54 protein-coding genes and 1 tRNA gene (2 of these 55 running past the window's edge) are annotated in these 55,057 nt (G+C 69.9%); 24 read left to right on the forward strand and 31 right to left on the reverse strand.

The window, feature by feature from the left end:
• A protein-coding gene (locus BLW75_RS12070) for a DUF349 domain-containing protein (RefSeq protein WP_034311949.1) crosses the window boundary here: on the forward strand, window positions 1–707 show its 3' portion. The gene continues 607 nt to the left of window position 1, outside the view; the window shows 707 of its 1,314 coding nt (coding positions 608–1,314); its start codon lies beyond the left edge, outside the window; the stop codon is at window positions 705–707.
• Between the two features lie 278 nt (window positions 708–985).
• Window positions 986–1,438 carry a hypothetical protein gene (locus tag BLW75_RS12075; RefSeq protein WP_034311951.1) on the forward strand — a complete coding sequence of 151 codons (453 nt, stop codon included), beginning with the start codon at window positions 986–988 and terminating at the stop codon, window positions 1,436–1,438.
• Here BLW75_RS12075 and BLW75_RS12080 read toward each other — a convergent pair.
• Both BLW75_RS12080 and miaB read right to left on the reverse strand, forming a co-directional pair.
• Window positions 1,435–1,896 carry an Rv2732c family membrane protein gene (locus tag BLW75_RS12080; protein WP_034311954.1) on the reverse strand — a complete coding sequence of 154 codons (462 nt, stop codon included), beginning with the start codon at window positions 1,894–1,896 and terminating at the stop codon, window positions 1,435–1,437. The two genes, BLW75_RS12075 and BLW75_RS12080, sit on opposite strands and share 4 nt — an antisense overlap.
• Window positions 1,893–3,407: a tRNA (N6-isopentenyl adenosine(37)-C2)-methylthiotransferase MiaB gene (gene miaB, locus BLW75_RS12085; protein WP_198935737.1), complete on the reverse strand. Its 1,515-nt coding sequence runs from the start codon at window positions 3,405–3,407 to the stop codon at window positions 1,893–1,895. The genes BLW75_RS12080 and miaB overlap by 4 nt, the downstream gene beginning before the upstream one ends.
• 16 nt (window positions 3,408–3,423) lie before the next feature.
• On the opposite strand from miaB, the gene BLW75_RS12090 reads away from it, so the two are divergent.
• Window positions 3,424–4,335, forward strand: coding sequence for a TAXI family TRAP transporter solute-binding subunit (locus BLW75_RS12090; RefSeq protein WP_091597366.1), 912 nt, complete (start codon window positions 3,424–3,426; stop codon window positions 4,333–4,335).
• Here the strand turns inward: BLW75_RS12090 and BLW75_RS12095 are convergent.
• Together BLW75_RS12095 and BLW75_RS12100 are read right to left on the reverse strand one after the other, a co-directional pair.
• Complete coding sequence (locus tag BLW75_RS12095; RefSeq protein ID WP_034311959.1) at window positions 4,321–5,721, reverse strand: sensor histidine kinase; 1,401 nt, start codon at window positions 5,719–5,721, stop codon at window positions 4,321–4,323. The two genes, BLW75_RS12090 and BLW75_RS12095, sit on opposite strands and share 15 nt — an antisense overlap.
• Window positions 5,722–5,725: 4 nt before the next feature.
• On the reverse strand, window positions 5,726–6,415 hold the full coding sequence (locus BLW75_RS12100) for a response regulator transcription factor (protein WP_034311961.1): 690 nt from the start codon (window positions 6,413–6,415) through the stop codon (window positions 5,726–5,728).
• Between the two features lie 397 nt (window positions 6,416–6,812).
• Here BLW75_RS12100 and BLW75_RS12105 point away from each other — a divergent pair, with 397 nt between their 5' ends.
• The 5 genes from BLW75_RS12105 to BLW75_RS12125 all read left to right on the forward strand — a co-directional run bounded on the left by BLW75_RS12105 (window position 6,813) and on the right by BLW75_RS12125 (window position 10,701).
• Window positions 6,813–7,541 carry an amino acid ABC transporter ATP-binding protein gene (locus tag BLW75_RS12105; protein ID WP_198935738.1) on the forward strand — a complete coding sequence of 243 codons (729 nt, stop codon included), beginning with the start codon at window positions 6,813–6,815 and terminating at the stop codon, window positions 7,539–7,541.
• Window positions 7,542–7,596: 55 nt separating this feature from the next.
• Window positions 7,597–8,454, forward strand: a complete 858-nt coding sequence (locus BLW75_RS12110; protein WP_034311964.1) for a glutamate ABC transporter substrate-binding protein — start codon at window positions 7,597–7,599, stop codon at window positions 8,452–8,454.
• Window positions 8,455–8,538: 84 nt separating this feature from the next.
• On the forward strand, window positions 8,539–9,234 hold the full coding sequence (locus tag BLW75_RS12115; protein ID WP_206743472.1) for an amino acid ABC transporter permease: 696 nt from the start codon (window positions 8,539–8,541) through the stop codon (window positions 9,232–9,234).
• Window positions 9,231–10,136, forward strand: a complete 906-nt coding sequence (locus tag BLW75_RS12120) for an amino acid ABC transporter permease (RefSeq protein WP_034311966.1) — start codon at window positions 9,231–9,233, stop codon at window positions 10,134–10,136. Before BLW75_RS12115 ends, BLW75_RS12120 begins: the two co-directional genes overlap by 4 nt.
• Before the next feature lie 121 nt (window positions 10,137–10,257).
• Complete coding sequence (locus tag BLW75_RS12125) at window positions 10,258–10,701, forward strand: class I SAM-dependent methyltransferase (RefSeq protein WP_034311970.1); 444 nt, start codon at window positions 10,258–10,260, stop codon at window positions 10,699–10,701.
• A 147-nt stretch (window positions 10,702–10,848) separates the two neighbouring features.
• Here BLW75_RS12125 and BLW75_RS12130 read toward each other — a convergent pair.
• The 5 genes from BLW75_RS12130 to BLW75_RS12150 form a co-directional block, all read right to left on the reverse strand.
• Window positions 10,849–10,920: transfer RNA gene (locus tag BLW75_RS12130), tRNA-Glu, on the reverse strand.
• A gap of 314 nt (window positions 10,921–11,234) precedes the next feature.
• Window positions 11,235–11,987 carry a succinate dehydrogenase/fumarate reductase iron-sulfur subunit gene (locus BLW75_RS12135; protein WP_005164720.1) on the reverse strand — a complete coding sequence of 251 codons (753 nt, stop codon included), beginning with the start codon at window positions 11,985–11,987 and terminating at the stop codon, window positions 11,235–11,237.
• Window positions 11,984–13,900, reverse strand: a complete 1,917-nt coding sequence (locus BLW75_RS12140; protein WP_034311973.1) for a fumarate reductase/succinate dehydrogenase flavoprotein subunit — start codon at window positions 13,898–13,900, stop codon at window positions 11,984–11,986. The genes BLW75_RS12135 and BLW75_RS12140 overlap by 4 nt, the downstream gene beginning before the upstream one ends.
• A 51-nt stretch (window positions 13,901–13,951) precedes the next feature.
• Window positions 13,952–14,782 (reverse strand): hypothetical protein, encoded by an 831-nt coding sequence (locus tag BLW75_RS12145; protein ID WP_034311975.1) that lies wholly within the window; start codon window positions 14,780–14,782, stop codon window positions 13,952–13,954.
• On the reverse strand, window positions 14,779–15,066 hold the full coding sequence (locus BLW75_RS12150; RefSeq protein WP_034311977.1) for a hypothetical protein: 288 nt from the start codon (window positions 15,064–15,066) through the stop codon (window positions 14,779–14,781). Before BLW75_RS12150 ends, BLW75_RS12145 begins: the two co-directional genes overlap by 4 nt.
• Window positions 15,067–15,330: 264 nt before the next feature.
• Between BLW75_RS12150 and edd the strand changes: the two genes are divergently transcribed.
• Both edd and eda read left to right on the forward strand, forming a co-directional pair.
• Window positions 15,331–17,220, forward strand: coding sequence for a phosphogluconate dehydratase (edd, locus tag BLW75_RS12155; RefSeq protein WP_034311979.1), 1,890 nt, complete (start codon window positions 15,331–15,333; stop codon window positions 17,218–17,220).
• Window positions 17,217–17,837 (forward strand): bifunctional 4-hydroxy-2-oxoglutarate aldolase/2-dehydro-3-deoxy-phosphogluconate aldolase, encoded by a 621-nt coding sequence (gene eda, locus BLW75_RS12160; protein WP_034311981.1) that lies wholly within the window; start codon window positions 17,217–17,219, stop codon window positions 17,835–17,837. The genes edd and eda overlap by 4 nt, the downstream gene beginning before the upstream one ends.
• Window positions 17,838–17,883: 46 nt before the next feature.
• Here the strand turns inward: eda and BLW75_RS12165 are convergent, their stop codons facing one another.
• From BLW75_RS12165 to BLW75_RS12195, 7 genes are all read right to left on the reverse strand, one after another.
• Window positions 17,884–18,321 carry a GNAT family N-acetyltransferase gene (locus tag BLW75_RS12165; RefSeq protein WP_034311984.1) on the reverse strand — a complete coding sequence of 146 codons (438 nt, stop codon included), beginning with the start codon at window positions 18,319–18,321 and terminating at the stop codon, window positions 17,884–17,886.
• Between the two features lie 88 nt (window positions 18,322–18,409).
• Window positions 18,410–18,850 (reverse strand): iron chaperone, encoded by a 441-nt coding sequence (locus BLW75_RS12170; protein ID WP_034311987.1) that lies wholly within the window; start codon window positions 18,848–18,850, stop codon window positions 18,410–18,412.
• 50 nt (window positions 18,851–18,900) lie between these two features.
• The gene (locus tag BLW75_RS12175; RefSeq protein WP_034311989.1) at window positions 18,901–19,524 is read right to left on the reverse strand and encodes a VOC family protein; all 624 of its coding nucleotides are present in this window, start codon (window positions 19,522–19,524) and stop codon (window positions 18,901–18,903) included.
• Between the two features lie 322 nt (window positions 19,525–19,846).
• The gene (locus BLW75_RS12180; RefSeq protein ID WP_198935739.1) at window positions 19,847–20,374 is read right to left on the reverse strand and encodes a regulatory protein RecX; all 528 of its coding nucleotides are present in this window, start codon (window positions 20,372–20,374) and stop codon (window positions 19,847–19,849) included.
• A gap of 209 nt (window positions 20,375–20,583) precedes the next feature.
• Complete coding sequence (gene recA / locus BLW75_RS12185; RefSeq protein ID WP_005164741.1) at window positions 20,584–21,624, reverse strand: recombinase RecA; 1,041 nt, start codon at window positions 21,622–21,624, stop codon at window positions 20,584–20,586.
• A gap of 206 nt (window positions 21,625–21,830) precedes the next feature.
• Window positions 21,831–22,025: a DUF3046 domain-containing protein gene (locus tag BLW75_RS12190; RefSeq protein WP_034311995.1), complete on the reverse strand. Its 195-nt coding sequence runs from the start codon at window positions 22,023–22,025 to the stop codon at window positions 21,831–21,833.
• Window positions 22,026–22,121: 96 nt separating this feature from the next.
• Window positions 22,122–24,026: an Hsp70 family protein gene (locus BLW75_RS12195; protein WP_034311998.1), complete on the reverse strand. Its 1,905-nt coding sequence runs from the start codon at window positions 24,024–24,026 to the stop codon at window positions 22,122–22,124.
• Between the two features lie 171 nt (window positions 24,027–24,197).
• Here BLW75_RS12195 and BLW75_RS12200 point away from each other — a divergent pair, with 171 nt between their 5' ends.
• Window positions 24,198–28,820: an ATP-dependent helicase gene (locus BLW75_RS12200; protein ID WP_034312285.1), complete on the forward strand. Its 4,623-nt coding sequence runs from the start codon at window positions 24,198–24,200 to the stop codon at window positions 28,818–28,820.
• A gap of 37 nt (window positions 28,821–28,857) precedes the next feature.
• Entirely contained in the window at window positions 28,858–29,361 is a 504-nt protein-coding gene (gene def / locus BLW75_RS12205; RefSeq protein WP_034312000.1) for a peptide deformylase, read from the forward strand.
• A 38-nt stretch (window positions 29,362–29,399) separates the two neighbouring features.
• On the opposite strand, the gene BLW75_RS12210 is transcribed toward def, so the two are convergent.
• The 4 genes from BLW75_RS12210 to BLW75_RS12225 form a co-directional block, all read right to left on the reverse strand.
• Window positions 29,400–30,485, reverse strand: a complete 1,086-nt coding sequence (locus tag BLW75_RS12210) for a GNAT family N-acetyltransferase (RefSeq protein WP_034312002.1) — start codon at window positions 30,483–30,485, stop codon at window positions 29,400–29,402.
• Between the two features lie 94 nt (window positions 30,486–30,579).
• Window positions 30,580–31,248 carry a VOC family protein gene (locus tag BLW75_RS12215; RefSeq protein ID WP_034312004.1) on the reverse strand — a complete coding sequence of 223 codons (669 nt, stop codon included), beginning with the start codon at window positions 31,246–31,248 and terminating at the stop codon, window positions 30,580–30,582.
• Window positions 31,249–31,365: 117 nt separating this feature from the next.
• Window positions 31,366–32,130, reverse strand: a complete 765-nt coding sequence (locus BLW75_RS12220; RefSeq protein WP_034312006.1) for a maleylpyruvate isomerase family mycothiol-dependent enzyme — start codon at window positions 32,128–32,130, stop codon at window positions 31,366–31,368.
• Between the two features lie 128 nt (window positions 32,131–32,258).
• On the reverse strand, window positions 32,259–32,741 hold the full coding sequence (locus BLW75_RS12225) for an SAV_6107 family HEPN domain-containing protein (RefSeq protein WP_034312009.1): 483 nt from the start codon (window positions 32,739–32,741) through the stop codon (window positions 32,259–32,261).
• Window positions 32,742–32,962: 221 nt separating this feature from the next.
• Between BLW75_RS12225 and BLW75_RS12230 the strand changes: the two genes are divergently transcribed.
• Both BLW75_RS12230 and BLW75_RS12235 read left to right on the forward strand, forming a co-directional pair.
• A complete protein-coding gene (locus tag BLW75_RS12230) occupies window positions 32,963–33,493 on the forward strand; it encodes a YbaK/EbsC family protein (RefSeq protein ID WP_034312011.1) in 531 nt (176 codons plus the stop codon).
• The gene (locus BLW75_RS12235) at window positions 33,490–34,053 is read left to right on the forward strand and encodes a GNAT family N-acetyltransferase (protein ID WP_016332697.1); all 564 of its coding nucleotides are present in this window, start codon (window positions 33,490–33,492) and stop codon (window positions 34,051–34,053) included. The genes BLW75_RS12230 and BLW75_RS12235 overlap by 4 nt, the downstream gene beginning before the upstream one ends.
• Here the strand turns inward: BLW75_RS12235 and BLW75_RS12240 are convergent.
• From BLW75_RS12240 to BLW75_RS12250, 3 genes are all read right to left on the reverse strand, one after another.
• Complete coding sequence (locus tag BLW75_RS12240) at window positions 34,050–34,931, reverse strand: DMT family transporter (RefSeq protein WP_034312016.1); 882 nt, start codon at window positions 34,929–34,931, stop codon at window positions 34,050–34,052. The two genes, BLW75_RS12235 and BLW75_RS12240, sit on opposite strands and share 4 nt — an antisense overlap.
• A 240-nt stretch (window positions 34,932–35,171) precedes the next feature.
• Complete coding sequence (locus tag BLW75_RS12245; protein ID WP_034312018.1) at window positions 35,172–36,857, reverse strand: DUF885 domain-containing protein; 1,686 nt, start codon at window positions 36,855–36,857, stop codon at window positions 35,172–35,174.
• A gap of 42 nt (window positions 36,858–36,899) precedes the next feature.
• Window positions 36,900–37,784: a methylenetetrahydrofolate reductase gene (locus BLW75_RS12250; protein ID WP_034312020.1), complete on the reverse strand. Its 885-nt coding sequence runs from the start codon at window positions 37,782–37,784 to the stop codon at window positions 36,900–36,902.
• Window positions 37,785–37,920: 136 nt separating this feature from the next.
• Between BLW75_RS12250 and merB the strand changes: the two genes are divergently transcribed.
• Window positions 37,921–38,598, forward strand: coding sequence for an organomercurial lyase (gene merB / locus BLW75_RS12255; RefSeq protein ID WP_034312023.1), 678 nt, complete (start codon window positions 37,921–37,923; stop codon window positions 38,596–38,598).
• Here merB and BLW75_RS12260 read toward each other — a convergent pair.
• The gene (locus tag BLW75_RS12260; protein WP_034312025.1) at window positions 38,595–38,900 is read right to left on the reverse strand and encodes an AzlD domain-containing protein; all 306 of its coding nucleotides are present in this window, start codon (window positions 38,898–38,900) and stop codon (window positions 38,595–38,597) included. The two genes, merB and BLW75_RS12260, sit on opposite strands and share 4 nt — an antisense overlap.
• On the reverse strand, window positions 38,897–39,565 hold the full coding sequence (locus tag BLW75_RS12265; protein ID WP_034312027.1) for an AzlC family ABC transporter permease: 669 nt from the start codon (window positions 39,563–39,565) through the stop codon (window positions 38,897–38,899). Before BLW75_RS12265 ends, BLW75_RS12260 begins: the two co-directional genes overlap by 4 nt.
• Before the next feature lie 47 nt (window positions 39,566–39,612).
• Here BLW75_RS12265 and BLW75_RS12270 point away from each other — a divergent pair, with 47 nt between their 5' ends.
• The 5 genes from BLW75_RS12270 (at window position 39,613) to BLW75_RS12290 (ending at window position 44,507) form a co-directional block, all read left to right on the forward strand.
• Complete coding sequence (locus tag BLW75_RS12270) at window positions 39,613–40,161, forward strand: CGNR zinc finger domain-containing protein (protein WP_034312029.1); 549 nt, start codon at window positions 39,613–39,615, stop codon at window positions 40,159–40,161.
• 68 nt (window positions 40,162–40,229) lie between these two features.
• The gene (locus BLW75_RS12275) at window positions 40,230–41,321 is read left to right on the forward strand and encodes a polyprenyl synthetase family protein (RefSeq protein WP_034312032.1); all 1,092 of its coding nucleotides are present in this window, start codon (window positions 40,230–40,232) and stop codon (window positions 41,319–41,321) included.
• A complete protein-coding gene (gene crtI / locus BLW75_RS12280; RefSeq protein WP_034312035.1) occupies window positions 41,321–42,796 on the forward strand; it encodes a phytoene desaturase family protein in 1,476 nt (491 codons plus the stop codon). The genes BLW75_RS12275 and crtI overlap by 1 nt, the downstream gene beginning before the upstream one ends.
• The gene (locus BLW75_RS12285; protein ID WP_034312038.1) at window positions 42,793–43,722 is read left to right on the forward strand and encodes a phytoene/squalene synthase family protein; all 930 of its coding nucleotides are present in this window, start codon (window positions 42,793–42,795) and stop codon (window positions 43,720–43,722) included. The genes crtI and BLW75_RS12285 overlap by 4 nt, the downstream gene beginning before the upstream one ends.
• Window positions 43,719–44,507 (forward strand): LLM class F420-dependent oxidoreductase, encoded by a 789-nt coding sequence (locus BLW75_RS12290; protein WP_034312040.1) that lies wholly within the window; start codon window positions 43,719–43,721, stop codon window positions 44,505–44,507. The genes BLW75_RS12285 and BLW75_RS12290 overlap by 4 nt, the downstream gene beginning before the upstream one ends.
• A gap of 51 nt (window positions 44,508–44,558) precedes the next feature.
• Here BLW75_RS12290 and BLW75_RS12295 read toward each other — a convergent pair whose 3' ends face one another.
• The gene (locus BLW75_RS12295) at window positions 44,559–45,110 is read right to left on the reverse strand and encodes a CGNR zinc finger domain-containing protein (protein WP_091597383.1); all 552 of its coding nucleotides are present in this window, start codon (window positions 45,108–45,110) and stop codon (window positions 44,559–44,561) included.
• A gap of 22 nt (window positions 45,111–45,132) precedes the next feature.
• On the opposite strand from BLW75_RS12295, the gene BLW75_RS12300 reads away from it, so the two are divergent.
• Window positions 45,133–46,299 carry an MFS transporter gene (locus tag BLW75_RS12300; RefSeq protein WP_034312042.1) on the forward strand — a complete coding sequence of 389 codons (1,167 nt, stop codon included), beginning with the start codon at window positions 45,133–45,135 and terminating at the stop codon, window positions 46,297–46,299.
• Here BLW75_RS12300 and BLW75_RS12305 read toward each other — a convergent pair.
• Complete coding sequence (locus BLW75_RS12305; RefSeq protein ID WP_034312045.1) at window positions 46,268–46,636, reverse strand: Rv2175c family DNA-binding protein; 369 nt, start codon at window positions 46,634–46,636, stop codon at window positions 46,268–46,270. The two genes, BLW75_RS12300 and BLW75_RS12305, sit on opposite strands and share 32 nt — an antisense overlap.
• Before the next feature lie 185 nt (window positions 46,637–46,821).
• Here BLW75_RS12305 and pknB point away from each other — a divergent pair, with 185 nt between their 5' ends.
• Window positions 46,822–48,876 carry a Stk1 family PASTA domain-containing Ser/Thr kinase gene (gene pknB / locus BLW75_RS12310; RefSeq protein ID WP_034312047.1) on the forward strand — a complete coding sequence of 685 codons (2,055 nt, stop codon included), beginning with the start codon at window positions 46,822–46,824 and terminating at the stop codon, window positions 48,874–48,876.
• 130 nt (window positions 48,877–49,006) lie between these two features.
• A complete protein-coding gene (locus BLW75_RS12315) occupies window positions 49,007–49,777 on the forward strand; it encodes a hypothetical protein (protein ID WP_034312049.1) in 771 nt (256 codons plus the stop codon).
• Between the two features lie 287 nt (window positions 49,778–50,064).
• Here BLW75_RS12315 and BLW75_RS12320 read toward each other — a convergent pair whose 3' ends face one another.
• A complete protein-coding gene (locus tag BLW75_RS12320; protein ID WP_034312052.1) occupies window positions 50,065–50,898 on the reverse strand; it encodes an NAD(P)H-binding protein in 834 nt (277 codons plus the stop codon).
• Window positions 50,899–50,993: 95 nt separating this feature from the next.
• On the opposite strand from BLW75_RS12320, the gene BLW75_RS12325 reads away from it, so the two are divergent.
• Entirely contained in the window at window positions 50,994–51,743 is a 750-nt protein-coding gene (locus BLW75_RS12325; protein ID WP_034312289.1) for a TetR/AcrR family transcriptional regulator, read from the forward strand.
• A 72-nt stretch (window positions 51,744–51,815) separates the two neighbouring features.
• Here the strand turns inward: BLW75_RS12325 and BLW75_RS12330 are convergent, their stop codons facing one another.
• From BLW75_RS12330 to murG, 3 genes are all read right to left on the reverse strand, one after another.
• Window positions 51,816–52,634, reverse strand: coding sequence for a cell division protein FtsQ/DivIB (locus BLW75_RS12330; protein WP_034312054.1), 819 nt, complete (start codon window positions 52,632–52,634; stop codon window positions 51,816–51,818).
• A gap of 178 nt (window positions 52,635–52,812) precedes the next feature.
• Entirely contained in the window at window positions 52,813–54,222 is a 1,410-nt protein-coding gene (gene murC / locus BLW75_RS12335; protein ID WP_034312056.1) for a UDP-N-acetylmuramate--L-alanine ligase, read from the reverse strand.
• Window positions 54,215–55,057, reverse strand: partial view of an undecaprenyldiphospho-muramoylpentapeptide beta-N-acetylglucosaminyltransferase gene (gene murG / locus BLW75_RS12340; protein WP_034312058.1) — the 3' portion only. Its footprint extends 285 nt past the window's final position; only the last 843 of its 1,128 coding nucleotides appear in the window; the start codon falls outside the window, past its right edge; its stop codon occupies window positions 54,215–54,217. Before murG ends, murC begins: the two co-directional genes overlap by 8 nt.

Raw genomic sequence — 55,057 nt, forward strand, 5'->3', positions numbered from 1 at the left:
TGTGGAAACGGTTCTCCAAGGCCCGTGAGGCGTTCAACCGGCGCCGTGGCTCGCATTTCGCCGAGCTCGACAAGCAGCGCGCGGGCGCCAAGCAACGCAAGGAAGAGCTGATCGCCGAGGCCGAAGCGCTCTCGGAGTCCGAGGACTGGGGCGAGACGGCGGGTCGCTACAAGGACCTGATGACCGAGTGGAAGGCCGCCGGCCGCGCCCCCAAGGACAGCGACGAGGCGCTCTGGCAGCGGTTCCGCGCCGCGCAGGACAAGTTCTTCGCGCGGCGGTCCGCGGTGTTCTCCGAGCGGGACGCCGAGTTCGCGACCAACGCGCAGCAGAAGGAAGAGCTGCTCGTCGAGGCCGAGAAGATCGACCCCGCCGCGAACCTCGAAGCGGCGAAGCAGCACATGCGGCGCATCCAGGACCAGTGGGACGAGATCGGCAAGGTCCCGCGCGAGCGCATCCGCGAACTGGACGGGCGCCTGAAGGCCGTGCAGGACGCGATCAAGGCGGCCGAGGACAGCAAGTGGCGCCGGACCGACCCGGAGGCGCAGGCCAGGGCGGCGCAGTTCCGCGAGCGGGTCGAGCAGTTCGAGTCGCAGGCGGCGAAGGCCCGTGCGGCGGGCGACGAGCGGCGCGCCAAGAAGGCGGACGAGCAGGCCGCGCAGTGGCGTGAGTGGCTCGAGGCGGCGGAAGCGGCCATCGCGGACCGCTGATCCGGGTCCACTTTCCAGACAGTACGTGAAGGCCCCCTTCATTGCGCCTAGCGCAATGAAGGGGGCCTTCACGTACTTGTGCGGTCGAGGTTCCGCCGTCGCGTTGTGGCTGATGGGGCCGGTGGGATTCGGCGGGGTGAGGGGAACTTCGAGGGACTCTGGGTCCCTCAAGGAGTCCTTCACGGCCCGCGGGACGCGTCACTCCACTGTGGAGGGATGGCTAGCACCTTCGTGCGTATTCGAGCGCTCTCCGCGCTCAACCGTGGTCGACTTCGATCATGAACCAGACACTGATTCCCCCAGTACGCCGGGCGTTCGCCGCCCTGGCGATCAGTTGTGCTCTGGTGGCCGGGCTCGCCCCGGCCGCGGCGGCGACCGGCTCCCCGGCACCGCTCCCGGCCTCCTCCGAAGCCGGAAAGAAGAAGGTCAAGCTCGACGCCTCGCTCAGCAAGAAGCAGGTCAAGGTCGACGAGAAGGTCACCCTCAAGGGGACTCTGCAGACCCAAGAAGGCACCGACGGCACGAACAGCCTCGAAGCGATCATCGTGCAACAGCTTCAAGGGAGTGTCTGGGTGAACATCGCCGACACGACCTGCCGGCCCAACTCGACGTTCTCGCTGAAGCTCAGCTTCTCCTTCAGCGCGGTGATCACGCTACGGGCCTACCACCCGGAAACGACGCTCTACGCGAGCGCGTACACGTCCAGCAACCTCACCTTGCGCGTCGGCTAGCCGCGCGAGAAAGCGGCACGCATCCAGTAGATGGCCAGCGCGACGGTGGCGATCCAGGCGACGATCAGCCCGAAGCCCGGACCGCCACCGGCCGCGCCGGTCGCGTTCGAGGACTGCTGGGACCAGATCGCGAGCATTCCGTCGACGGAAGCGAACCAGCCGCCCGCGGCGCAGACCCAGGCCAGCCACCAGCGCCGGGTCACCAGCGTGACGGCGCCGACGAACACCCCGACCCCGGTGGAGGTCGCGGCGAACAGCTGAGGGATGCCGCCGCCCTTGCCGAGCAGCACCTCCCAGCCGGCGTACTCGCCGACCCAGGGCAGCAGCTGGGCGACCAGCAGCACGAACACCAGCACGGCGATGGAGAACCCGCGCCTGCCCAGTTCGATCGTCTTGGCCGCGCGTTCGCCGACTTCGTCGATCTCGGCGGCGAGTTCGTCGATCTTCGGTTCGGTCACAATGCACACCCGCTCACCGGTTCCGGCGTGACGGCCGGGGCACCGAAGCCCGGCAGGCCCAGCGTCACGCCGTTGGTCTTCGGCCGCAGCCCGGCCTCGGAGTTGTCGCCCGCCTTGGTGCGGCGGTGCGACAGCAGGTCGCCGTCGGCGACGAGATGGTGCGGAGCGCCGTAGGTCACCACGGTCTCGACGACGTCGCCGGGACGCACCGAGCGATCCACGAGCGGCCCCGTCGGCGTGAAGTGGACGAGCCTGCCGTCCCGCGCGCGGCCGCTCATCCGCTGCGTCTCGGAGTCCTTGCGTCCCTCACCCGAGGCGACCAGCAGCTCGACGCGGCGTCCGACGATCTTCTTGTTCTCGTCCCAGGAGATGTCGTTCTGGAGCTTCACGAGCCGTTCGTAGCGCTCCTGCACGACCTCCTTCGGCAGCTGCCCGTCCATCTCGGCGGCGGGCGTGCCCGGCCGGATCGAGTACTGGAAGGTGAACGCGCTGGAGAACCGCGCCTGCGCGACGACGTCGAGTGTCGCCTGGAAGTCTTCCTCGGTCTCGCCGGGGAAGCCGACGATGATGTCGGTGGTGATCGCGGCGTCGGGCATCGACTCGCGCACGCGGTCGAGGATCTTGAGGTAGCGCGCGGAACGGTAGGACCGCTTCATCTCGCGCAGCACCTTGTCCGAGCCGGACTGCAGCGGCATGTGCAGCTGGTGGCACACGTTCGGCGTCTCGGCCATCGCGTCGATGACGTCCTCGGTGAACGCCGCCGGATGCGGCGAGGTGAACCGGACGCGCTCCAGTCCGTCCACCGACCCGCAGGCGCGCAGCAGCTTCCCGAAGGCGAGCCGGTCGCCGAATTCGACGCCGTAGGAGTTCACGTTCTGGCCCAGCAGCGTCACTTCCAGCACGCCTTCGGCGACGAGCGCCTCGACCTCGGCGAGGATCTCGCCGGGGCGGCGGTCGCGTTCCTTGCCGCGCAGCGCCGGGACGATGCAGAAGGTGCAGGTGTTGTTGCAGCCGACCGAAATCGACACCCAGCCCGCGTACGCCGAGTCGCGCTTCGCCGGAAGCGTCGAAGGGAAGGTCTCGAGCGCTTCGAGGATCTCGACCTCGGCCTCGGCGTTGTGCCGCGCGCGCTCCAGCAGCGTCGGCAGCGAACCGATGTTGTGCGTGCCGAAGACCACGTCGACCCAGGGCGCGCGCTTGACGATCTCGCCGCGGTCCTTCTGGGCGAGGCAGCCGCCGACGGCGATCTGCATGTCCGGCTTCGCCGTCTTCTGCGGGCGCAGATGGCCGAGGGTGCCGTACAGCTTGTTGTCCGCGTTCTCCCGCACCGCGCAGGTGTTGAACACGATCAGGTCGGGTGTGGCCTCGCCGTCACCCGGAACGTAGCCGGCGTCCTCGAGCTGCCCGGCAAGACGTTCGGAGTCATGCACGTTCATCTGGCAGCCGAAGGTGCGGATCTGGTAAGTGCGCGCGCTCATCTCGCCTTCGAGGGTACGCGGGCGGGGTTCCATGGCACGATCGACCCTCATGAGGAGACCAGGGGTGCTCGCGGTGGTGATCGCCGTGGTCTGTGCCCTGGTCGCCGGGTGCGGGCCCGATCTCTCCGGGACGAAGGTGCGGATCGCGGCGGGGCTCGACGGCGGCGTCTACGACAAGCTGGCCGAGGCGCTGGCCGACGCGTGGGCCGCGCAGCTGGACACCGAGCGGCCCGTGATCCAGGAGACCCAGGGCTCGCCGGACAACGTCGGCCGGGTGCGTGCGGGGAAGGCCGACGTCGCGTTCGTGGCCGCCGACGTCGCCGCCGACGACACCGCCGGGCTGGCCGCGCTGGCCCGCGTGCACGACGACTACCTGCACGTCATCGTCCGCGCCGACTCGTCGATCAGGTCGTTCGCGCAGTTGCGCGGGCACAAGGTCGCGATCGGTTCGCCCGATTCGGGTGTCGAGTTCCTCTCGAAGCAGCTGCTGAAGGCGGCGGGGCTGACCGGCGCGATCGACCGGCGCAATCTCGGCCTCCCCGAGGCGCTGCCCGCCCTGGAGAACCGGCAGATCGACGCCGTCATCTGGTCGGGTGGCCTCCCGACGCCGTCGATCACCGAGAAGGTGCACACGGTCGGCCTGCGGCTGCTCGACATCACCGACCTCGCGGACGCCCTGCGGGCCACCAGCCCGGTGTACCGGACGGCGACCATCCCGGTGACGGCCTACAACCTGCCGTCGCCGGTGACCACGCTCGTGCTGCCGAATTTCCTGGTGGTGCCCGCGTCGATGCGCGACGACGTCGCCGAGGCGCTCGTACGCGGCCTGTTCGACGCACGGGACCAGCTGGTCAAGGCGGCCGGCGCGGCGTTGTCGATCGACGTCCATCCCGCCATCGAGACCTCGCCTCTGCCGCTGCATCCAGGCGCGTTGCGCTATTTCCGGTCACTCAAGGATTAGGGGCAGGGTCACGGTCACCTGAAGGCCCCCGCCTTCGGGTGAACCGAGCCGCAGCGAACCGTCCGAGCGGGCCAGGATCTCGGTGACGATCGCCAGGCCGAGACCGGATCCGGGCACGTTCTGATGCGCGGTGCTGCGCCAGAACCGGTCCGCGGCGCGTTCCAGCTCGTCTTCGCGCAGGCCGGGCCCGTGGTCGCGGACGGCGATGTCGACCTTCCCGTCCGCGGCGGTGACGTCCACCCGCACCTCGGTCCCCGGCTCGGTGAACTTGAGCGCGTTGTCCAGCAGCGCGTCGAGGACCACTTCGAGACCGCGTGCCGGCGTGAGCACCCGCAGCCCGCCGCCCAGCCCGGTCGCCACCAGCGTGATGTCACGTGCCGCGCCGACCACGGTCCAGTCGGCGACCCGGGCACCCACCATCTCGTCGAGGCCGACCGGCACCAGTTCGCCACCCGAGGCCTCGGCGCGGGCCAGCGAGAGGAGTTCGTCGAGGATCTGGTTGAGCCGTCGCGCGTCGACGACGGCGGCTTCGAGGTCGGCCGCGGCGAGGTCGTCGTCGACGTGTCCGTCGAGGTTGCCGAGCCGGATCTTCAACGCGGTCAACGGGTTCCGCAGCTGGTGGGAGGCGTCGGCGACGAACGCCCGCTGCGCCGAGAGGGCCTCGTCGACACTGGCGGCCATCCGGTCGAAGGACCGTTCGAGCTGCCGCAGTTCCGGCGGCCCGCCGGTCTCCCCCACCCGTTTGACCTCGCGTCCGCTGACCACGGAAGCGACCAGTTCGCCGGTGGCGTCGTCGAGCCGCCGGACCGGGCGCAGGATCCAGCGCACCACCGGCACCGCGACCAGCAGCGCGAGCCCGAACGCCAGCACCGCGCCCGCCGCGATGAGCAGCCACCACCACAGCAGTTCGGTGCGGGCCTTGTCCGTCGAGGACACGGTGATCACCGCGCCCCGCACCTCGCCGTCGATGAGGATCGGCTCGGCCAGCACCAGCGGCTCGGTGTTCCACGGCATCAGCAGCTGCCCGGGCTCCGAGCGCCGCCCCGCCAGCGCGTGCTGCAGATGCGAGGCGATGACGGGGTCCTTCAGATCGATCCCGGGCGTCTCACCCGGGCCCCTGGCGACGGATTCGCCGTCCTGGTCGACGATCGCCACAGGCACCCCGTAGACCTCGGTATAGCGGCGGAGTTCGTCCTCGATCAGGTCCGGCCGGTTCTCCACCAGCGGGCGCTGGGCCAGCGACGCGAACCGGGAGGTGTCGGTGAGGCGGTCGAGGAAGAGGTCGAGCTGCACACTGGCCGCCACGCTGAGCGCCAGCGGGATGCCGAGGCCGAACACGAGCGCCGCGACCAGCGTCAGCACGATCGCCTGGAGGCGGACGCGCACCGGCTCAGCCCTCTTCGGCCGGACCGTAGGCGCCGCCGAGGCGGTACCCGACGCCGCGGACGGTCTCGATCAGCGCGGGCCTGCCCAGTTTGGTCCGCAGGGTGGCGACATGGACGTCGAGCGACCGGCTCTCCGCGGGGCCGCGATGCCCCCAGACCTCGGTCAGCACGTGATCACGGGCGCAGACCGCGCCGCGGGCGGTGACCACCAGTGCGAGCACCTGGAACTCCTTGCGGGACAACGAAACCGGCTGTCCGTCGACCTGCACCTCATGGCGCCCGATGTCCACCGAGACGTCACCCGCGCGGATGACGCCGGGCGGTTCGGGCGCGGCAGGCCGTTCCCCTCGGCGACGGCGCACGGCCTCGACACGGGCGACCAGTTCGTCGACGTCGTAGGGCTTGACCAGGTAGTCGTCGGCGCCGGACCGGAGCCCCTGGATCCGGTCGTCGACCTCGCCCCGCGCCGAAACGACGATCACCGCGACGTCGCTGACCGCGCGGATCCGGCGGCACAGCACGATCCCGTCGATATCGGGGAGCCCCAGGTCGAGCAGCACGACGTCGACCTCGTGCACCAGATCGAGCACCCCGGCGCCGGAGGCGAGGCGTTTGATCGTCAGGCCGCGCCGGGTCAGCGCGGGCGTCAGGGCACCCGCGACCCGGTCGTCGTCCTCCACCAGCAGTACCCGCACCCGTGTTTTCCCTTTCACGCCGTCACCGCCACCGCGACGACTTGAAGAACGACTCTATGGGGTGAGTCACCTCTCGCGCTGCCCGTACCGCTGAGCCGGATGGCCCTGTGAGGGACCCACTGCACGCCGTAATGGTCACGATGCGTCACAGATCTGCTGTGACCCCGGTTACGGGACACCCCTGCCTTGTCTAGGCTGATCAGCGCCGGACGGAGGTGGACCGGGGCCGTCCGGTGGCTTGAGAACGATACGGACTTGAAACCCTAAGTATTGGTCAAGCCGTCTTTACAAGCGGTCCGACGGGAGTAGGTTTCCGCCATCGCGTGGTGCCTGACCCCGCAGTCCCCTGCAAACGAACGCTCCTGGAGGCCAGATGACCGCGGAGGTGGCGGCGCCGATGATCAAGGCGGCCGCCGTGAACAAGTACTTCGGCGACCTGCACGTGCTCAAGGAGATCAACCTCGAGGTGCCGCGTGGGCAGGTCGTGGTCGTGCTCGGGCCGTCCGGGTCTGGCAAGTCGACGCTGTGCCGGGCGATCAACCGGCTGGAACCCATCAACTCCGGCGAGATCGCGGTGGACGGCGTTCCGCTGCCCGCCGAAGGAAAGGCGCTGGCCGCGCTGCGCGCCGACGTCGGCATGGTGTTCCAGTCGTTCAACCTGTTCGCGCACAAGACGATTCTCGAGAACGTCATGCTCGCGCCGATGAAGGTCCGCAAGGTCAACACGGCCGAGGCCCGCAAGACCGCGATGGACCTGCTCGAACGCGTCGGCATCGCCAATCAGGCAGGCAAGTACCCGGCGCAGCTTTCCGGCGGGCAGCAGCAGCGTGTGGCGATCGCCCGCGCGCTGGCCATGCGCCCCAAGGTGATGCTGTTCGACGAGCCGACCTCGGCGCTGGACCCGGAGATGGTCCAAGAGGTCCTCGACGTGATGACCACGCTCGCCAAGGACGGGATGACGATGCTCGTCGTCACCCACGAGATGGGCTTCGCGCGGCGCGCGGCGAACCGGGTGGTGTTCATGTCCGACGGCGAGATCGTCGAGGACTCCACCCCGGACGACTTCTTCACCAAGCCGAAGACGGATCGCGCCAAGGACTTCCTCGGCAAGATCCTGACCCACTGAGGTCTTCCCCGCCGGCCGGTATGGCTGGACAAGATTCGGAAGGAAACTGAGAACAATGCGGTTGAACCGAGTTCTGCGAATGAGCGCGGCCGTCGTGGCGGCCGGGCTCGCCCTCTCCGCCTGTGGTGGCGGCGGGTCGGACGCCGGCAGCGGCTCCAGCGGCGCCAAGAACGTGGTGGCGAAGGCCAAGAGCGACAAGAAGCTGGTCATCGGCATCAAGTTCGACCAGCCCGGTCTCGGCCAGAAGCAGGCCGACGGCACCTACGCCGGTTTCGACGTCGACGTGGCGAAGTACATCGCCAAGGAGCTCGGCGTCGAAGAGTCGGGGATCACCTGGAAGGAAGCGCAGTCCGCGCAGCGTGAGGACCTGATCAAGAAGGGTGAGGTCGACTTCATCGTCGCCACCTACTCGATCACCGACAAGCGCAAGAACGAGGTCTCCTTCGCGGGCCCGTACTTCATCGCCCACCAGGATCTGCTGGTGCGCGCCGACTCCACCGACATCACCGGCCCGGAGTCGCTGACCGGCAACAAGAAGCTCTGCTCGGTCAAGGGTTCGACCCCGGCGCAGAACGTCAAGGAGAAGTACGCCAAGGAAGTTCAGCTCGAAGAGCGCGGCAAGTACACCGACTGCGTCACCTCGCTGCTGAACAAGACCGTCGACGCGATGACCACCGACGACGTCATCCTGGGTGGCTACGCCGCGCAGCAGCCCGGCAAGCTGAAGCTGGTCGGCAAGGGCTTCACCGACGAGAAGTACGGTGTCGGTCTGAAGAAGGACGACAACGAGAGCATCACCGCGATCAACAACGCGATCAAGAAGATGCAGCAGGACGGCGCGTGGAAGGCCGCTCTGGAGAAGAACGTCGGCCCGTCGGGCTACAAGATCCCCGAGCCCCCGGCCATCTCCTGACACCCGGCTCGCTGAGCCGCTGAACTGAAGGAATCGAACGGTGCGCCGTGTACCGCGGCGCACCGTTCCCATACCGAGGCTGGGTTGAGCACCTTGTTCGATTTCCTCGACAATCCCAATTACGACTTGCTCGGCGCCTTCTGGATGACGATCAAGCTCACCTTCTTCTCCGCGATCGGTTCCCTGATCTGGGGCACCATCCTGGTGGGGATGCGGGTGAGCCCGGTTCCGATCATGCGGGCGTTCGGCACCGCCTACGTCAACATCTTCCGGAACACCCCGCTGACGGTGATCATCGTCTTCACGTCGCTGGGATTGTCCTCCACCCTGGGGCTCAACCTGGCCTCGTCGGAGTCGACGACGTCGTTGGAGGACAACGCCTTCCGGCTCGCGATCCTCGGCTTCGTCGCCTACACCGCCACGTTCGTCTGTGAATCGCTGCGGTCGGGTATCAACACCGTCCCGGTCGGCCAGGCGGAAGCGGCCCGCGCGCTGGGGCTCGGCTTCGTCCAGGTGCTGACCCTGATCGTGCTGCCACAGGCGTTCCGGTCGGTGATCGCACCGCTGGCGAATGTCATGATCGCGCTGCTGAAGAACACCACGGTCGCCTCGATCATCGGTGTCGCCGAGGCGTCGCTGCTGATGTCGGACATGATCGAGAACGAGTCCGACTCGCTGCTCCTGGTCTTCCTGGTCTTCGCCGTCGGGTTCGTCGTCCTGGTCCTCCCCCTCGGCCTGCTGCTGGGCTGGGTCGCCAAGAAGGTCGAGGTCAAGCGATGAGCGCGCAGACCGTCCTCTATGACATTCCCGGTCCGAAGGCGCGGGCGCGGAACTGGCTCTACAGCGTCCTTTTCTTCCTCGTCCTGGCGTTGGTCCTCTATTACATCTACGTAGGCTTCGACGAGAAGAACCAGTGGGCCGGCGCACTGTGGGAGCCCTTCCTCAACGGCTCCACCTGGACCGAGTTCATCGTGCCCGGTCTGCTCAACACCCTGAAGGCCGCCGCGCTGTCGATCGTGATCGCGCTGCCGATCGGTGCGCTGCTGGGCATCGGCCGGTTGTCGGACCACAAGTGGATCCGGGTCCCGGTCGGCGCGGTCGTCGAGTTCTTCCGGGCGATCCCGGTGCTGCTGCTGATGGTCTTCGCCGCGGCGTTCTACGCGTTCTACACCGACATCGACGCCGAGATCCGCCCGCTGTTCGCCGCGGTGACCGGGCTGGTGCTCTACAACGGTTCGGTCATGGCCGAGGTGTTCCGTGCGGGCATCCTGTCGCTGCCGAAGGGCCAAGGCGAGGCCGCGTCCGCGCTGGGTATGCGCAAGACCCAGATCATGATGACCGTCCTGCTGCCGCAAGCGGTCACCCTCATGCTGCCCGCGCTGGTGAGCCAGCTGGTCGTCATCTTGAAGGACACCGCGCTGGCCGGTCAGCTGACCATCGGCTTCAACGAGCTGATCCGCAGTACCGGACCGCTCACCGGTCTCTACGGCAACACGATCCCGACACTGATCATCGTCGCGATCATCTTCATCGTGCTGAACCTGCTCCTGAGCTGGTTCGCGTCGTGGCTGGAGAACAAGCTGGCGCGGCGGAAGAAGGCGCCCAAGGGCGCCAAGCCGGTGCACTCCGCACCGTCCAGCGTCGTCATGCAGCGCGACGACGCGAGCGGTGGCGCGCTGTAGCTCCATAAGTACATGAAGGCCCCCTTCCTTGCGCCCAGGTACAGGAAGGGGGCCTTCATGTACTTCGGGATAGGCCTCTTGGTCCTGTCGGGACAGCGGTCGCTCGGCTAGCGTCGGCCGTATGGCGGACCAGGCCGCGACGCTGCTCGAAGCGATGCCGGACCTGGCGGGCAGGTCGATCCTGGTCGTCGGGTGCGGCGATGGCCGCTATCCGCGCCTGTTCCGGCAAGAGGGCGCTCGCCGCGTGGTCGGTGTCGACGCGGATCAGAAGCTGATCGCGGCCGCGCAACGCGAAGAGGAACGCGACCCCGTCGGGGTTTCGTACGAGGTCCACCAGCTCGCCCGGCTGCCGGTGATGGGTGCCTTCGACGTCGTCGTGGCCTTCCTGGACTCTCCCGCTCATCTCGGTCGCGTCGCCGCGAGCCTGATGACGGGCGGTCTGCTGGTGGCCGTCGCCACGAACGGGCTCAATCTGGAAGAAGGCTTGCGGGACAACGGCTTCCGGGACCTCGTCCTGCGCCGCCACGAAAGCGGCGACGTGCACAGCGCCCGCAAAGTGAGCTGAGTCGCGCACCCTGGTGTCGAGCCAGGCTGGCCGGGGCTATGAATCCCGGCCGGTCGCCGGACCGTGCGCGTCTGGCGGTATGGGACACACGGACCCCACACCGCCGCACCGGTACGACCGAACAGGTTTCCCCGCCGTGCCGGGGCGTAGCGCGTGTGGGAGTCGAACCCACGTCACCGGGGTGAAAACCCGGTATCCCTTCCGCTGGACCAACGCGCCTTGGCCTGGAACACAGTCCGGCGCGCGCCGCGCACCGGACTGCTTCGTTCCAGAAATCAGGGTCACCGAAAGAAAGAGCCGCCCGGTTCGGTTTCCCGATGGGCGGCTCCACGTGTGCGACGTCCTGCTAGGACATCGGCCGGGAGCCGTGTTCTTCTTCCATACCAAGGGCCATGGCGTAACAACGTCGTGTCATGTGTCCTCCTTGGTCGGTGTGCGGGTAAGTGTGCGACAGGCATAGGGGCGGCGGCAACCGATTTAGCTCGTGAGTGGTAAGGACGGTTAGAACCGTCCTTACCACTCACGAGAGGTGACTACTTGTCCCGCCGGAACAGCTTGTTCCCCAACCAGACGATGGGGTCGTACTTCCGGTCCGCGACGCGTTCCTTCATCGGGATCAGTGCGTTGTCGGTGATGTGGATGCCCTCGGGGCACACGTCCGAGCAGCACTTGGTGATGTTGCAGTACCCGAGCCCGTGCTCCTCCTGCGCCTCGTCACGCCGGTCGGCGACGTCGAGGGGGTGCATTTCGAGTTCGGCGATCCGCATGAGGTACCGGGGGCCGGCGAAGGCCTCCTTGTTCTCCTCGTGGTCACGCACCACGTGGCAGGTGTTCTGGCACAGGAAGCACTCGATGCACTTGCGGAACTCCTGCGAGCGCTCGACGTCCACCTGCTGCATCCGGTACTCCCCCGGCTTCAGCTCCGGGGGCGGCGTGAACGACGGGATCTCGCGGGCCTTGGTGTAGTTGAACGACACGTCGGTCACCAGGTCGCGGATCACCGGGAACGTCCGCATCGGGGTCACGGTGATGACCTCGTCCTCGGTGAAGGTCGACATCCGCGTCATGCACAGCAACCGCGGCTTGCCGTTGATCTCCGCCGAGCACGAACCGCATTTGCCCGCCTTGCAGTTCCACCGCACCGCCAGATCCGAGGCCTGGGTGGCCTGCAACCGGTGGATGATGTCGAGGACGACCTCGCCCTCGTTGACCTCGACGCTGTAGTCCTGCAGCTCACCCGAATCGGCGTCACCACGCCAGACCCGGAAACTCGCCTTGTAGCTCATGCCGGACTCCCGGGGTGCGAGGCCAGTTCTTCGTCGGTGTAGTACTTCCCCAGCTCGGACAGTTCGAAAAGCTCCAGCAGGTCCTGCCGCAGCGGGGTCTGCGCCTTGACCTCGATTCCGATCTCCGGCACCACCGGGTTGTCGCCCGGCGTCGCCGAGCAGACCAGGAGTTTGTTGCGCCACTGGGCGTCCATGCCCGGGTGGTCGTCGCGGGTGTGCCCGCCCCGGCTCTCGGTCCGCATCAGCGCGGCCCTCGCGACGCATTCGCTGACCATCAGCATGTTCCGCAGGTCGACGGCGAGATGCCAGCCGGGGTTGAACTGCCGGTGCCCTTCGACGGTGACCCGCTTGATCCGCTCGCGCAGTTCCCCGAGCTTCTCCAGCGCCCGCTCGATCTCCTCCGCTTTGCGGATGATGCCGACCAGATCGTTCATCGACTGCTGCAGCTCGGTGTGCAGGCTGTACGGGTTCTCCTCGACACCGTTGCCCGGCGGGTCGAACGGCGCGAGCGCCATCGCCGCGGCGGCGTCCACATCGGACTGACTGACCTTGGGACGGTCCTTCAGTTCCGACACGTAGGACGCGGCACCGAGACCCGCGCGGCGGCCGAAGACCAGCAGATCCGACAGCGAGTTGCCGCCGAGCCGGTTCGAGCCGTGCATGCCGCCCGAGCACTCGCCCGCGGCGAACAGCCCGGGCACGCTCGACGACGCGGTGTCCGGGTCGACCTCGATCCCGCCCATCACGTAGTGACAGGTGGGGCCGACCTCCATCGGTTCCTTCGTGATGTCGACGTCGGCGAGTTCCTTGAACTGGTGATACATCGACGGCAACCGTTTGCGGATCTCCTCCGCGGGCAGCCTGCTGGCGATGTCGAGGAAGACCCCGCCGTGCGGCGATCCCCGGCCGGCCTTGACCTCGGAGTTGATCGCGCGGGCGACCTCGTCCCGCGGCAGCAGATCCGGGGTGCGCCGGTTGTTGTCGGCGTCGGTGTACCAGCGGTCGGCTTCTTCCTCGCTGTCCGCGTACTGCCCCTTGAAGACCTCGGGGACGTACTCGAACATGAACCGCTTGTCCTCGGTGTTCTTGAGGACCCCGCCGTCACCGCGGACGCCTTCGGTGACCAGGATCCCCTTCACACTCGGCGGCCAGACCATGCCGGTCGGGTGGAACTGGACGAACTCCATGTTGATGAGCTTCGCCCCGGCCCGCAGCGCCAGCGCGTGCCCGTCACCGGTGTACTCCCACGAGTTCGAGGTGACCTTGAACGACTTGCCGATGCCGCCGGTGGCGAGCACCACCGCCGGCGTCTCGAACAGGATGAACCGGCCGCTCTCGCGCCAGTACCCGAAGGCGCCGGAGATCCGGCCGTTCTCGGTCAGCAGTTCGGTGATCGTGCATTCGGCGAAGACCTTGATCCTCGCCTCGTAGTCACCGGTTTCCTTGAAGTCCTCTTGTTGCAGCGAAACGATTTTCTGCTGCATCGTGCGGATCAGTTCGAGCCCGGTGCGGTCGCCGACGTGCGCCAGGCGCGGGTACGTGTGCCCGCCGAAGTTGCGCTGGCTGATCCGGCCGTCGGCGGTGCGGTCGAACAGGGCGCCGTAGGTCTCCAGTTCCCAGACCCGGTCCGGCGCCTCCCTGGCGTGGAGTTCGGCCATCCGCCAGTTGTTGAGGAACTTCCCGCCGCGCATGGTGTCGCGGAAGTGCACCTGCCAGTTGTCGTTCGAGTTCGCGTTGCCCATCGACGCCGCGCAGCCGCCCTCGGCCATCACCGTATGCGCCTTGCCGAAGAGCGATTTGCACACCACCGCGACGCTGAAGCCGCGTTCACGGGCTTCGATGACCGCGCGGAGACCGGCACCGCCGGCACCGATCACCACCACGTCGTAGTTGAGCCGTTCGACCTCGGTCATGAAAAGAGCCACCTCAAAGCTTGTCGCCGGGGACGGGAGGTTCCCGCGCCGCTAGTTGATGAACCGCAGATCCGAAATGGCGCCGCTCGCCACGAGCATCACGTAGAGGTCGGTCAGCACGAGCGTGCCGAGCGTCGTCCACGCCAGTGCCATGTGGCGGGTGTTGAGTTTCGTGATCTGCGTCCAGATCCAGTAGCGGACCGGATGTTTCGAGAAGTGCTTGAGCCTGCCGCCGGTCACGTGACGGCACGAGTGGCACGACAACGTGTACGCCCACAACAGGATCACGTTGCCGCTCAGCACGATGTTGCCGAGGCCGAAGCCGAATCCGCCGGTCTTGCCGTGGAAAGCGGTGATCGCGTCGTAGGTGTTGACCAGCGAGACGACCACGGCCACGTAGAAGAAGTAGCGGTGGGCGTTCTGGATGATCAGCGGCAGCCGCGTCTCACCGGTGTACTTCGCGTGCGGTTCGGCGACCGCGCAGGCGGGCGGCGAGAACCAGACCGCGCGGTAGTAGGCCTTGCGGTAGTAGTAGCAGGTCAGCCGGAAGCCCAGCAGGAACGGCAGGACGAGGAAGCCGAGCGGGATGAAGCCCGGCAGTTCGCCGATCCAGGCCCCGAAATGCCGGGAGCCTTCGACGCAGGATTCCGAGACGCAGGGCGAATAGAACGGCGTCAGGTAGTGGTATTCGGGCACCCAGTAGGCGGTGCGCACGAAGGACCTGATCGTCGCGTAGATGATGAAGGCGGAGAGGCCGAGGACGGTCAGCAGCGGGGACAGCCACCACCGGTCGGTGCGCAGCGTTTTTTCGGCGATCCGGGCCCGCGACGGCGCGCGGACCCCCGTACCCCGTCCGGCCTCATTGCCGGCGGGGGCGCTCACCGCTGGTCGCGCTTGTAGCCGCCGACGCCTTCGTCATCGGCGCCTTGCCACAGCGCCGGGTCGTAGGGCGTGTCGGGAATCTGGACACGGTCGGCGGCCTTCGCCTGCGCGGGCACCGCGTTCGGGGTCGTGTCGAGGTCGGTCGCGTCGATGTCGAGCCGCTCGACGTCGTTCGCCAGGCGTCGTACCGCCGAAGCGTCGCCGTATCGGGATCGCAGCGCGCCGACGCACTGCCTCAACTGACCGATGGCTCGCCGAAGCTCGGCGATCTCTGTGGTGGACATCGGTACCTCCCGATGGTCGGTTCGGTTGGCCGCTTGAGCCTTCGAAGGCCGGCGATTCCTCGCCGTCTCGACTCTGCCGCGCGTTGTGCAATGTGACAAGTAGCACAGTGGAACCCAATGACGTGACGGAGGTCACGCGAGTCGATCTTCTGTATCGATTTTGATTCGGGCTTTCCCCCGAGGTACTGTGGCCACTGTCACGACCCAGCGACGTCAGCGTTGCCGTCCCGCGGACCACCACGACCAGTGATCCGGAGCCGGACAATGAGCACCGCCCCGAACGTCCACCCCATCATCGCCGAAGTCACCGAGCGCATCGCCGCCCGCAGCGCCGAAACCCGCGCCGCTCACCTCGAGCGCGTCGCCGCCTCCCACGAAGAAGGACCGATGCGGCGCGGCCTCGACTGCAGCAACCTCGCCCACGGCTTCGCCGCGATGGAAGGTGTCGACAAAGCTGCACTGCGCGCCGTGCGGGCGCCGGGCGTCGCGATCGTCTCGTCCTACAACGACATGCTTTCGGCGCACCAGCCGATGCAGGAATACCCCGCGATGCTCAAGGGCTCGGTCCGCCAGGCGGGCGGGGTGGCGCAGTTCGCCGGTGGCGTGCCCGCGATGTGCGACGGGGTCACCCAGGGCCGTCCCGGGATGGAACTGTCGCTGTTCAGCCGCGAGGTGATCGCGATGTCGACCGCGATCGCGCTCTCCCACGACATGTTCGACGCGGCGCTGCTGCTCGGCGTCTGCGACAAGATCGTTCCCGGCCTGCTGATCGGGGCGCTGTCCTTCGGGCATCTCCCGGCGATCCTGGTACCCGCCGGGCCGATGAACTCCGGCCTGCCGAACAAGGAGAAGGCGCGCGTGCGCCAGCTCTACGCCGAGGGCAAGGCGACCCGTGAAGACCTGCTGGACGCCGAAGCGGCTTCGTACCACTCGGCGGGAACGTGCACCTTCTACGGCACGGCCAACTCGAACCAGATGGTCGTCGAGGTGATGGGCCTGCACCTGCCGGGCGCCAGCTTCGTGCAGCCGAACTCGCCGCTGCGGAAGGCGCTCACCGAAGAGGCCGGACGCCGCGTGGTGAAGCTTTCGCGAGGCGCGGAGTACACGCCGATCTCGCGCGTGATCGACGAGAAGGCCGTCGTCAACGGTGTCGTCGCACTGCTCGCCACGGGCGGTTCGACCAACCACACGATGCACCTCGTCGCGATCGCCGCCGCCGCGGGCATCCAGCTGACCTGGGACGACTTCTCCGATCTGTCGTCGGTGATCCCCCTGCTGGCCCGCGTGTACCCGAACGGCAGCGCCGACATCAACCACTTCCACGCCGCCGGGGGCATCCAGTTCCTGGTCGGCACCCTGCTCGACGCGGGCCTGCTGCACGAGGACGTCCGGACCGTCGCCGGACCTGGTCTGCACCGGTACCGGCAGGAGCCGATCCTGTCCGAGGGTGAGCTGGTCTGGCGTGACGTCCCGACGCGCAGCCTCGACGAGGACGTGCTGCGTCCCGTGTGGCGGCCGTTCGCCGCCGACGGCGGGCTGCGGATGGTCGCGGGCAACCTCGGCCGCGCGGTGATCAAGGTGTCGGCCGTGGCGCCGGAGCACCGGATCGTCCAGGCCCCGGCGCGGGTGTTCACCGACCAGAAGTCCTTCAAGGACGCTTTCGAGGCGGGCAAGCTGGACCGCGACGTCGTCGTGGTCATCCGGCAGCAGGGTCCTCAGGCCAACGGGATGCCGGAGCTGCACGGGCTCACCCCGGCGCTGGGCGTGCTGATGGACCGCGGGCACCAGGTGGCGTTGCTCACCGACGGCCGCATGTCGGGCGCGTCCGGCAAGATCCCGGCGGCGATCCAGGTGACCCCGGAAGCCGCGGTGGGAGGCCCGATCGCGCGGATCGCCGACGGCGACGTCGTCCGCCTCGACGCCAAGGCCGGGACGCTCGACGTCCTCGTGGGTGACGAAGAACTCGCCCGCCGTGAACTGGTGGACTCCCCTCCTTCGGAGGCATCCTGGACCGGCACCGGCCGGGAGCTGTTCGCGGCGCTGCGCCGCGCGGTCGGCCCCGCCGATCAGGGCGCGAGCGTGTTCGGACCGCTCACGCCGGAACACTTCGGCGCTCCGGCGCACACGTTGACCCCTGTGGAGGTAACCCAGTGACCACCGGCGCCGACCTGCTCGGCCTGTCCCCCGTGATGCCCGTCGTCGTGCTCGACGACGCCGAGGACGCCGTGCCCACCGCGCGGGCCCTGCTCGCGGGCGGGATCGGCGTGATCGAGCTGACCCTGCGCACCCCGGCGGCACTCGCCTCCATCGAGCGGATCGCCGCGGAGGTTCCGGAGATCGTCATCGGCGCCGGGACCGTCACCGCGCCCGAGCACGCGAAGCAGGCGGCAGACGCCGGCGCGAAGTTCCTGGTGACCCCGGGCTGCACGGACTCGGTGCTGGACGCCGCGTTCGAGACCGGGCTGCCGTTCCTGCCGGGCGCGAGCACGGTGTCCGAAGCGATGCGACTGGCCGAACGCGGGCTGACCGCGCTGAAGTTCTTCCCCGCCGAGGCCAGCGGCGGCGTCGCGTACCTGAAGTCGATCGGCGGGCCGCTGCCTGGGCTGAAGTTCTGCCCGACCGGCGGGATCACCGTGAAGACCGCGCCGGGCTATCTCGCACTGTCCAATGTGGGCTGCATCGGTGGTTCGTGGCTGACGCCGAAGGACGCCTTGGCGGCCAAGGATTTCGGGAAGATCGAAGCGTTCGCGGCGGAGGCTTCGAAGCTCTGATCCGTGTTGTGAGGGCCACTCGTGTGACGGGTGGCCCTCGCTGTTTTCAGAGCGGCAGCTGGTACTGGAGGAAACCGCGATTGACCGCGACCTGGTCGTACAGGCGGCGCGCGGTGGCGTTGGATTCCTTGGTGTGCCAGTAAACCCGGTCGCAATCGCGGTCGCGCGCCCAATCCGCGACGGCCTCGATCAACGCCCGCGCGACCCCCTTTCCCCGGGCTTCCGGCGCCGTGAACAGGTCTTGCAGGTAACAGACGTCGGTGAGCGCGGAAGTGCTGGGATGCACCAGGAAATGCGTGATCCCGGCGAGCTCGCCGCCCACGCGGGCCCCGAGCGCGTGCATCCGTTCCCCTGCCTGGAATTCACGCCAGGCTCGGTCGTAGACCTCTTGCGGCGCGACACGTTCGTAGAAGGCGATGTACGCGCGGAACAGGTGTTCCCAGCCTTCGCGGTCTTCGGGCTCCAGCGGAGCGATGGTGATCATGTGGTCCTCCCAGTGATCACCCGAGCCTAGGGTTTCGCCGCTGTCTCGCGAGTGGCCACTCACGCGGTAAAACAGGCTGCCACTCTCGTCAGCTGACGGCTTGCTTCACCAGGCTGGCGATGCGCTGCTCCACCTCCGGGGTGACGCCGGTCAGCGCGAAGGCCGTCGCCCACATCGCGCCGTCGTCCAGCCGAGCGGCCTCGTTGAAGCCGAGCGTCGCGTACCGCGTCTTGAACTTGGCCGCCGCCTGGAAGAAGCAGACGATCTTGCCGTCCAGCGCGTAGGCGGGCTGGCCGTACCAGAGTTTCGGCGCGAGCATCGGGGCGTTCGCCTTTACGACGGTGTGGACCAGCTCGGCCAGCGCCCGGTCCTCATCGGACATCTCGGCGATCTTCGCGACCACGTCCTGCTCGGCCGCCGCCGCTTTGTCCGCGGCCGAACCGCGGCGGGCCGCCTTCTTCATGTCCTGGGCGTGTTCCTTCATCGCGGCCTTCTCTTCGGCCGTGAATCCTTCGTACGTGGCGGTCATGGCGGTTTCTCCTCGGTAAGCGGCGAGCGGGGGCATCCGGTAGTGGCACATCAGGACTGGGTGGCGAGAGTCGAGGTCTCCCAGACGAACCCGTCGAGGTCGGTGAACGGCGCCGCGCCGCAGATCGCGATGCGGTGCGAGCCGGTGCCCTCAGGGGACACGCCGGCGTCCTTGGCCAAGGCCTTGCGCTTGTACAGCGCCAGCTTGACGGGGCTCGAGCCGGATTCGAACTCGACGTAGACGCGGCCGAAGCTCTTCCCCACGGCGAGGCCGTGCTCGACGTAGAACTTCTTGCTCGCGGCCACGTCGGCGACACCCAGAAGGAGCACGATGGCGTCGAATTCGCGGACCGCCGGTCCGGTGTTCTTCTTCGCCGAAGTGGCGATCTTCCAGATCGCCCCGTCCGGAGCCCGCACGGCTCCGCCGTAGCCCCACATCGACTTCGTGGCGGGCTTGATCACGGTCGCCCCGGCGGCGACGGCGGCGTCGATGAGCGCGTCGGCGTTGGCGGGCTGGGAAACCGTGAGGGAGAGGGTGTAGCCGCGGAAGCCGGTGGACGGCTCCTGTGAAGCCCGCAGCCGCAGCTCGGAGCCGAGCCCGAAGGCGGTGGTGTAGAAGCGTTCGGCGGCCTCGGTATCGGCCGCTTCGAGGGTGATGGCGTCGATGAAGTTCATGCCGATAACGCTATTTCCGGGCAGGCCTCCGACGCTTCTCGATTCCTGATCGGTCGTATCGGCGCTGGTCAGAGCCACGCTCCGGCGTCTCGCATGCGCGGAACACGGCGTCTGGCGTGATCGGATGGCCGACACGCGTGATCAGAGGGACGACACGCGTGATCCAACGGCCGACACGCGTGTCCAGACAGGCGACTCGCGGCGGAACTCGGCCGCGAGCGTGTCGGCCGTTCCATGACGCAAGTCGGCCTGCCTGAACGCAAAACACCGGCCGGCGGGCAAGTGTGCCCGCACGGCCGGCGAGCGGCTCAGATGAGGAAGCTCAGTCGAGGGTGGCGTCGTCCAGCAGCGCCGACTCGGCGCCGAACTCGCGGAGTTCGTCGCGGATCACGGTGTAGGCCAGCCCCTGGGGATAGCCCTTGCGGGCGAGGAAGCCCAGCAGGCGGCGGATCGCCGTCTGCTCGTCGACGTTGCCCAAGGAGCGCATGCGCTTCCGTACCAGCTCTCGGGCGCGCTGCTCCTCTGCCTCTCGGTCCACCTCGTCGGCGGCCTGGACGGCGATATCCCCATCGATTCCTTTGCGTTTGAGCTCGGCTACCAGGGCGTTCCGTGCCAGGCCCATGTTGGCATGGCGGGAACGCACCCACATCTCGGCGAACTCGGCGTCGTTGATGAGCCCTGCCTTGTCCAGCTTACCCAGCAGGGTCTCCGTCGTCTCCTCGTCGAAGCCCTTGCGCTTGAGGGCCTGACGCAGTTCGTCCGTGGAACGCGGGCGCGCGGCCAGGAGATCGAAGCAGATCTCCTTGGCCTTCTTCCTCCGCTCGTCCGGCGGCAGCTCCGCCGGATCCACCTTGGGCGCACGCATTCAGCTCTCACTCCTCAGAAGGCAACAACGAATCGCACCCGAGGCCCGGAGGCCCAGGGGGCTTGCCTCCTGGCGGGGATCCAAGAGGCGGAGCCCCCTTGACGGGGCCTGGGGGGTTCGACCCCCAGAAGGCACGGCGAAGGGATGAAGGCGAGCGCTCTCCGCGAGCACACACCTCCCGATCCCGCGGCCCCTTAGAAGTCGACCGGCGCGGGGGCGGCTTCGGCGTCGACAGCGGCACCGATGCCGAGCTTCTCCTTGATGCGCTTCTCGATCTCGTTGGCGATGTCCGGGTTGTCCAGCAGGAACTTCCGGGCGTTCTCCTTGCCCTGGCCCAGCTGGTCGCCCTCGTAGGTGTACCAGGCGCCGGACTTGCGCAGGATGCCCTGGTCGACACCCATGTCGATCAGCGAACCTTCGCGGGAAACACCCTTGCCGTAAAGGATGTCGAACTCGGCCTGCTTGAAGGGCGGCGCGACCTTGTTCTTGACGACCTTGACACGGGTGCGGTTGCCGACCGGCTCGCCGCCGTCCTTCAGCGTCTCGATGCGGCGGACGTCCAGGCGGACCGACGCGTAGAACTTCAGCGCCTTACCACCGGTCGTGGTCTCCGGGGAGCCGAACATGACGCCGATCTTCTCGCGCAGCTGGTTGATGAAGATCGCGGTGGTGCCGGAGTTGTTCATCGCACCGGTCATCTTCCGCAGCGCCTGGCTCATCAGCCGGGCCTGGAGGCCGACGTGGTTGTCGCCCATCTCGCCCTCGATCTCGGCGCGCGGCACGAGCGCGGCGACCGAGTCGATGACCAGGATGTCGAGCGCGCCGGAGCGGATCAGCATGTCCGCGATCTCGAGCGCCTGCTCACCGGTGTCCGGCTGGGAGACCAGCAGCGCGTCGGTGTCGACGCCGAGCTTCTTGGCGTACTCCGGGTCCAGCGCGTGCTCCGCGTCGATGAACGCGGCGATGCCGCCGTTCTTCTGCGCGTTGGCGACCGCGTGCAGCGCGACGGTGGTCTTACCGGAGGACTCCGGACCGTAGATCTCGATGACCCGGCCGCGGGGGAGGCCACCGATCCCGAGCGCGACGTCGAGCGCGATGGCGCCGGTGGGGATGACCTCGATCGGCGCGCGGCCCTCTTCACCGAGGCGCATGACCGAACCCTTGCCGTACTGCTTGTCGATCTGGGCGAGGGCCAGTTCGAGCGCCTTGTCCTTGTCGGGTGCTGCTGGTGCCATGGAGTCCACCTCGTTGGTTGAGCCGGGTAGGGCTTGTTCAGTTCTGAGCTGTCGGGTCCGACGCTACGGGCGACCACCGACAATTCCAGGCCTCGCGCCCAAGCTGTGGATCGCTGACCCCGTTGTGGACAACACCATAGACGAACGTCTGTTCGAGGCCGTGGCCGACACGCCGTCGCGCTAGGGTTCTTGTCCCTTTGCCGAGGTCAGCGCCGCTCCGGCGGGATCTCGAAGGCGTCGCAGACCGCTCGCCAGACGTCTTTGGCCGAGATCCCCGCGTCGAGAGCCTGTTCGACGGTCCGGCCCCCGAGTTCACCGAAGGAGTGATCCCTGGAGAGCGTTTCCGCACGTCCGGGACCGAATTCGTCGGCCATCAGCCGCCGGAAGACCGTGATACGCATCGGGAGAAGTCTAGCCCGGCACCCCGGCGGAAACGCGTGAAGGCCCCCTTCCCTCGGCTGAGCCGAGGGAAGGGGGCCTTCACGCGAAAACAGCGGCTATTCGCCCGGCTGGACGCTCTTTTCGAAGTAGTCGGCCAGCTCGCCCGGCGTCGGATTCTGGCCTTCCGCCGGGACCTGGTAGATGAAACCGACCAGCGGCCGGTCGGTCACGGTGAACACCAGCACGGCGGCGTTCCGCCCGGCGGCCGAGGAGTACTGGCCTTCCAGGGCGTTGCCTGCCCATTTGGCCTCGGTGCGGTCCCCACCGGCCGATTTGAGCAGTCCGTCGGTGTAGGCCTTGAGCTTGTCCGCGGAGTCGCTCTGCAAGTAGGTCACCTGGGTCCCGGCGCGTCCCGGGGCGGAGCAGGTCGACGTCACGCCGAGATCCTCCGCCGGTTTCGCCGGCCCGTTGCCCATCCCGGGCTTGCAGTCGCCGGTGTCGGCGATCTTCCCCGCGAGCTGGCGCAGGCAGCCGGTGAGGCCCTTGTCGTCGGCCGCGCCGGGCACCTTGCATTCGTCGGCCGTGTAGGTCGGCACCGAAGAGGACGTCAGGAAGAACGTGAGCCCGGCGGCGAGCAGCACGACCACGGCCACGATGGCGCCGATGACGAGCGGCTTCTTCTTGCTCGCGGGCGCCTTGTCGCCGGAGGCCTGGCCGGCCAGCGAGTACGTCGGGAAATTCGTCGGCGCGGGCTGCTGCACCTGCTGCGGGCCGCTGTTCGGGTAACCCGACTGGGGGAAACCGCCGGACTGGCCGGGGCCGCCGCCCGAATACCCCGGGATCGACGCGACCTGCTGCGGCGGTGGCGCGTACGGACCCGAAACGCCGGGGTGTGCGCCGGTCCCCGCGGCGACCTGCCCTTCGACGCCCTGCGTGCGCGAGCTGATGCCGTCGGAAGCGACGTGCTGGGCGCCGAGCGCGACCGCGGTCTCGGGCTGGTCCAGGCTGCCGGGGACGACGCCGAGCTTCTCCGCGATCAGGCTGCCGACCAGCGGGAGACGGCTCGACCCGCCGACGAGGTAGATACCGGCGAGTCGATCCGGGGTCATCCCGGCCGAACGGACGACCCGCGACATCAGCTCGACACTGCGCAGCATCGACGGCCGCACCAGCGCTTCGAGTTCCCCTCGCGTGACGAGGACGTCTTCGAACGGCTCCGGCATCGGGACCTCGGTCTGCGGGTGCCGCGAGAGGGCTTCCTTCGCCGCCTTCACGTCCTCCTGCAGCGCGCGCCGCGTACGACGGTCCGGAGTGGACTCGGGCCGCAGGACCCGCTGCCAGCGCTGGGGGTCCTTGTGCGAGACCTCACGGCCGACGTGCACCAGCAGCGCCTGGTCGACGTCGAGACCGCCGAGGTCGGGAAGGCCGTCTTCGGCGACGACGGTGAAGCCGCCGTTCGGGGTCGCGCCGACGATCGCGACGTCGAAGGTGCCGGCGCCGAGGTCGTACACGGCGAGCGCCTGGCCGGGCGCGAGGGTCTTGCCGGGGAACGACGCGAAATGCGCGGCCGCGGCGACCGGCTCGGGGACGAGCACCAGGTTGCCGCCCATCCCGGCGAGCCGGGCGGCGGACAGCAGCACGTTGCGGCGGGTGGGGCCCCATTGCGCGGGGTGAGTGAGCCGGACCTCGTCGGGCAGGTCGCCGCCGAGCTGGCGGGTGGTCTCGTCGAGGACGCGGCGCAGGATCGCGGCCAGCACCTCGCTGACCGGGATGACGTCGGTGCCCAGCAGGAGCGTCTGCTCGTCGATGCGGCGTTTGGGGTTGGGCTCGAAGCGGGTCGGGTCGAGGCGGGCGCGGCGCTCGGCGTCGCGGCCGACCATGATCGTGCCCTCCTCGGTGGCGAACACCGCGGACGGCATGTTGGCCGAACCGTCGACCTCGACCACGCGCGGGGGCCTCCCGTGCGCCGAAAGGACGGCCACGGTGTTGGACGTCCCGAGGTCCACCGACAGGATCCGCACAGCTCATACCCCTTCACAGACGAACGGCGACCGCCCCAGTACCGATCCGGCCGCGCTGGCGGTGATGCTCCCATGAGCGAGGTCACCGCACGTGCGGAACCCGCCGAACTCGTCCCCGAGCGGGTGTCTCGTCACAGCCTCGGAGCGAAACTGTCGGTGGTCCGGCGCAGTATGGAGGGCGTGGCACACGTACTCGACCTCTTCTCCCCCGCGACCAGGGACTGGTTCACCGGGGCCTTCGCCGCGCCCACCGGGGCGCAGGAGGGCGCGTGGCGTGCCGCGCACGCGGGGCAGCACGCGCTCGTCGTGGCCCCCACGGGATCGGGCAAGACGTTGTCGGCCTTCCTCTGGGCGCTGGACAGGCTGTCGGTCGAGCCGCCACCGTCCGAGCCCCGGAAACGCTGCCGCGTCCTCTACGTCTCTCCGCTGAAGGCGCTGGCGGTCGACGTCCAGCGCAACCTGCGGGCACCGCTGGCGGGTATCTCGCAGGCGTCGCGGCGGCTCGGGCTGCCGGTGCCGGACATCGGCGTCGGCATGCGGACGGGCGACACCACCGCGGCCGAGCGGCGCTCGTTCGGCAAGACCCCACCGGACGTGCTGGTCACCACGCCGGAGTCGCTGTTCCTGATCCTCACCTCCTCCGCCCGCGATTCGCTGCGCGGCGTGGAGACGGTGATCGTCGACGAGGTGCACGCGGTCGCGGGTGGCAAACGCGGTGCGCATCTGGCCTTGTCGCTGGAGCGGCTCGACGCGTTGCTGGAGAAGCCCGCCCAGCGGATCGGGCTGTCGGCGACGGTCCGGCCGATCGACGAGGTCGCCTCGTTCCTGGCGGGCGGCAGGCCGGTCACCGTCGTCCAGCCGAAGCTCGCGAAGACGATCGAGGTCCGCGTCGAGGTCCCGGTCGAGGACATGTCCAATCTCGACGGTCCGCAAGGGCCGAAGCAGAACGAAGACCTCGACGCGGGCCTCGCACGGCTGCCCGGCTCGCTGGAGGACATCGACGGCGCACCGCGGCGGCCGTCGATCTGGCCCGCGGTGGAGGAGCGCGTCCTCGAACTGATCCAGGCGCACCGGTCGACGATCGTGTTCGCCAACTCGCGGCGGCTCACCGAGCGGATGACGGCCCGGCTCAACGAACTCGTCGCGGAACAGGTCGAGCTGGAGCCGGATCAGCGGTATCCGGCCGAGGCGATCGGCCAGTCCGGGCTCACCACCGGGGCGGCGCCGGTGATCGCGCGGGCGCACCACGGCTCGATGTCGCGCGAGCAACGCACCCATGTGGAAGAGGAACTCAAGTCCGGGCGGCTGGCGTGCGTCGTCGCGACGTCCTCCTTGGAGCTGGGCATCGACATGGGCGCCGTCGATCTCGTCGTGCAGATCGAGGCGCCGCCGACGGTCGCTTCGGGACTGCAGCGGGTGGGCCGGGCCGGGCACCAGGTCGGCGCGGTGTCGAGCGGGGTGATGTTCCCGAAGTTCCGGGGGGACCTCGTCTCCTGCGCGGTGGTCGCGGAACGGATGGCCTCCGGGGCGATCGAGGCGGTGCGGTATCCGCGCAACCCGCTGGACGTGCTCGCGCAGCAGGTCGTGGCGATGGTGGCGCTCGAATCGTGGACGGTCGACGAGCTGGCCGCCCTCGCCCGCCGTGCGGCGCCGTTCGCGTCCCTGCCGGACGACGCGTTGCTGGCCGTGCTCGACATGCTCGCCGGCCGGTACCCCAGCGAGGAATTCGGCGAACTGCGTGCCCGGATCACCTGGGACCGGGTCAGCGGCGAACTGCACGGCCGTCCGGGGTCGCAGCGGCTGGCGGTGACCTCCGGCGGCACGATCCCCGATCGCGGCCTGTTCACCGTGATGACGCCGGGTTCCGACGGCAAACCGGGGTCGCGCGTGGGCGAGCTCGACGAGGAGATGGTCTACGAGTCCCGCGTCGGCGACACGATCCTGCTCGGCACCTCCTCCTGGCGGGTCACCGACATCACCCACGACCGCGTGATCGTGGTCCCCGCGCCGGGCGAGCCCGCCCGGATGCCGTTCTGGAAGGGCGACGCCCCCGGCCGCCCGCTGGAACTGGGGCGGGCGCTGGGCGCGTTCGTCCGCGAACTGTCCACTTCGGAGCCGTCGGCGGCCAGGGAACGCGCCGCCGTCGCCGGTCTGGACGAATACGCGTGCGACAACCTGCTGGCCTACCTCGAAGAGCAGAAGTCGGCCACCCGGCATGTGCCGAACGACAAAACCGTGCTGCTGGAACGGTTTCGCGACGAGCTGGGTGACTGGCGGGTCATCCTGCATTCGCCGTTCGGCGCTCAGGTCAACGCGCCGTGGGCGCTCGCGATCGCGGCCCGCCTGCGGGAGAACCGCGGGGTCGACGCCCAGGTCGCGCATTCCGACGACGGCATCGTGCTGCGGCTGCCCGAGGCGCTGGACATGGACGGCGCCGAGGTCACCATCGGCGTCGAGGACGTCCTGCTCGATCCGGAAGAGGTCGAGCAGCTGATCGTCGCCGAGGTCGGCGGTTCGGCGCTGTTCGCCGCGCGGTTCCGGGAATGCGCGGCGCGGTCGCTGCTGCTCCCCCGCCGGGATCCGCGTCGCCGCACCCCGCTGTGGCAGCAGCGGCAGCGCGCGTCCCAGCTGCTTTCGGTCGCGGCCAAGTACGAGCGGTTCCCCGTGGTGCTGGAAGCGATGCGGGAAGTCCTGCAGGACGTGTACGACGTCGGCGGCCTGCGCGAGCTGATGTCCGATGTCCGGTCCCGCAAGGTCAAGCTGGTCGAGGTCGAGACGCCGTCGGCGTCGCCGTTCGCGCGCAGCCTGCTCTTCGGCTACGTCGGGATGTTCCTGTACGAGACCGATGCCCCGCTCGCGGAACGGCGCGCGGCCGCGCTGGCGCTGGATTCGACACTGCTGGCCGAGCTGCTCGGCACCGAGGCGATCCGCGAGCTGCTGGACGCCGAGGTCGTCGCCGAAGTCGAGCGTTCCCTGCAGCGCCTCGATCCGGACAGGCACGCCCGCAACGCCGAAGAAGCCGCGGATCTGTTGCGGTTCCTCGGCGATCTCTCGATCGAGGAGGCCGCCGCGCGCGGTATCCAGCGGGAATGGCTGGAGGAACTGGAGGCCGCGCGGCGGGTGATCCGGGTCCGTATCGGCGGCGGCGAACGTTTCATCGCCATCGAGGACGCGGGCCGGGTACGGGACGCGCTGGGCACCGCGCTGCCGGTCGGGGTGCCGGAGGCGTTCACCGAACCGGTCGAAGATCCCGTCGGCGACCTGCTGTCGCGCTATTCGCGCAGCCGCGGCCCGTTCAGCGCCCGGCAGGCGGCCGAGCGGTTCGGCCTCGGGACGGCCGTGGTCACCGGCGTACTGGACAGGTTGACCGCGCAGGGCAGGCTGGTCCGAGGCGAGCTGAGCCCCGTCGGGCATCCGGAGACCCACGGCGTCGGGATGGAGTTCTGCGACGCTTCGGTGCTGCGCAGGCTCCGGCGGGCGTCGCTGGCTCGGCTGCGGGCCGAGGTCGAGCCGGTCGAACCGGCGGCGCTGGGCCGGTTCCTGCCGTCGTGGCACGGAATCGGGGCCCGGATGCGGTCGGCGCCGACGGCGGACGACGTGCTGTCCGTGGTCGAGCAACTGGCCGGTGCCCCGCTCCCGGCGAGCGCGGTCGAGTCGCTGATCCTGCCGAGCAGGCTGCCCGGCTACACACCCTCACTGCTCGACGAACTGACCACGGCGGGCGAGGTCACCTGGTGCGGCTGCGGTTCCCTTTCCGGCGGAGACGGCTGGCTGGCGCTCGCGCCCACGGACGTCGCCGATCTGCTGTTGCCGGATCTCGACGACGATCTGCCCTCCGGCCCGCTCCACGAAGCCATTCTGTCCACTTTGGAGGGTGGAGCGCAGTTCTTCCGCCAGCTCGTGGACCGGGCGTCGCCGTTGGTCGAAACCCCGCCCAACGACGGTGAAGTCGTGGCGGCGCTGTGGGATCTCGTGTGGGCCGGGCTGGTCACCGGGGACACGCTGGGCCCGCTGCGGGCGCAGGTCTCCGGTGCCGGCGCCGCGCACAAGTCACGGCGGCAGGCTCCTCGCGGCCGATACGCACGGCTTCGGGCAGGCCGCCCGGCGATGCCTTCGCGCACCGGGCCGCCGACGGTGGCCGGGCGCTGGGCACTGACCCCGGGACGTGAAGCGGATCCGACCAGGCGCGCGCTGGCGCGGACGGAGGCCTTCCTGGAACGGCATGGCGTCCTCACCCGCGGCGCCCTCGACACCGAGCGCGTGACGGGCGGTTTTTCGGGGATCTACAAGGTTTTGCGCGGTATGGAGGATTCGGGGCAGGTCGTCCGGGGATACGTGGTCGAGGGGCTCGGCGCGGCGCAGTTCGCGGCGAAGGGCGCCGTCGACAGGCTGCGCGCGCAATCCGGGAACCAGCGCACCACCACGGAAGGCGCCGTCGTCCTCGCCGCCGCCGACCCGGCCCAGCCCTACGGCGCCGCGCTGCCTTGGCCTGCCGCGACAGGCGACACGAAACACCGTCCGGCAAGGAAAGCGGGCGCGCTGGCGGTGCTGGTGGACGGCGTCCCGACGATGTACGTCGAACGCGGCGGCCGGTCGCTGCTGAGTTTCACCGAGGATCAGGACAGGTTGCGCTCGGCCGCGCGGGCGCTGTCCACGGCGGTGCGGGAAGGCTGGCTGGGGCAGCTCGCGGTGCAGAAGGCCGACGGCGAGGTGGCGCTCACCTCGGAGCTGTCGGCCGTCCTTCAGGAGGCGGGTTTCCGGGCGACTCCCAAGGGGCTGCGCCTGCGGGCCTAGAATCACCGCTCAGACCTGCGGAGAAGGACGTTCGATCATGGTGATGCGCGACCTGCGCTATTTCGGGGATCCCGTGCTCAAGACCGTATGCGACCCGGTCACGACATTCGACAAGAAGATCGAGTCGCTGGTGACCGATCTGATGGACGGGGTGAAACCGGCCGGGCGTGCGGGTCTCGCGGCGCCGCAGATCGGGGTCGGGCTGCGGGTGTTCAGCTATGACGTCGGCGGGTTGAGCGGATACGTGATCAACCCCGAGATCGTCGAGCTGTCCGAAGAGACGCACGAGATCGGTGAGGGCTGCCTCTCGGTGCCGGAGCTGTGGTTCCCGGTCGTCCGCGCGAAGCACGCCGTGGTGCGCGGTGTCGACCTGCGCAACGAACCGGTCGCGGTCGAAGGCGTCGACGTGCTCGCCCAGTGCCTGCAGCACGAGACCGATCACCTCGACGGCAAGCTCTACCTGGAACGGCTCCCCCCCGAACGCAAGAAGCGCGCGCTGGGCGAGGCCCGCGGCAAAGACTGGTTCTGGAACCGCAATTAGTCACCTGCTTGCGGCCGTCCCCTCTCGCAAGCAGGTGACTAATTGCGGGGGTCGGAGAGCGCGAAGCGCAGGGTGCCGGGGTCGCCGGAGGCGCGTTCGGGCCGGAGCCCCACGCGGGCGGCGGTGCGGTAGAGGGAGTCGTCGCCGGGCAGGCAGACGGCGGCGAGTTCGCGCTCCCCCTTGGCCATGGCGAGGGTGGCGAGCCTGGCGAGCAAAGCCGTGCCGATGCCCTGGCGCTGCCAGGAATCCTCGACCAGGAGCGAGACTTCGGCCGCGCCGCCGCCGGCGGACGGGATCAGCTGGCCGAGACCGATCACGTCCCGGCCGCAGACCGCGAGCAGGCTGATGCCGCGTGGCGGCATCAGGAGCCGGTGCAGCCAGCGACGCGGCACGGCACGCATTCCGGTGTGATAGCGGTGGAAGAGCGTCGTCATCGAGCATCTCTGGTGCAGCGCGGACACCGCTTCCGCGTCACCGGGGACGCCCTTGCGCAGGACGATCGCGGCGCCGTCGGTCCGGTCGAGCACGATCGGACCGGTCACGTTGTCGCGGACCGCGGCGCTCAGGCCGATCAGTGCGACGGCGCGGCTCAGTTCCAGTTCGACGAACGGCGACCACCGGCGGCGCGCGACGAACGCGGTGCCGTCCCCCGCCGGGAACACAGCGCGGTGCCCGCCTTCCGTACGGGCCGGGTTCGCCTCGATCGACGGGACCTTGGTGACGACGTCGGCCGCGAGGACGCCGCGGAGCACTTCCGCGAGGCCGCGGGGCTCCTCGACGGCCCTCGTGGCCGCGGTGAGCGTCGCGGTGGCCGGGTCGACCAGTTCGGCCAGATCCGCGTCGATGACGGCGGAGCATTCGCATCCTTCGTCGCGGATCGCGTCGACGAGCAGTTGGCGCGGCAGACCGGTGGCCGGCCGCAAGACGATCTCGTCGAGCACGCCGCCGGGGACCGGGAGCACCGACAACCCGAGAATGTTGCATTCGAGGTCGGCGAGCCGGATCGCGATCCTGGCCAGGGTGCCGGGCCGGTCGTCCACGCGGATCCGGACACGCCAGGCCGACGCGGCCGTGGTCTCTTCGCCGGGGTGGACCAGGGTGGGCCGGGCTCGATAGGTCTCCATGAGTCCACGGTCCCGGCCGGTTGTTGCCTGCCCACGGCGCGGATGTTTCGCTCACGTCAGCGTTCGACGCCACCGCGCAACGCCGGCGAAACACTCAGCGGGGAGAAAGCACGCTGAATTCGTTGCCCTCCGGATCCACCATCGCTTCGCCACTCTCCCCTGACGCGCCCAGCTCCCGCAGGCGCCGGACCTCGGCCGCCCGGCTCTTGCCTCGCCGTGGCGCGATCTCGAACCGCAGCCGGTTCCTGTGCTGCTTTTCTTCTCGCGTGGCGAGGAACTCGACCCAGGGACCGCGGCCGTCCGGTGGCCGCAGGCCGACGATCGCCTCCTCCCGGACGCCGATCTCCCAGCCGAGGGCGGCCGCCCAGAACCGCGCCAGCCGCTCCGGGTCGAGGGCGTCGGTGACCACCGAGGCGATCGCGCCGGTGCCCTCATACTGCTCGCGGGGCTCGAGAACACAGAACTCGTTGCCCTCGGGGTCCGCGAGCACCACCCACGGCACCCGCTTCTCCTCCGGCGGGCCCTGGCCGATGTCGATGTGCCGTGCGCCGAGGGACAGCGCACGGTCCACCAGCCCGGCCTGGTGCTCGGGCGAACGGCTCGCCAGATCCAGGTGCAGCCGGTTCTTGCCCCGTTTGGGGCCCGCCTCGGAGCGGAACGCCGGTTGGAACGGGGCGTCCCAGCTGAACAGCCCTTCCCAGAAACCCGCCAGATCTCTGGGAAGGGCCGAGTCGAAGACCAGGTTCACCAGCTGTGCAGCCACACCGGTGAACCTAGACGGCACCACCGACAGTTCTGTGCGTCTTCGGTGAACCCGCGGGCGCTCAAGCCGTCTCCAGCTCCTGACACTTCTGACCGGTTTGGCTTCCCCACCGACCGATCATCGGGTCGCGAGCCGCAGAAGGGCCCAGAGTTGTCCCGCCATGTCCTGGTCTCCGCTGACCGTCACCGCCGTCGGACCCGCCCGGCCCCAGAGCCACCGGTAGATCTTGTCCGGCTTCCCGGTGATCAGGTCGTCCGCGCGCTGGGCCTCCTCGGCCGAGCACCGCCAGGCGACGGTCTCCGTCGGCCCCGCCCTGGCGATCCAGGTGTGGCCCGCGGTGCGCACGCCGACCGAGCCGGTCTTGGTACCGGACAGACCCAGCAACGGCAGCCGCTGGCCGAACCACAGCACCAGCGCCTCGTCGATCCCGTCGAGTGCCACGTCTTCCGGGATCTTCGACACTTCCCGGCCGGCCGCGCTCTCCGCGTCGATCCGGTGGATCGTCGTCTCGTGCGCCGTCCGCCGCCGCCAGAACCCGTAGCTGCGGTCCGCCGGCCACCAGGTCGGCGCCAGTTCGTCCGGGTCGTGCGCGGACAGTTCGGCGACGAGTTCGTCCCGGCCCTCGCGGAAGTAGTCCTCCAGGCTCTGTCCCGGCCCCGGTTTGCGCTGCCAGTGCTCGGGACGCCGTCCGTCGGTGATCCAGCGGCGGGTGACCCGGTACACGCTGCCGACGTGCCTGAGGACCTCGCCGAGCGTCCAGCCGGGGCAGGTCGGGACCGGCGCGTCGGCGGACGCGGTATGCGCCACCTGGGCCATCAGCTCGGTTTCGGCACCGATCGCCTCCAGGAACCTGCCCTGGTCGATCATGGCCTGCCCGGCCATCGCGCACCCCCTCTCCGTGGCGGTTCTGTGCATGGGTGAACCCCGCGTCCGCGATCGGCGTCGCAGGGCGCGGGCTGGTCTTTTCGAGTCACGAAGGAGATCCGGGAGCGCGTCTGAGAGCCACCGGCTCAGGCCACATGCGCCGAGTCACCCATCGGCAGCCCGTGCACCACCCGTCGCACCAGTTCCAGGAACACCGTGGCGGCCCGGGTCAGTTCGTCCGCCAGCTCGACGGTGACCTTGCCGGTGATACCCGCCTGCGCGGCGGCTCGCGTCGCCGAATTGGCCGCGAAGAACGCCGCCCATTCCTTCAGCTCGGGCGCGACGGAGTCGAGCAGCACCCAGCCGCTCGCCGGCCGGGCACGGCCCCGGTGCGGACGGCCGCGGGCCTCCAGTACCGCCGCCGCACCCCGCAGCGCGGCGAGATACGCCCCGATGAACCGCTCCGCGGGAGTACTCTCCCGCTCTGCTTCGGCGAGACCCCGCCTCGCCTGCGCGTACAAGGAGACCGCCGCGGGTGGTGCCGGCGGGCGCAACGACATCGGCAGGGCGGGCTGTGCGGCGCCCCCCGGCCTCTCGGCTTCGTCGGGGGACACGACCGAAACGGACATGACGACCCTCCTCCTGTACGTGAGCGCCTGCCGGTGCCCGGCGCCGAGGCGCTTCCCCCGCCCCGGCGCCGGGCACCTACCGGTGCGCGCTCACCGAATGTCGAACGTCTGTTCGAACAACTCCAATGTAACCCCGAAGTGCCCCATTCCTCAACCCCGTACCGGGGTGATCGCCGCATGTGGTGCGGGACACGGCATCGGCCACGTGATCTCATAGACGCATGAGCACCATCGACCGGTCCGGTCATCCCGCGGTGGCCAAGGTCGCGGCCGCGCTCGCCGAGGCGGGCCAGCACGCCGCCGCCGACGGGATCCGGATCCTCCCCGCCGAAGTCCGCACGGCCGAGCAGGCCGCCGAAGCGCTCGGTGTCGAGGCCGGCGCGATCGCGAACAGCCTCGTCTTCCGCAGCCGCACCGGCGACACGGAGACGGCCCTGCTCGCACTGACCTCGGGCGCGCACCGCGCCGACACCGCGCTGCTCGCGTCGCTGACCGGAGCCGACGAGATCGGCAAGGCGGACGCGGATTTCGTCCGCGCGCACACGGGGCAGCCGATCGGCGGCGTCGCCCCGGTCGGTCACCCGATGGCGTTGACCACCCTCGTCGACACCGCGCTGCGCGCGCACGAGGTCGTCTGGGCCGCCGCCGGGCATCCGAAGTCGGTGTACCCCACGACGTTCGACGGCCTCGTCGCGCTGACCGGGGGTACTCCCGCGGACGTCGCGGGCGACGGGCAGGATGGGCGCCCGTGACCGCGATGTCCTCGGAATGCACCCGTTACGTCCAGCTGTCCGCGGACGAGTTCCGCGCCCGGCTCCCCGAGGCGCTGACCATCTACGTCAACGCCATGCGCTACCCCGAAGGCACGGCGGAGCAACGCGCGCCGATGTGGCTCACGCACGCGCTGCGCGAAGGCTGGCGCTGCATGGCCGCGCTCGACGCGGACGGTGTCCTGCTCGGGCTCGCCTACGGCTACAAGGGCCGCGGCGGCCAGTGGTGGCACGAGCAGGTCCGCCACGGCCTGACCCGGCGTGAGGGCCAGGCCGCCGCCGAGCACTGGATGTCCGACTACTTCGAACTCACCGAGATCCACGTCAGCCCCGAAAGCCAGGGGAAGCGGATCGGCGAGGACCTCCTGCGACGGCTGCTCGACGGCGTGCCCAGCGCCCACGTCCTCCTTTCCACGCCGGAAGGCACCAGCCGGGCCTGGAACCTGTACCGGCGGGTCGGCTTCGTCGACGTGCTGCGGGATTACCACTTCGCCGGGGATCCGCGGCCGTTCGCGATCCTCGGCCGGACGCTGCCGCTCTAGGGTTTCGAGTAGGCGACCGTGAGCGCGGCGATGAGCACCACCGCGCCGCACCAGCCCACGACGCCGAGCCGTTCCCCGAGCAGCACCATGGACAGCAGCGCGGCGGTCAACGGTTCGAGCAGGGCGGACAACGCGGCCAGTACGGGATGCGCGCTTTCGAGACCGCGGAAGTACGCGGCGTACGCCAGCGCCGTCGGCACGACTCCGAAGTAGACGACGAGCGCGAGCACGTCGGCCTGAAACGGCACCCCCATCCCGAACCACAGCGCGGCGGGGGCGAGCGCGGCGCCGCCGATCAGACAGCCGAAAGCCGTGGTGGGCAAGGGATCGAGGCCTTCGACACGGGTCGCGGTCACCAGTGTCAGCGCGGCGAACCCGGCCGCGGCGAGCAGGGCGAACAGCACCCCCGCGATGTCGACCTCCTGCCCGGGCGTCCACTGCAGCAGCGCGAGCCCGATGAGGGAGCCGGCCACGGACACCGCGGTCCACGCTCCGGGCAGGCGGCGGGTCTTGACGGCCGTCGCGACGGCGAGCAGGACGGGCGCGCTGCCGATGGTGGTCATCGTCGCGACGCTCACGGAACTCAGCGAGACCGCGGCGAAGTAGCTCGTTTGGAAGAGGGCGAACAACCCGCCGACCGCCAGGAGGCGACGGCGGACCAGCGGCGTCCGGGGAAGACCGCGAAGGCCTCCGGTGAGCCAGAGATAGCCGGCGGCGATCACGCCGCCGATGAGCAGCCGGTACGCGGCGACGCTCAGGGGATGGAGTCCCGCGCGGGACGCGAGCAGGGATCCGGCGAGGCCGCCGGTCCCCCAGAGGACTCCGGCGAGGACGAGCGCGGCCGACGATCGGGCGCGCGTGGGTACGGCAACGGACATGGGGAAACGCTCCTGCGTCTGTGTCGGTCGGAACGGACGTCGACGACGCGGGGTGCTTCAGTGCAGCACGGATCGGCCGGGCGGCTGGAACGCCGCGCGGCCGGAGACACCCCGCTCAGGAGGCGGGGGGCGGGTTGCCGAGACGGATCCGGTGCATGAGGGGAACGTATCAAGGCGGGCAAGTGAATAAGGCTGAAGGACGCTTTCCCCGCGTCACCTGCGGGGAAAGCGTCCTTCGGCTCAGTCCAGCGCGGCCAGCATCTCCCGCAGCGTGTCCAGCCCCATCCCGCCGAGCGCCAGCGCCCGCGTGTGGAACTGTTTGATGTCGAACGCGTCGCCCTGCCGCTCGCGGGCCTCCTCGCGGGCGGTGAGCCAGAGCCGTTCGCCGAGCTTGTACGACGGCGCCTGCCCGGGCCAGCCCAGGTAGCGGTCGATCTCGTCGTGCACGTGGGCGGAGTCGGTGACGGTCCGGGTGAGCATGAACTCCAGGCCCAGTTCGGGTGTCCACCGCTCGCCCTCGTGGAAGCCGGTGCCCGCCGGGATCTCCAGTTCCAGGTGCATGCCGATGTCGACGATCACCCGCGCGGCGCGGAACAGCTGCTCGGACAGCATGCCGAACAGTTCACCGTCGTCGGCGAGGAACCCGAGGTCCTCCATCAGCCGCTCGGAGTACAGCGCCCAGCCCTCGGCGTGCCCGGAGGTGAACGCCAGCAGCCGCTGGTACTTGTTGAGCGACTCCGACTGGTCGACCGCGGTCGCGATCTGCAGGTGGTGGCCCGGCGCGCCCTCGTGGTAGACGGTGCTGACCTCGCGCCAGGTGGTGAACTCGTCCCGGCCCTGCGGCAGCGACCACCACATGCGGCCGGGGCGGGAGAAGTCCTCGCTCGGGCCGGTGTAGTACGCGCCGACGGTGCCGCCGGGCGGGGCGATCTTGCACTCCAGCGCCATCACCCGGTCGGAGATGTCGAAGTGCTTGCCGCGCAACGACTTCAGCGCGTTGTCGGACAGGTTCTGCATCCAGGCCTGGAATTCCGCCCGGCCGCGCACGACGTACTTGGGGTCGGCGTCGAGGGCGGCGGCCGCCTCGGCGAGGGTCGCGCCGGGTTTGATCCGGCCGGCGACCTCGCGCATCTCGGTCTCGATGCGGGTGAACTCGGCCCAGCCCCAGGCGTAAGCCTCGTCCAGGTCGAAGGTGGCTCCGGTGAACAAACGGGACCACAGCCGGTAGACCTCGGCGCCGACGGCGTCCTTGACCGGCGCCAGCGGGGCGAGTTCGGCGCGGAGGAAACCGGCGAACTCCGCGTACGCCTCCTGCGCGGCGTGAGCGGCCTGACCGAGCTCCGCGCGCAGCTTGTCGTCGACGTCCTTCGCCCCCGCGACCAGCGTCTCGAAGAAACCGTCGTCGTCCTTCAACCCCGCCCAGGTTTCGGCCTGTTCGGCGACCTTGCCGACCTGCCGCAACGCCGACACCCGGCCCGCGTCCGCGGCCGCGAGCAGCGAGGCACGGAGACCGGCGAGCGCTTCGGGCACCCTCGCCATCCGGGCGGCGATCGTCGCCCAGTCCTCCGCGGTGTCGGTGGCCATGTAGTCGAAGACCATGCGCACTTCCTGCACGGGGCTTTCGATCACGTTCAGCACCGCGAGGTCGAGACCCGCCTCGTGGATCTCCAGCTGCAACCCGAGCCGCTCGGTGAACACCGCCTTGGCCGCGCGCTCGCCGTCGTCGGCGGGTTCGGCCGCTTCGATGTCGGCCAGCGCGCGGGCGGCGATGGCGGCCCGCGCCGCGTGCCCGGCGGGCGAGTAGTCGGTCAGCTGGTCGTCGTATCCGGAGATGCCGTACGTCGTCGCGGCGACCGGGTCGGCCGCGGCGTAGTCGTCGACGTACCGGTCACAGATCTGGTGCACATTTCGCGCGGTTGAAGCCATGACCGGCACGCTACCGGGACGGCGGGCGACTTCGGTACGGAGTTACGCGCGGGCCGGGACCAGCCCGAGCCTGCTGACCACCTCACGCGTGGCCTTGGACCGGTTGAACGTGTAGAAGTGCAGGTCGGGGACGCCTTCGGCGATGAGCCGCTCCCCCAATTCGGTCACCGCGTCGATCCCTGCGGCGCGGAAGGCCTTGGGGTCGCCGGCCAGCGGTTCGAGCCGGTCCAGCAGCCGCCGCGGCGCGGGCGCGCCGGACAGCTTGATGGACGTGTGCAGGGTCCGCGGCGTGGTCAGCGGCATGATGCCGGGGATGACCAGCGCCTCGCAGCCGGTGGCCGCCACCCGGTCGCGCAGGCGGAGGAAGTCCTCCGGCTCGAAGAACAGCTGCGCGATCGCGAAATCCGCGCCGGCGCGGAGCTTGCGCACGAGGTACTCGGTGTCGGCTTCGAGGTCGGCCGAGCGCGGGTGGCCGTACGGGAAGGCCGAGACGCCGACGCAGAAGTCGCCGAGCGAACGCACCAGCTCGACGAGTTCCTCGGCGTAGTTGAGCCCCTCCGGATGCGGGACCCAGTCGCCGTAGACGTCGCCCGGCGGGTCGCCTCGCAGCGCGAGGATGTTCCGCACGCCGACGGCGGCGTACCAGCCGATGACGTTGCGCAGTTCCGCGACCGAGTGGTTCACGGCGGTGAGGTGCGCCATCGGCACCAGCGTGGTCTCGGTGGCGACGCGGGCGATGCTGCGGATCGTGCCGTCCCGGCTGGAGCCGCCGGCGCCGTAGGTGATCGACATGTACGCCGGGTCCAGCGGCTCGAGTTCCCGGATCGACTTCCACAGCACGGCCTCGTCGGCCGCGTCGCGGGGCGGGAAGAACTCGATGGAGAACACGGGTCCATCACCCTGCAACCGCTCGACCACCGAAGTCATTCCGTCATTTTAAGGGGGAATGTCCGCTGGCTGGGAGCCCCCTCTCAGGCTTTGGGCGTGCGACTTCAGCCACGTACGAGCGGTTGCCGAGCGGAGCCGGGCTGGGGAGACTCGGTGACGAGCACAGGGAGCCGCCATGAGCGCCGAAACCGACACCAGCTGGGACGAGGACGTCCGCGTCGCGGTCTACCGCGCGTTCGCCGAGCACGGGAGGCCGCCGACGGCCCCGGAACTGGCCGACGCCGCCCACGGATCGCTCGCGGTGGCGAAACAGGCGCTGCACCGGCTCGCGGAGCGGCGGCATCTCGTGCTCGACGACTGCGAGCACGTCGTGCTGGCGCATCCGTTCGCGGCGATCCCGCTGGGGTTCTCCGTGATGGGCGCGCACACGCTGTGGTGGGGTGGCTGCGCGTGGGACGCGTTCGCGATCCCGCATCTGGTCAAGGCCGAACCCGAGGTGCTGGTGTCCACGCGCTGCCGTGGCTGCGGCGAGCCGCACGCCCTGCTGGTGAACGACCGCACCCCGCCGACGGGTGAGCTGGTCGCACACTTCCTGGTGCCGGTGGCGCGGATGTGGGACGACGTCGTGTACACCTGCGGCAACCAGCGCCTGTTCTGCGGCGAGTCCTGTGTGGACGGATGGCTGGCGGAAACGGGACAGGACAAGGGTTACGTCATGGATCTGGCGACGCTGTGGCGGCTCGCGGCCGGCTGGTACGAGGGCAGGCTCGAGCACGGGTACGTCCGCCGGGATCCGGCCGCCGCGGCCGCGTACTTCAAGCAGGCCGGGGTGAGCGGCCCGTTCTGGAGCTAGACCAGGAACCGCAGGACGGCGGCGACGACGACCCCGCAGAGGATCGCGACGAGCACCGGCACGCGCAGCGCGTAGGTCACGGCGATCGCGGCAAGGCCGGCGCAAAGGGTCCAGTCGAGCCCGGACCAGGCCGGGCCTGCCACGTCCGTGAGCACGAGACCGGCCAGCAACGCGGGCGCGAGCAGCGCGATCACGCCCGCGAGCCGAGGCGGCAGCGTCCGGTCGCCGAGCAGGACCGGGCCCGCCGCCTTGAACCCGATGCTGACCAGCGCGACGAGGACGATGGCGAGCCAGAGCGTCATCGCCGGGCCCCCAGCCCGAGCAGCGCGGCGGCGGAGGCGCCGATCAGCGCGAGCCCGACCGGGACGAACAGCACCAGGATCCCCGCCAGGAAGGCGGCGAGGGCCGCGGTCAGGACCGCCTGGCGCGAACGGCGCAGTTCGTCGATGAGCAGGACCAGGAAGAAGCCCGGGAACACGACGTCGAGCCCGAACCGCGAGACGACGTCCGGTGGTGGCGCGGCCAGAACGCCCAGCACCGTCCCCAGTACCCATGCGGGCAGCTGGACGAGCGTGCAGCCGATGAGCTTCTCGCGGTCGAAACGCCCTTCGCCGAGGTGGGCGGCCACCCAGGAACCGTCGACGACGGCCTGGCCTTCCCACGCGCGCCGCAGCCGCCCGCCGCGCAGGTCCGCGGCGACCGCGGCACCCATCGGCAGGAACCGGGCGTTGATCAGGGCCGCGGCGCCCACCGCGACGGCGAGGTTGCCGCCGCCCGCGAGCGCGGTGGCCATCGCGAACTGGGCCGACCCGGAGAACACGAGGATCGAAGCGACGATCGGGGCGGCGATCCCCCAGCCCAGCGTCTGGCTGTACGCGCCGAAGGTGACACCGAGAATGAAGGTCGCGACACCCAGCCCGAGCCCGACACGGGCGCCGGCCAGGTAGCTGTGCCGGAGCGTTGTCATACCTCGACCCTAACAAGCTAAACTGAGTTTGACCATTAGGAGCAGTCATGGACGGCCACTGGGACGGATACGACAGCATCGGCGGGAGCGTGCCGTTGGACCTGGTCAACACCGTTTCCTGGCGACGTGATCCGGCCCGGCGGGAAGACCGGCTTTCGACTCCGGAACGACTCTCCGAGTGGGTGGTCCTGGTCGGCGCGGGCACCGAACGGCTGGAGATCTCCGAAGCCGTCCTGGAGACGGTGAAGGCCTTCCGCGAGACGCTGTATGGCGTGCTCGCGTCGGATCCGCCGGACGTCGCGGCCCTGCGAAAGCCCCTGATCGAGGCGTACCGGCACGCCTCACTCCCGCCGTCCTTGCCACTGCGATGGGAGGTGCCGCTGGAGAACGGCGACGCGCTCCCGCACTTCCTCGCGCTGGAGGCCGAGGAACTTCTCCGATTCGGGAACCTGGAACGGATCCGGGAGTGCGAAGGGCCTGGCTGCGGCTGGGTCTTCACCGACCACACGCGCAACCGGTCGCGGCGCTGGTGCAGCTCGTCGGACTGCGGCAACCGGGCGCGGGCGAAACGGCACTACGACAAGACCCGCGGTTGACGTCTCGTTCGCCACATTCCACGGCACCCGACTGGGTCATGGGGACGCGCTTCCCGGAGGATGTGCTCATGGACACGTCCGCCTACGACGCCGATCTGCCCGCCCACGTCGAGCGGGCGCTGGCCGGATTCCTCGAGCGCGCCGGTGCCGAGATCCGCCGTACCGAACCGGTCGTCGGGGTCGGGATCGACGCGCTGGCCGGGTTCGTCCTCGGCGGCGGCAAACGCCTGCGCCCGACGTTCGCCTGGTGGGGCTGGCGCGGCGCGGGTGGCGATCCGGCGGGACCGGACGTCGAAGGCGTACTGCAGGCGGTGGCGAGCCTGGAGCTGATCCAGGCGTGCGCGCTGATCCACGACGACCTCATCGACTCCTCCGATTCACGGCGCGGCTCCCCGACGGTGCACATCGCGGGCGCCAAACTGCACGCCGACAGCGGCTGGCTGGGTTCGCCGAGCACGTTCGGGCTCGCGACCGCCGTCCTGGTCGGCGACCTCGCGCTGGCCTGGGCCGACGACATGTTCGGCGAGGCCCCGCTCCCGCCCGCGGCTCTCGCGGCGGCGCGGCCGGCGTGGCGCGCGATGCGCACCGAGGTGCTCGCCGGCCAGTACCTCGACGTCCGCACCCAGGCCACCGGTGACGCTTCCCCCGAGGCGGCGCTGCACATCTGCAAGCTCAAGACGGCCGCGTACACCGTCCAGCGCCCGCTGCACCTCGGTGCCGCGCTCGGCGGCGCCGACGACGCCCTGATCGCGACGTTGCGCGAGTTCGGCGACGAGGTCGGCGTGGCGTTCCAGCTGCGGGACGACCTGCTCGGGGTGTTCGGCGACCCGTCGGTCACCGGCAAGCCCGCGGGCGACGACCTGCGTGAGGGCAAGCGGACGCTGCTGGTCGCGCTCGGTCTCCAGCGCGCGGCCGCGCAGGGCAAGGACGCGGCGGCGAAGGTCATCTCCGACGCCATCGGCGACGCCCACCTGTCCGAAGACGCCGTCGAGACCGTGCGCGAGGCGTTGCAGGACGTCGGCGCCGTCGACGCGGTGGAACGCCGCATCGACGAGCTCACCGACTCCGCGATGGCGGCGCTGGACCGCGCTCACCTGGCCGAGCCCGCTCCCGCCGCGCTGACCGGGCTGGTCGTCAAGGCGACCCAGCGGACGTACTGATGCGCACCGTCACCGGTCCGAGTGACCACGTGGTGGTGATCGGTGGCGGGCTCGCCGGGTTGTCGGCGACGCTGCATCTGCTCGGCGCCGGCCGCCGGGTGACGCTGCTGGAGCAGGACAAGAGCCCGGGTGGCCGGGCCGGGCAGGCGGATTTCGGCGGCAACACCGTCGACACCGGCGCCAGCGTGCTGACCATGCCGGAACTGCTCGACGAGGCCTTTTCCGCGGTCGGCGAATCCCTGGCGGGCAATCTCACGCTGACCCGGCTCGATCCGGCCTACCGCGCGAGGTTCGCCGACGGCAGCACGATCGCCGTGCACACCGAGGCGGCGGCGATGGAGGCCGAGATCCGCGCGGTCGCGGGACCGGCCGAAGCCGACGGCTACCGCAGGCTCCGCCGCTGGCTGACCGAGCTGTACGCGGTCCAGAAAGACCACTTCATCGACGCGAATTTCGATTCCCCGCTCGATCTCGTCCGCCCGGAATTGGCGCAATTGGCCGCACTGGGCGGTTTCGGCCGTCTCGGCCCGAAGATCGGCCGGTTCCTCCGTGACGACCGGGTTCGCCGCCTGTTCTCCTTCCAGGCGCTCTACGCGGGCCTCGATCCGGCGCGCGCGATCGGCGCGTACGGCGTCATCTCCTACATGGACACCGTCGGCGGGGTCTACTACCCGTCGGGCGGGATGGGCGAGATCGCGCGAGCCATGGCGGCCGCGGCCGAACGCGCCGGCGCGGAACTGCGGTTCGGCACCGAAGCCGCTTGGCTGGAAAGGGTTTCCTCGCGGGTGCGCGCGGTGCGGACGCGGACGGGTGAGCGGATCCCTTGTGACACAGTGGTTCTCGCGACCGAACTCGGCACCGCGTACCGGCTGCTCGGTGCCCGTCCCCGGCGGCCGCTGCCGCTGCGGTACTCGCCGTCGGCCGTCGTCCTGCACGGGCACGCGCCGAATTTCTGGCCGGATCTGGGCCACCACACCATCTTCTTCGGCCACGCCTGGGAGAGGACGTTCTCGGAGATCATCCGCGAGGGCAAGCTGATGAGCGACCCTTCGCTGCTGGTGACCCGGCCGACCGCGACCGAGCCGGGGCTCTCCCCCGGCGGCGGCCAGGTGATCTCGGTACTGGCCCCGGCACCGAACCTGCGCCGCGGCAAGATCGACTGGCGCCGGGTCGGACCGGCCTATCGCGCGGAACTGGTGCGCACACTGGAAAAGCGCGGCCTCACCGGATTCGCGGACGACTTCTCCGTCGACGAGACGATCACCCCGGAGGGCTGGGCGGAGCGCGGTCTCACCGCGGGCACACCGTTCTCGCTCGCGCACACCTTCGCCCAGACCGGCCCGTTCCGGCCGGGGAATCTCCTGCGGGCGGCGGAAAACGTCGTACTGGCGGGTTGCGGGACCACGCCGGGCGTCGGCATCCCGCCGGTGGTGATCTCGGGCAGGCTCGCGGCGGGTAGGGTCACGGGCCGATGAACGAGCTCGACGCCGCCGGGATCGCCGAGCCGTCGTTGCGGGCCGCGTACACCGAATGCCGCCGCATCAACGCGCACTACGGCCGCACCTTCTTCCTCGCGACCCGGCTGCTGCCGGCGCGGACACGTCCGTTCGCGCACGCGCTGTACGGCTTCGCGCGGATGGCGGACGAAGTGGTCGACAACCCCGCGCCCGGCACCGATCCCGCGGCCGCGCTGGACGAGGTCGCCGTCATGGTCGCGCGGGTCTTCGACGGCGGCACGCCCGCCGATCCGGTGCTCACCGCGCTCGCCGACACCGTGCGGCGCCACGACCTGGACCGCGAACTGTTCGACGCGTTCTTGAGGTCCATGACGATGGACCTCAAGATCACCGAATACGCGACCTACGCCGATCTCCGGGAGTACATCCACGGTTCGGCCGAGGTGATCGGCCTGCAGATGCTGCCCGTCTTCGGCACCGTCGTCCCGCTCGCCGAAGCCGTGCCGGGCGCCGCCGCGCTGGGTGAGGCGTTCCAGCTGACCAACTTCCTGCGCGATGTCGGCGAAGACCTCGACCGGGGGAGGTTGTACCTGCCGACGGAGGAGCTGGCCGCGTTCGGCGTCGACCGCGAACTGCTCAAATGGTCCCGCTCCCGCGGCCTGCCCGACCGGCGGGTCCGCCGCGTGCTCGCCGTCGCGGTGGCGCGCAACCGGGCGGTGTACCGCCGCGCCGAAGCGGGCATTCCGTTGCTGCGCCCGGAATCCCGGGACTGCGTGCGAACCGCGCTCGTGCTCTATGAAGGCATTCTCGATGAAATCACGGCCCTGGGTTACGACGTGCTGAACACCCGTGCGGTCGTCCCGCGCCGTCGCCGGCTGGGAGTCGCGCTGCCCAAGATGCTGGCGAGCGCGTGGAGCAACTCCAGGCTTAAGGTGCGGATATGACCACTGCTTCGAACAGGAAGATCCGGATCGGCGTCCAGCTGCAGCCCCAGCACGCCGAGTACAAGGCGATCCGCCGGGCGGCTTCGGAGGCCGAAGACCTCGGTGTGGACATCGTCTTCAACTGGGACCATTTCTATCCGCTCTACGGTGAGCCGGAGGGCCTGCACTACGAGTGCTGGACCATGCTGGGCGCCTGGGCGGAGTCCACGTCGCGGGTCGAGATCGGCGCGCTGGTGACGTGCAACAGCTACCGCAACCCCGAACTGCTGGCCGACATGGCCCGCACCGTCGACAACATCTCCGACGGGCGGCTGATCCTCGGCATCGGCTCCGGCTGGTTCGAGAAGGACTACGACGAGTACGGCTACGAGTTCGGCACCGCGGGCGGGCGGCTCGACAACCTCGCGGAGGCACTCCCGCGGATCGAGAGCAGGCTGGGCAAGCTGAACCCGCAGCCGGTCCGGGACATCCCGGTGCTGATCGGCGGCGGCGGCGAGAAGAAGACCCTGCGCCTGGTGGCGAAGCACGCCGACATCTGGCACGGCTTCGGCGACCCGGAGGTCGTGGAGCGCAAGGTCAAGATCCTCGACCAGCACTGCGCCGACGTCGGCCGCGACCCGAAGGAGATCGAGCGTTCGGTCGCCGTCGAGGGCGAGCCCGAGGAGCTGGGCCCGAAGCTGCTGGAGCTGGGTGTCTCGCTGTTCACCGTGGCGACCGGCGGGCCGGACTACAACCTCGACAAGCTGCGGTCCTGGATCGCCTGGCGGGACAAGCAGCAGTCCTGACCCGCTCTGGGTCTCGTGAGTGGTAAGGACGGTTAGAACCGTCCTTACCACTCACGAGCGTTGTCGCCGGTGAGCCGCGACCCGCTCCCGGGTGGCGCACCGCGTCGAGCAGTACCGCCGCGGGCTCCCCCCGCCCAAGTGCGCGAACGGCTTCCCGCAGCCCGAAGCCGCACACAATCCGCCCGGCGGCGCCTGACGGTCCGCGAGCAGCACGGCCAGCGCCAGCGCGGAGGACGTCACCAGCCACGCGCCCCACGGCCCGTCGTCGTCGGCGTCCACGTGGAGATGCCAGCCGAACCCGTCGGAGTGATCGGTCAGCCGCGGCGGATGCGCGTGACGAGCCAGCAGCCGGTTGAGCACTCCGGCCGCCTCCTCGGCATCCCGCGCCGCGAACACCTCCCGCAGCTCGAAGGCCGCCTCCCGCAACGAGGCCACGTCCGACGGCGCCAGCTCGACCGAGGTTTCGCCGTGCGCTTCCAGCACCGCGCGAACCGACACGATCGAAGGTTCCGGTGCGAGCAGGACCTCCAGCAGATCCACCGCCCGCTGCGCTGCCGCCCGAGCCGAACGGCCGGGCAGGAAATCCCGCTGCGCTGAAGTCATAGCCCACTGTAACGTCTCATTCATGAGAGGCCGTTACAGACTCGCCGCCTATTTGACCGGTGCGACGGTCGCCAGGACCGGGGACGAACTGTCCGGACCGGCGTTGCTTCTGCTCGGCATGGGCGTCGACGGTTCGGCCGCCACCGGTTCCGCGCTGCTCGCGGGCCTGACGATCTCCGCGGCGGCCGGCGGGCCGCTGCTCGGGGCCCTGCTCGACCGCAGCCCCCGGCCGGGGCGGCTGCTGGCGTGGGCACTGCTCGCCTACGCGGGCGGGCTCGGCGCGGTGCTCGCGCTGGTCGAACTCCCCGCGGCGATCGCCGTGGCGGTCGCGGCCGGGCTGCTCAACCCCGCCTTGGCGGGCGGCTGGACGGCGCAGCTGCCGAATGTCCGCGGCACGACACCGCTGGCGAGGGCGAGCACGCTCGACGCGATGACGTTCACCGCCGCGAGCCTCGCCGGGCCGGGACTCGCCGGCCTCGTGGCCGCGTACGCCGGCGCCCCGGCCGCGGTTGCCGTCGCGATCACACTGGTCGCGGTGGCCTTTCCCACCGCGTGGTCACTTCCGGCCGCCGAAGCGAAGCCCTCGACACCGATCCACCGTCAACTCGCCGACGGGTTCGCGGTCCTCTTCCGCAATCGCGCCCTGCTGCGAGCCACCGCGACGTCCACGGTGTCCTTCGTCGGTATCGGGGTCGCCATCGTCTGCTATCCGCTGCTCGGCGCTCAACGGCTGGGGAGCCCGGGTTTCGGCGCACTGCTGCTCACCGTGCTTGCCGCCGCGTCACTGGTCGCGAACGCCGTGCTGGCCCGCAGGCCACCGCCGCCGGACCGCACCGTGCTCGCCAGCACGGTCCTGCTGGGCGCGAGCTTCCTGCTCGCGGCGTCAGGACACGACGTGGTGACCCTGCTGGCCGCCACCGTGCTCGCCGGATTCGCCGAAGGACCCCAGCTTTCGGCGCTGTTCGCCATCCGGCATCGCGAAGCGCCCGCGCGAGTGCGGGCTCAGGTGTTCACGACGGCGGCGAGCGTGAAGATCACCGGACTCGCGGCGGGCGCCGCGCTCGCGGGACCGCTGAGCGCACTCTCCGTGACCGCCGCGCTGGGCGCCGCGGCGGGCTGCCAGCTCCTCGCGGCCGCGACGTATGTGCTGGTCGGCCCTAGAACGCCATCGCCTGCGCGCGCCGCTTGACCTCGGTGCCGTGGCTCGTGCGGAGCGCGTTGACCGGGGTGGTCCCCGGCAGGGTCTCGTCCGCGGCGAAGAGCCAGCGCAACATCTCCGTCCGGCTGAAACCGGCGTCCGCGAGCACGGTGATGGTGCCCGCCAAGCCCTTGACCACGCCGTCCTTGACCAGGAACCCGGCCGGGACGTACAACTCGCCCTTCCGCCGGACGGCGATCAGGTGGCCGTCGCGCAGCATCTGGCGGACCTTGTTGGCCGAGACGTTCAGCGCGGTCGCGACCTCCGGGACCGAGAGAACGGCAACATCTGCATCGAGAACGTCGTCGGCGACGGGAATACCACTCACACGTGACACTGTGCCACATTCCGTCTCCCGCTCCTTTAGTACGCATGGGTGACGACCCGGGCCATGACGGAGAGTGCCCGGCCGGTCACGTATACCACCGATTCGACGAAATGACGGGAATCGTGATCCCCGGGGTGCCAGGTCCCGTACACCAGAACATGGGTACTTCCGTACGATCCATAGCCGTGACACGCACGGATCCCACTCTGGTGGGCACTCTGCTCGAGGGCCGCTACCGGGTGGACAAGCTGCTCGCACGCGGTGGGATGTCGTCGGTGTACCGCGGCGTCGACACCCGCCTGGACCGCCAGGTCGCCATCAAGATCATGGACCCGCGGTTCGCCGACGACAGGTCGTTCGTCGAGCGTTTCGAGCGGGAGGCCAGGTCGGCGGCCCGGCTGCATCATCCGCACGTGGTGGCGGTGCACGACCAGGGTTTCGACACCCCCGGCGGCGAGGAATCCGGCCGCGCGTTCCTGGTCATGGAACTCGTCGACGGCGGAACCCTACGTGAACTGCTCGCCGAACGCGGTCCGCTGGACGTCGCGCTCGCGCTGAGCATCACCGAACCGGTGCTCTCCGCGCTGGCCGCGGCGCATGCCGCCGGCCTGGTGCACCGCGACGTCAAACCGGAGAACGTGCTCATCGGCCGCGGCGGCACGGCGCTTTCGGGCGGCGTGGTCAAGGTGGCCGACTTCGGCCTGGTCCGCGCGATCGCCAGCGCGGGTACCACAAGTTCGAGCGTCATCCTCGGCACCGTCGCCTACGTCTCCCCCGAACAGGTCGCGACCGGCGCGACCACCTCGCGCGGCGACGTCTACTCGGCCGGGATCCTGCTGTACGAAATGCTCACCGGACGCCCGCCGTACACCGGCGACACCGCGCTCTCGGTGGCGTACCGGCACGTCAACGACGACGTCCCGCGCCCGAGCGAGCTACGGCCGGGCATCCCGCCGCAACTCGACGAGCTGATCCTGCGCGCCACGCGCCGCGACCCCGAGCAGCGTCCGGCCGACGCGGCGGCTTTCCTCGCCGAGCTGCATCATCTGCGTACCGTCCTGGGTGTCCCGGCCGTTCCCGTGCCCGTGCCGCTGCCCGCCGACGCCGACCGGGAGATCGACGCCGAGCGCACCACTCCCGGCATCCCCGCCGTCCCGGCGGCGAACCCGGCCTTGGCGACGACGGTGTTGACCCCGGTCGCCGAAGCGACCATGCCGGTCACCGGCCCGCGCGGAACGCAGGCACTGCACCGCGAGCCGCCGATCCCCGCCGCCCAGCCGCCCCGCACGCCTCCCCCGCGGCCCCGGCCGGCCGCCGACGACGAACAGCCGGGGTCGCGCAAGCGCCTCTACGTCATGATCGCCGCCGCGGTGCTGGTTCTCGGCGGCCTGATCGGCGCGTTCGCCTTCATCCTCAACGACACCGGGCCGAACTCGTCGTCGGTGCCGAAACTGGCGGGGATGAACCAGGCCGCCGCCGGAGACGCGCTCCGCTCGGCGAAGCTGACCCCGGCCTACACCGAGGAGTACAGCGACACCGCCGCCCAGCACACGGTGATCCGGTCCGACCCCGCGGCGGGCACGTCGCTCGCGCCGGGCGCCACGGTCAACGTCGTGCTGTCGAAGGGCCGCCCGATCGTGCCGGACATCCAGGCCGGGACGAGCCCGCAGGACACGGAGACGGCGATCAAGGCCGCGCAGCTGACCCCGGTCCAGGGCGAGCAGGAATACAGCGACGTCGCCAAGAACAAGGTGATCCGCGTCGACCCGAGCCCCGGTTCGCAGCTGAACATCGGCGGGCAGGTCACGATCATCCTGTCGAAGGGCCCCGAGCCGCTGCCGCCGGTCCCGGACGTCACCGGGCAGACCAAGGACGCCGCGTTCCAGATCCTGCAGCAGGCGGGCTTCCAGCCGTTCCAGGCGGGTGAGGAGTTCTCCGACCAGTTCGCCGCCGGTCAGGTGATCCGCACCGACCCGAAGGGCGGCGGCAAGGCGAGCAACCGCCGCATCGGGGTGTTCGTTTCGAACGCCGTCGAAGTACCGAACGTGACGTTCAAGCGGATGGAGGAGGCGTTCCAGATCCTGCGACAGGCAGGGCTGGAGCCCGACCGTCAGGGACGCGGAAACGGCAACGGGAACGGCGGCGGAAACGGTGGTTTCGACTTCGTCCTGGAGCAGGATCCGCAGCCAGGCACCAAGGTGCCGAAGGGTACGAAAGTGAAGCTCAGGGGCTTCGGGTGACGCGAAAGGTGCGGTGAAACCGTTCAGTACCGGCGTGGTCATCGGTTACCGTGAACCGCATGGTGGTCGTTGACGGCGTGAGCGGCAGGTCGGACAGGTTCACCCCGCGTTCTGCCGCGCCCGGTCCACGATGAGCTTCTTCACGGACGCTCCGCGCAACCGCCCCCTGTTCCCGGTGCCGGAACAGGAACTGTTCGGCTACAACGGCCGCCCCTGGGTCGAGCCGCCGCACGAGTACATCGTCCCGGCGATCCTGCCCTGGTCGATGCCGCTGGGCCGCGCCGCGCGGACCATCGTGGCGCTGCGCGGTATCGAGGTGTGGCCGGAGTCGGTGTCCTTCCAGCTGTCGGTGTACTCGCGTGATCTGCTGCTGGACGAACCCGGCGAGGGCCTGATCGACCATCGCCGGGTCCCGGACTACAACGCGCTGCTGGTCGGAGTGCTCTTCCCCGACGGCAGGCGCGCCAGTTCGGAGACGATCTCCGTGCCGTCGGCCACCAAACCGGATCAGCCGGTGCTGCGCGCGCAGGGGCTGGGCGGTTCGGCGTTCCACGTCGACCACGAGATCTTCCTGTGGCCGCTGCCGCCCGACGGGCCGCTGGAGCTCATCGTCCAGTGGCTCGACCGCGACATCGAGGAGACCCGCACCTCCCTCGACGGCACCGCGATCCGCGACGCCGCCAAGGAGGCAGGCGAGATCTGGCCCGGCCTGCCCGCGCGCGAGGCGCACGGGCTGCCGGTTCGCCGGGTCGGGGCGCAGGCGATGATCACCCCGGCCTGGCCCCGCGAATCGCAAGCCCCGCCGCCCTTGCCGCAGCCTTCCGCACCGCGCGCCGAGGCTCCCGCCCAGCCGCGACGTGGTGCGCCGTTGCCGACCCGCCTTCCCCGCCGGGCCCGCTGAACTCTAGGCACGGCCTCGCGAGTGGCGCCGCTGTGAGCACGTTGCGAAAGTGGCTTTCGCAACGTTGAAGGTTGCGAAAGTGGCTTTCGCAACCCTTCCCGGCGCCGAGGCCGGCGCAGCCAAGCGTGGGGTCGTGCTGGCCTGCCCGAGCCCTCATCGACGGTGTCGCGAAAGCCACTTTCAGGACATCAGACGTCGCGAAAGTGGCTTTCGCGACACGCCACGACCATGAGGCATACCGCCTTGTGAGTGGTCGAAACCATCCTTACCACTTACGCCCCCAAAGCTCAGCGGAACGCTTCGACGTTCGCCACCGCCCACTCCGCATAGGTGACGCCGGGCCGTCCGGTGAGCTCCTGGACGACGCCCGTCGGCTTGTCGGGGTTTTCGGTGAAGTACGCGAAGCCGTCGAGGAGCCATTCGGCGATCTCCGCCGGGATCCCGGCGGCGGCCCACTGCTTGTTCGCCTCCTCCCGGGTCAGCTCCTCGAAGACCACCTCTTCGCCGAGTGCGGCCGAAATGGCGGCGACCTGTTCGCGCTGGCTGATCGCCGTCGGCCCGCTCAGCGTGTGCTTCTTGCCGACGTGCCCGTCGGTCAGGATGACGTGCGCCGCGACGGCGGCGATGTCCGCGAGGTCGATCGGCGTCATCCGCGACTCGGGGTAGGCCTCGCGGACCACCCGCTCGGCCTTGATCATCTCGGCCCAGCCGAGCGTGTTGTTCATGAACGCGCCCGGCCGCAGGAACGTCCAGTCGAAGCCCGCCTCCCGGACGGCCTTCTCGATGATCGCGTAGTCCACGCCGCTCGAGTTCTCGGCCGGGTCGTCGGCATTGCTGCCCGACAGCGCCACCACCCGGCGCACTCCGGCCTCCTTCGCCAGCTTCACGAAGTCGTCCACCTTGGCCGCGAGCGGCGCCAGGTACACGGTCTCGATGCCTTTCAGGGCCTCCGGCAAGGTCTCCGGCTTGCCCAGGTACCCCTTGGCGACCTCCACCTGTTCGGGCAACGCCGCCTTCGCCGGATTGACGGTGAGCGCCCGCACCGGCGCCCCGGCCTCCACCAGTTCGTCGACGAGCAGCCTGCCGACGCTTCCGGTCGCACCGGTCACCAGGATCGTCACGATTCCCCACTCCTTTTCGTACGCCCTACGGGATAATCTTAACCGTACCGCATACGAGAATGTAGAATCCAGCTTCACGGCCGAGTGGAGTGTGGATGGACTTCGAGCGCAGCCTCGAACTGTTGTGGCGTGACCGCGGCGAAGCCCGGCAGCCGACCAGGGGGCGGAAGCCGAAACTGACCCTCGACCAGGTGATCGCCACCGCCGTCGCGCTCGCCGACGGCGCGGGTGAGGCGACCGTGTCGATGAGCCAGATCGCTAAGAAGCTCAGCGCCGGCACGATGACGCTCTACACCTACGTCCCCGGCAAGACGGAACTGCTCGACCTCATGGTGGACTCGGTGCTCGCCGAACGGAATCTCCCCGGCCCCGGTGATCCGCGGCCGGACGGCTGGCGCGAGCAGGTGCGGCTCTACGCCGAGCGCACCCTCGCCGTGTTCCGCGCGCATCCGTGGCTGCGCTCGACGTCGATGGTGCGGCCGGTGCTCGGCCCCGGGCTGATGGCGGGCCAGGAGTACCTGATCGCGGCGGTGTCGGACATCGGGCTCGAGCCGCGCAAGGCGGCCGCGGCCGCGAACAGCATCGAGATCTACGTGCAGGCGAACGCGACGCTGTTCGCCGAGACCGCGCAGGTCGAACAGGAGACCGGGCAGTCGACCGACGCCTGGTGGGGGCAGCGGTCGGTGTTCTGGGAGAAGTACTTCGACGTGGAGCGGCATCCGGCGATGACGCGGATCTGGGAAAGCGGCGGTTACGACGCGGACACCTGCGAGGCCGCCGACGAGACCTTCGCGTTCGGCCTGGAACGCCTGCTGGACGGCATCGAAGCCCTCGTCACCCGCTGACCACCCCCGCAATTCGTCATCTACTTGCGGGAGTTCTCAGCGCGAACCACCGCAAGTAGGTGACGGATTGCGTCAGGAGACGGTGGGCAGATCCGGTGCCGAGACGTCGAAGACCTTGCCTTCGCGGGTGAGCAGCGCGGCCAGGACCTTCGCCTTGCGTTCGGTGTCGGCCGAGGTCCCCCACCGCACGGTCTTCCCGTCGGCCAGCGCGAACTCGACGCTGCCGGGGGTCTTCGCCGTCGCGGTGGTGACCTGCTTGAGCAGCTGCTGCGGGATCACGCCGAGGACGCCGGTCACCGCGCGGGTCACCGGATCGTCGGCCGACACCGATGGCAGCTTCAGCTCGGGCAGCCCGGCGGGCCGCTCCTTGACGGTCTTGAACACCACTCCCCCGCCGTCGACGAGGTGCACGCCGTCGCCGCCGGGCCCGCTGTCGAAGAACGCGATCGCGGTCCGTTCGGTCACGGTGATCTCGAGGGTGCCCGGCCAGGACCGCGAGACGTCGACGGTCGCGATACCGGGCATCTGCGCCACCCGGTCGCGGATCTCGTCGGTGTCCAGGCGCAGCATCGGCTTCTGGTCCGGCACCGCCGCCGCGGCGCGGATCTGGTCCGCGGGCACCGAACTCGCCCCGAGGACGTCGACCTGCCGCACCCCCAGCATCGAGCTGAACCACAGCAGGTAGACGAGGGCGACGGCGGTCAGCACCGAGAGCAGCGCGACCCAGCGCCGTCGCAGCTCCTTGTGGCGGGTCGGCCGGGCGGTGCGGCGGCGGTCGTACACCGACCGCCTGCCGCGCCGTTCCTTCAAGCGCTGAGCCCGCTGAGTGCGTTCGGTGCGCGGACGCCGACCGGGTTCGGCCGGGCGGCGGCGTTCCCCGGTCTGCGTCATGGCTGGAGAGCGCCTCCCGAACTGAAGTAAGCAGGTCGCGTGAGGGTACGCGCGCGCGTACCTTCTCGGCCGGAGGCCTCGGATTCGCGAAGGCGGGCCGCCGGCATGGCCGGGTGAGTCGAAAGACGATGCCGCGGCCCGGCTGCGGGAATCCGAAAGCGCGCTTTGCGAGACACCGCTACCCCGCCCGCCGGTCGAGTTCGGCCAGGATCTCCGGGCCGAGCTGCGTGACGTCACCGGCGCCCATGGTCACCAGCAGATCGCCGGGTTCGACCAGATCCGCCGCGAGCTTCGCCGCGACGTCGAACGCGGGCTGGTAGTGCACCGGGACGCCGGAGATCTGGTCGGCGATGAGCGCGCCGCTCACGCCGGGCTCCGGCTTCTCGCGCGCCCCGAAGACGTCCAGCACGACGACCTCGTCGGCCAGCGACAGCGCGGCCGCGAACTCCTTCGAGAACGTCTTCGTCCGCGAGTAGAGATGCGGCTGGAAGACCACGATGACCCGGCCTGAGCCCGCGGCGGTCCGCACCGCCCGCAGCTGCGCGTCGACCTCGGTCGGGTGGTGCGCGTAGTCGTCGTACACGCGGACGTCGCCTGAGCGGCCCTTGAACTCGAACCGCCGCCGGACGCCGCCGAACGCGGCGAGCCCTTCGGCCAGCCCCTCGACCGGCGCGCCGAGCTCGATCCCGGCCAGCAGCGCGGCGATCGCGTTCAGCGCCATATGCTCGCCCGGCACCGCGACCCGCAGGACGATTTCCTCGCCCTGCAAGGAGATCCGGACGACACCGCCATCCGGCGCGGGAGCGTAGTCGAGCACCTTGGCGTCGTCGGTGCCGGTGACGGAACGCCCATAGCGGCGGACGCGGATGCCCTGCGCCGACGCCCGCGCGCCCAGCTCCGAGGCACCCTCGTCGTCACCGCAGACGATGAGCAGCCCGCCCGGCACGATCCGGCCGAGGAAGTCGCTGAACACCGAGACGTACGCCTCGGCCGTGCCGTGGTGGTCCAGGTGGTCCGGCTCGACGTTGGTCACCACGGCGACCGACGGCGAGTACGCCAGGAACGAACCGTCGCTCTCGTCGGCCTCGGCGACGAAGATCCCGCCCTCGCCGTGGTGCGCGTTCGCGCCCGACTCGTTGAGGTCGCCGCCGATGGCGAACGACGGGTCGAGGCGGCACTGCTGCAGCGCGACGGTCAGCATCGACGTCGTCGACGTCTTGCCGTGCGTCCCGGCGATGCAGGCGACGCGGTGCCCCTCCATCAGCCCGGCCAGCGCCTCGGCGCGGTGCAGCACGGTGATCCCGCGTTCCCGCGCGGCCATCAGTTCCGGGTTGTCGTCCTTGATCGCGGTCGACACGATCACCGAGGACGGGCCTTCGGGGAACGCGTCGAGGTTCTCGGCGCGCTGGCCGACGGCGATCTCGGCGCCCTGGGCCCGCAGCGAAAGGAACGCGCGCGACTCCTTGGCGTCGGATCCGGAGACCTGCGCCCCACGGGCCAGCAGGATACGGGCGATGCCGCTCATCCCGGCGCCGCCGATCCCGATCAGATGGGCACGCGTCAGCGTGTCGGGGAGTTGGTCAGGCACCTGCGGCCTCCAGCACGATCTTGGCAAGGGTCTCGTCGGCCTCACGGTGGCCGAGGCCGACCGCGGCCGCACTCATCTTCGCGACCCTGTCGGCGTCGGACACCAGCGGGATCACCAGCTCCGCGACCTTGGCGGGGGTGAGGTCGGCGTCGTCGACCATCAGCCCGGCACCGGCCGCGACCGCGGGCCGGGCGTTGACCGCCTGTTCGCCGTTGCCGTAGGGCAGCGGGACGAACACCGCGGGCAGGCCGACGGCGGACACCTCGGCGACGGTCATCGCGCCGGAGCGGCACAGCACCGCGTCCGCGGCGGCGTAGGCCAGGTCCATCCGCTCCAGGTACGGCACCGGAACGTACGCGGGCCGTCCGGGGAACTCCTGGACGACCAGCGTGTTCTTCGGCCCGTGGGCGTGCAGGACGCCGACGCCGGCGTCCGCGAACTCCTTGGCGGCGCCCGAAACGGCGCCGTTGATCGACACCGCGCCCTGCGAGCCGCCGAAGACCAGCAGCGTCGGAGCGTCGGGGTCGAGCCCGAAGTGCTCACGGGCTTCGGCGCGCAGCGCGGCCCTGTCGAGCGAAGTGATGGAGCGGCGCAGCGGGATGCCGATGACCTCCGCCTTCGCCAGCGGCGTGCCCGGGACGGCGACGGCGACGCGGACGGCGAACCGCGCGCCGACCTTGTTCGCCAGGCCCGGCTTCTCGTTGGCTTCGTGCACCACGATCGGCGTGCGGCCGCGCGCGGCGAGGTACGCCGGAAGCGCGACGTACCCGCCGAAGCCGACGACGACGTCCGCGCCGACCCGGTCCAGGACCTCACGGGTGCGCTTGACCGCGTC

Origin of the sequence: Amycolatopsis lurida (genome assembly GCF_900105055.1) — a bacterium.
Taxonomy (GTDB): Bacteria; Actinomycetota; Actinomycetes; order Mycobacteriales; family Pseudonocardiaceae; genus Amycolatopsis; species Amycolatopsis lurida.

Excerpts from the sequence above, each read along its gene's own strand:
- BLW75_RS12150 (WP_034311977.1), bottom strand. The coding sequence starts at position 15,066 with ATGTCCACCACAGAGATCGCCGAGCTTCGGCGAGCCATCGGTCAGTTG.
- BLW75_RS12290 (WP_034312040.1), top strand. The coding sequence starts at position 43,719 with ATGACCACTGCTTCGAACAGGAAGATCCGGATCGGCGTCCAGCTGCAG.
- edd (WP_034311979.1), top strand. The coding sequence starts at position 15,331 with ATGAGCACCGCCCCGAACGTCCACCCCATCATCGCCGAAGTCACCGAG.
- BLW75_RS12135 (WP_005164720.1), bottom strand. The coding sequence starts at position 11,987 with ATGAGCTACAAGGCGAGTTTCCGGGTCTGGCGTGGTGACGCCGATTCG.
- BLW75_RS12220 (WP_034312006.1), bottom strand. The coding sequence starts at position 32,130 with ATGGCCGGGCAGGCCATGATCGACCAGGGCAGGTTCCTGGAGGCGATC.
- BLW75_RS12285 (WP_034312038.1), top strand. The coding sequence starts at position 42,793 with ATGAACGAGCTCGACGCCGCCGGGATCGCCGAGCCGTCGTTGCGGGCC.
- BLW75_RS12230 (WP_034312011.1), top strand. The coding sequence starts at position 32,963 with ATGAGCACCATCGACCGGTCCGGTCATCCCGCGGTGGCCAAGGTCGCG.
- BLW75_RS12250 (WP_034312020.1), bottom strand. The coding sequence starts at position 37,784 with ATGACTTCGGTGGTCGAGCGGTTGCAGGGTGATGGACCCGTGTTCTCC.
- BLW75_RS12265 (WP_034312027.1), bottom strand. The coding sequence starts at position 39,565 with ATGACAACGCTCCGGCACAGCTACCTGGCCGGCGCCCGTGTCGGGCTC.
- BLW75_RS12125 (WP_034311970.1), top strand. The coding sequence starts at position 10,258 with ATGGCGGACCAGGCCGCGACGCTGCTCGAAGCGATGCCGGACCTGGCG.
- def (WP_034312000.1), top strand. The coding sequence starts at position 28,858 with ATGGTGATGCGCGACCTGCGCTATTTCGGGGATCCCGTGCTCAAGACC.
- BLW75_RS12090 (WP_091597366.1), top strand. The coding sequence starts at position 3,424 with ATGAGGAGACCAGGGGTGCTCGCGGTGGTGATCGCCGTGGTCTGTGCC.
- BLW75_RS12295 (WP_091597383.1), bottom strand. The coding sequence starts at position 45,110 with ATGACTTCAGCGCAGCGGGATTTCCTGCCCGGCCGTTCGGCTCGGGCG.
- BLW75_RS12275 (WP_034312032.1), top strand. The coding sequence starts at position 40,230 with ATGGACACGTCCGCCTACGACGCCGATCTGCCCGCCCACGTCGAGCGG.
- BLW75_RS12165 (WP_034311984.1), bottom strand. The coding sequence starts at position 18,321 with ATGATCACCATCGCTCCGCTGGAGCCCGAAGACCGCGAAGGCTGGGAA.
- merB (WP_034312023.1), top strand. The coding sequence starts at position 37,921 with ATGAGCGCCGAAACCGACACCAGCTGGGACGAGGACGTCCGCGTCGCG.
- crtI (WP_034312035.1), top strand. The coding sequence starts at position 41,321 with ATGCGCACCGTCACCGGTCCGAGTGACCACGTGGTGGTGATCGGTGGC.
- BLW75_RS12175 (WP_034311989.1), bottom strand. The coding sequence starts at position 19,524 with ATGAACTTCATCGACGCCATCACCCTCGAAGCGGCCGATACCGAGGCC.
- BLW75_RS12110 (WP_034311964.1), top strand. The coding sequence starts at position 7,597 with ATGCGGTTGAACCGAGTTCTGCGAATGAGCGCGGCCGTCGTGGCGGCC.
- recA (WP_005164741.1), bottom strand. The coding sequence starts at position 21,624 with ATGGCACCAGCAGCACCCGACAAGGACAAGGCGCTCGAACTGGCCCTC.
- BLW75_RS12315 (WP_034312049.1), top strand. The coding sequence starts at position 49,007 with ATGAGCTTCTTCACGGACGCTCCGCGCAACCGCCCCCTGTTCCCGGTG.
- BLW75_RS12140 (WP_034311973.1), bottom strand. The coding sequence starts at position 13,900 with ATGACCGAGGTCGAACGGCTCAACTACGACGTGGTGGTGATCGGTGCC.
- BLW75_RS12120 (WP_034311966.1), top strand. The coding sequence starts at position 9,231 with ATGAGCGCGCAGACCGTCCTCTATGACATTCCCGGTCCGAAGGCGCGG.
- BLW75_RS12105 (WP_198935738.1), top strand. The coding sequence starts at position 6,813 with ATGATCAAGGCGGCCGCCGTGAACAAGTACTTCGGCGACCTGCACGTG.
- BLW75_RS12300 (WP_034312042.1), top strand. The coding sequence starts at position 45,133 with ATGAGAGGCCGTTACAGACTCGCCGCCTATTTGACCGGTGCGACGGTC.
- BLW75_RS12210 (WP_034312002.1), bottom strand. The coding sequence starts at position 30,485 with ATGGAGACCTATCGAGCCCGGCCCACCCTGGTCCACCCCGGCGAAGAG.
- BLW75_RS12240 (WP_034312016.1), bottom strand. The coding sequence starts at position 34,931 with ATGTCCGTTGCCGTACCCACGCGCGCCCGATCGTCGGCCGCGCTCGTC.
- BLW75_RS12225 (WP_034312009.1), bottom strand. The coding sequence starts at position 32,741 with ATGTCCGTTTCGGTCGTGTCCCCCGACGAAGCCGAGAGGCCGGGGGGC.
- BLW75_RS12325 (WP_034312289.1), top strand. The coding sequence starts at position 50,994 with ATGGACTTCGAGCGCAGCCTCGAACTGTTGTGGCGTGACCGCGGCGAA.
- BLW75_RS12075 (WP_034311951.1), top strand. The coding sequence starts at position 986 with ATGAACCAGACACTGATTCCCCCAGTACGCCGGGCGTTCGCCGCCCTG.
- BLW75_RS12270 (WP_034312029.1), top strand. The coding sequence starts at position 39,613 with ATGGACGGCCACTGGGACGGATACGACAGCATCGGCGGGAGCGTGCCG.
- BLW75_RS12330 (WP_034312054.1), bottom strand. The coding sequence starts at position 52,634 with ATGACGCAGACCGGGGAACGCCGCCGCCCGGCCGAACCCGGTCGGCGT.
- BLW75_RS12200 (WP_034312285.1), top strand. The coding sequence starts at position 24,198 with ATGGAGGGCGTGGCACACGTACTCGACCTCTTCTCCCCCGCGACCAGG.
- BLW75_RS12260 (WP_034312025.1), bottom strand. The coding sequence starts at position 38,900 with ATGACGCTCTGGCTCGCCATCGTCCTCGTCGCGCTGGTCAGCATCGGG.
- BLW75_RS12170 (WP_034311987.1), bottom strand. The coding sequence starts at position 18,850 with ATGACCGCCACGTACGAAGGATTCACGGCCGAAGAGAAGGCCGCGATG.
- miaB (WP_198935737.1), bottom strand. The coding sequence starts at position 3,407 with ATGGAACCCCGCCCGCGTACCCTCGAAGGCGAGATGAGCGCGCGCACT.
- BLW75_RS12245 (WP_034312018.1), bottom strand. The coding sequence starts at position 36,857 with ATGGCTTCAACCGCGCGAAATGTGCACCAGATCTGTGACCGGTACGTC.
- BLW75_RS12190 (WP_034311995.1), bottom strand. The coding sequence starts at position 22,025 with ATGCGTATCACGGTCTTCCGGCGGCTGATGGCCGACGAATTCGGTCCC.